The 56,328-nt window shown below is 63.4% G+C and carries 59 protein-coding genes (2 of these 59 running past the window's edge); 55 read left to right on the top strand and 4 right to left on the bottom strand.

Translation table 11 applies throughout. The features are described 5' to 3' along the window. Positions 1–11 carry the 5' end (the start) of a thioredoxin family protein gene (locus FJ428_RS15880; RefSeq protein WP_140879717.1) on the bottom strand. Its footprint begins 223 nt before the window's first position, so 11 of the gene's 234 nt are visible here — the first part of the coding sequence; the start codon lies at positions 9–11; its stop codon lies off the left edge, out of view. Between the two features lie 23 nt (positions 12–34). Then, positions 35–1,099, bottom strand: coding sequence for a permease (locus FJ428_RS15885; protein WP_140879718.1), 1,065 nt, complete (start codon positions 1,097–1,099; stop codon positions 35–37). Positions 1,100–1,377: 278 nt separating this feature from the next. Between FJ428_RS15885 and FJ428_RS15890 the strand changes: the two genes are divergently transcribed. The 19 genes from FJ428_RS15890 to FJ428_RS15980 all read left to right on the top strand — a co-directional run bounded on the left by FJ428_RS15890 (position 1,378) and on the right by FJ428_RS15980 (position 19,423). Beyond that, a complete protein-coding gene (locus tag FJ428_RS15890; RefSeq protein WP_181167310.1) occupies positions 1,378–1,770 on the top strand; it encodes a metalloregulator ArsR/SmtB family transcription factor in 393 nt (130 codons plus the stop codon). Between the two features lie 189 nt (positions 1,771–1,959). Continuing rightward, the gene (locus FJ428_RS15895; protein ID WP_224518966.1) at positions 1,960–2,799 is read left to right on the top strand and encodes a PhnD/SsuA/transferrin family substrate-binding protein; all 840 of its coding nucleotides are present in this window, start codon (positions 1,960–1,962) and stop codon (positions 2,797–2,799) included. Next, the gene (locus FJ428_RS15900; protein ID WP_140879720.1) at positions 2,796–4,253 is read left to right on the top strand and encodes a HAMP domain-containing sensor histidine kinase; all 1,458 of its coding nucleotides are present in this window, start codon (positions 2,796–2,798) and stop codon (positions 4,251–4,253) included. Before FJ428_RS15895 ends, FJ428_RS15900 begins: the two co-directional genes overlap by 4 nt. After that, positions 4,243–5,586 carry a sigma-54 dependent transcriptional regulator gene (locus FJ428_RS15905; RefSeq protein ID WP_140879721.1) on the top strand — a complete coding sequence of 448 codons (1,344 nt, stop codon included), beginning with the start codon at positions 4,243–4,245 and terminating at the stop codon, positions 5,584–5,586. Before FJ428_RS15900 ends, FJ428_RS15905 begins: the two co-directional genes overlap by 11 nt. Before the next feature lie 155 nt (positions 5,587–5,741). Further along, entirely contained in the window at positions 5,742–6,269 is a 528-nt protein-coding gene (locus FJ428_RS15910; protein ID WP_140879722.1) for an arsenate reductase (azurin) small subunit, read from the top strand. A gap of 14 nt (positions 6,270–6,283) precedes the next feature. Then, the gene (locus tag FJ428_RS15915; protein ID WP_140879723.1) at positions 6,284–8,821 is read left to right on the top strand and encodes an arsenate reductase (azurin) large subunit; all 2,538 of its coding nucleotides are present in this window, start codon (positions 6,284–6,286) and stop codon (positions 8,819–8,821) included. A 94-nt stretch (positions 8,822–8,915) separates the two neighbouring features. Next, entirely contained in the window at positions 8,916–9,296 is a 381-nt protein-coding gene (locus tag FJ428_RS15920; RefSeq protein WP_140879724.1) for a cytochrome c family protein, read from the top strand. Positions 9,297–9,303: 7 nt separating this feature from the next. After that, positions 9,304–10,581, top strand: a complete 1,278-nt coding sequence (gene glp / locus FJ428_RS15925) for a gephyrin-like molybdotransferase Glp (protein ID WP_140879725.1) — start codon at positions 9,304–9,306, stop codon at positions 10,579–10,581. Between the two features lie 12 nt (positions 10,582–10,593). After that, on the top strand, positions 10,594–11,193 hold the full coding sequence (locus tag FJ428_RS15930) for a nitroreductase (protein ID WP_140879726.1): 600 nt from the start codon (positions 10,594–10,596) through the stop codon (positions 11,191–11,193). Positions 11,194–11,328: 135 nt separating this feature from the next. After that, complete coding sequence (locus tag FJ428_RS15935; protein ID WP_140879727.1) at positions 11,329–11,661, top strand: helix-turn-helix domain-containing protein; 333 nt, start codon at positions 11,329–11,331, stop codon at positions 11,659–11,661. Positions 11,662–11,677: 16 nt separating this feature from the next. After that, entirely contained in the window at positions 11,678–12,184 is a 507-nt protein-coding gene (locus FJ428_RS15940) for an arsenate reductase ArsC (RefSeq protein WP_140879728.1), read from the top strand. Positions 12,185–12,245: 61 nt separating this feature from the next. Beyond that, on the top strand, positions 12,246–13,310 hold the full coding sequence (gene arsB, locus FJ428_RS15945; protein WP_181167327.1) for an ACR3 family arsenite efflux transporter: 1,065 nt from the start codon (positions 12,246–12,248) through the stop codon (positions 13,308–13,310). After that, positions 13,307–13,729, top strand: a complete 423-nt coding sequence (gene arsC / locus FJ428_RS15950) for an arsenate reductase (glutaredoxin) (protein WP_140879730.1) — start codon at positions 13,307–13,309, stop codon at positions 13,727–13,729. The genes arsB and arsC overlap by 4 nt, the downstream gene beginning before the upstream one ends. A gap of 34 nt (positions 13,730–13,763) precedes the next feature. Beyond that, positions 13,764–14,456, top strand: a complete 693-nt coding sequence (arsH, locus tag FJ428_RS15955; RefSeq protein WP_224518967.1) for an arsenical resistance protein ArsH — start codon at positions 13,764–13,766, stop codon at positions 14,454–14,456. 154 nt (positions 14,457–14,610) lie between these two features. Continuing rightward, a complete protein-coding gene (locus FJ428_RS15960; RefSeq protein ID WP_210242249.1) occupies positions 14,611–15,477 on the top strand; it encodes a DMT family transporter in 867 nt (288 codons plus the stop codon). Between the two features lie 76 nt (positions 15,478–15,553). Next, the gene (locus tag FJ428_RS15965; RefSeq protein WP_140879827.1) at positions 15,554–15,874 is read left to right on the top strand and encodes a metalloregulator ArsR/SmtB family transcription factor; all 321 of its coding nucleotides are present in this window, start codon (positions 15,554–15,556) and stop codon (positions 15,872–15,874) included. Between the two features lie 45 nt (positions 15,875–15,919). Continuing rightward, on the top strand, positions 15,920–17,308 hold the full coding sequence (locus FJ428_RS15970) for an FAD-dependent oxidoreductase (protein WP_140879733.1): 1,389 nt from the start codon (positions 15,920–15,922) through the stop codon (positions 17,306–17,308). After that, positions 17,305–18,531, top strand: a complete 1,227-nt coding sequence (locus tag FJ428_RS15975) for an MFS transporter (RefSeq protein WP_140879734.1) — start codon at positions 17,305–17,307, stop codon at positions 18,529–18,531. Before FJ428_RS15970 ends, FJ428_RS15975 begins: the two co-directional genes overlap by 4 nt. A gap of 298 nt (positions 18,532–18,829) precedes the next feature. After that, positions 18,830–19,423: an SOS response-associated peptidase gene (locus FJ428_RS15980; protein ID WP_140879735.1), complete on the top strand. Its 594-nt coding sequence runs from the start codon at positions 18,830–18,832 to the stop codon at positions 19,421–19,423. A 1-nt stretch (position 19,424) separates the two neighbouring features. Here FJ428_RS15980 and FJ428_RS15985 read toward each other — a convergent pair whose 3' ends face one another. Then, positions 19,425–19,700, bottom strand: coding sequence for a hypothetical protein (locus FJ428_RS15985; RefSeq protein ID WP_031258156.1), 276 nt, complete (start codon positions 19,698–19,700; stop codon positions 19,425–19,427). Between the two features lie 104 nt (positions 19,701–19,804). Further along, positions 19,805–20,560, bottom strand: a complete 756-nt coding sequence (locus FJ428_RS15990) for a hypothetical protein (protein WP_140879736.1) — start codon at positions 20,558–20,560, stop codon at positions 19,805–19,807. A 216-nt stretch (positions 20,561–20,776) separates the two neighbouring features. On the opposite strand from FJ428_RS15990, the gene FJ428_RS15995 reads away from it, so the two are divergent. The 36 genes from FJ428_RS15995 to FJ428_RS16170 form a co-directional block, all read left to right on the top strand. Next, positions 20,777–21,178 carry a hypothetical protein gene (locus FJ428_RS15995; RefSeq protein WP_224518968.1) on the top strand — a complete coding sequence of 134 codons (402 nt, stop codon included), beginning with the start codon at positions 20,777–20,779 and terminating at the stop codon, positions 21,176–21,178. Between the two features lie 396 nt (positions 21,179–21,574). Next, positions 21,575–23,518: a DNA ligase D gene (ligD, locus tag FJ428_RS16000; protein WP_140879738.1), complete on the top strand. Its 1,944-nt coding sequence runs from the start codon at positions 21,575–21,577 to the stop codon at positions 23,516–23,518. A 175-nt stretch (positions 23,519–23,693) separates the two neighbouring features. Then, entirely contained in the window at positions 23,694–24,665 is a 972-nt protein-coding gene (locus FJ428_RS16005; RefSeq protein WP_140879739.1) for a zincin-like metallopeptidase domain-containing protein, read from the top strand. Between the two features lie 125 nt (positions 24,666–24,790). Further along, entirely contained in the window at positions 24,791–26,923 is a 2,133-nt protein-coding gene (locus FJ428_RS16010) for a ParB/RepB/Spo0J family partition protein (protein ID WP_140879740.1), read from the top strand. A gap of 93 nt (positions 26,924–27,016) precedes the next feature. Continuing rightward, positions 27,017–27,493, top strand: a complete 477-nt coding sequence (locus FJ428_RS16015) for a hypothetical protein (RefSeq protein ID WP_140879741.1) — start codon at positions 27,017–27,019, stop codon at positions 27,491–27,493. 320 nt (positions 27,494–27,813) lie between these two features. Beyond that, complete coding sequence (locus FJ428_RS16020; RefSeq protein ID WP_140879742.1) at positions 27,814–32,142, top strand: strawberry notch family protein; 4,329 nt, start codon at positions 27,814–27,816, stop codon at positions 32,140–32,142. Next, positions 32,139–33,179, top strand: a complete 1,041-nt coding sequence (locus FJ428_RS16025; protein ID WP_181167312.1) for a toprim domain-containing protein — start codon at positions 32,139–32,141, stop codon at positions 33,177–33,179. The genes FJ428_RS16020 and FJ428_RS16025 overlap by 4 nt, the downstream gene beginning before the upstream one ends. Before the next feature lie 343 nt (positions 33,180–33,522). After that, entirely contained in the window at positions 33,523–34,449 is a 927-nt protein-coding gene (locus FJ428_RS16030) for a DUF2493 domain-containing protein (RefSeq protein ID WP_140879743.1), read from the top strand. A gap of 45 nt (positions 34,450–34,494) precedes the next feature. After that, positions 34,495–34,950 carry a hypothetical protein gene (locus tag FJ428_RS16035; protein ID WP_140879744.1) on the top strand — a complete coding sequence of 152 codons (456 nt, stop codon included), beginning with the start codon at positions 34,495–34,497 and terminating at the stop codon, positions 34,948–34,950. A gap of 205 nt (positions 34,951–35,155) precedes the next feature. Beyond that, complete coding sequence (locus FJ428_RS30285; RefSeq protein ID WP_008877981.1) at positions 35,156–35,323, top strand: hypothetical protein; 168 nt, start codon at positions 35,156–35,158, stop codon at positions 35,321–35,323. 134 nt (positions 35,324–35,457) lie between these two features. After that, positions 35,458–35,898 carry a hypothetical protein gene (locus FJ428_RS16040; protein ID WP_140879745.1) on the top strand — a complete coding sequence of 147 codons (441 nt, stop codon included), beginning with the start codon at positions 35,458–35,460 and terminating at the stop codon, positions 35,896–35,898. A 609-nt stretch (positions 35,899–36,507) separates the two neighbouring features. Further along, the gene (locus tag FJ428_RS16050) at positions 36,508–36,834 is read left to right on the top strand and encodes a DUF736 domain-containing protein (RefSeq protein ID WP_140879746.1); all 327 of its coding nucleotides are present in this window, start codon (positions 36,508–36,510) and stop codon (positions 36,832–36,834) included. A gap of 177 nt (positions 36,835–37,011) precedes the next feature. Continuing rightward, positions 37,012–37,272 carry a DUF2285 domain-containing protein gene (locus tag FJ428_RS16055; protein ID WP_140879747.1) on the top strand — a complete coding sequence of 87 codons (261 nt, stop codon included), beginning with the start codon at positions 37,012–37,014 and terminating at the stop codon, positions 37,270–37,272. A gap of 136 nt (positions 37,273–37,408) precedes the next feature. After that, the gene (locus FJ428_RS16060; RefSeq protein WP_140879748.1) at positions 37,409–37,657 is read left to right on the top strand and encodes a DUF6499 domain-containing protein; all 249 of its coding nucleotides are present in this window, start codon (positions 37,409–37,411) and stop codon (positions 37,655–37,657) included. After that, on the top strand, positions 37,629–38,174 hold the full coding sequence (locus FJ428_RS16065) for a DUF2285 domain-containing protein (protein ID WP_224518969.1): 546 nt from the start codon (positions 37,629–37,631) through the stop codon (positions 38,172–38,174). Before FJ428_RS16060 ends, FJ428_RS16065 begins: the two co-directional genes overlap by 29 nt. 141 nt (positions 38,175–38,315) lie before the next feature. Then, positions 38,316–38,597 carry a helix-turn-helix domain-containing protein gene (locus FJ428_RS16070; RefSeq protein WP_140562126.1) on the top strand — a complete coding sequence of 94 codons (282 nt, stop codon included), beginning with the start codon at positions 38,316–38,318 and terminating at the stop codon, positions 38,595–38,597. A 17-nt stretch (positions 38,598–38,614) separates the two neighbouring features. Beyond that, positions 38,615–39,775: a replication initiator protein A gene (locus tag FJ428_RS16075; protein WP_140879749.1), complete on the top strand. Its 1,161-nt coding sequence runs from the start codon at positions 38,615–38,617 to the stop codon at positions 39,773–39,775. Further along, positions 39,772–40,260 carry a DUF2840 domain-containing protein gene (locus tag FJ428_RS16080; RefSeq protein WP_140879750.1) on the top strand — a complete coding sequence of 163 codons (489 nt, stop codon included), beginning with the start codon at positions 39,772–39,774 and terminating at the stop codon, positions 40,258–40,260. The genes FJ428_RS16075 and FJ428_RS16080 overlap by 4 nt, the downstream gene beginning before the upstream one ends. Further along, complete coding sequence (locus FJ428_RS16085; RefSeq protein ID WP_181167313.1) at positions 40,257–40,802, top strand: S26 family signal peptidase; 546 nt, start codon at positions 40,257–40,259, stop codon at positions 40,800–40,802. Before FJ428_RS16080 ends, FJ428_RS16085 begins: the two co-directional genes overlap by 4 nt. Before the next feature lie 72 nt (positions 40,803–40,874). Then, positions 40,875–41,210, top strand: coding sequence for a DUF736 domain-containing protein (locus FJ428_RS16090; RefSeq protein ID WP_140879751.1), 336 nt, complete (start codon positions 40,875–40,877; stop codon positions 41,208–41,210). A 3-nt stretch (positions 41,211–41,213) separates the two neighbouring features. After that, positions 41,214–41,987: a lytic transglycosylase domain-containing protein gene (locus FJ428_RS16095; protein ID WP_140879752.1), complete on the top strand. Its 774-nt coding sequence runs from the start codon at positions 41,214–41,216 to the stop codon at positions 41,985–41,987. Positions 41,988–42,231: 244 nt separating this feature from the next. Next, a complete protein-coding gene (locus tag FJ428_RS16100) occupies positions 42,232–43,971 on the top strand; it encodes a VirD2 family relaxase/mobilization nuclease (protein ID WP_140879753.1) in 1,740 nt (579 codons plus the stop codon). A 27-nt stretch (positions 43,972–43,998) separates the two neighbouring features. Further along, positions 43,999–45,981: a conjugal transfer protein TraG gene (locus tag FJ428_RS16105; RefSeq protein ID WP_140879754.1), complete on the top strand. Its 1,983-nt coding sequence runs from the start codon at positions 43,999–44,001 to the stop codon at positions 45,979–45,981. A gap of 7 nt (positions 45,982–45,988) precedes the next feature. Further along, positions 45,989–46,444 (top strand): ribbon-helix-helix protein, CopG family, encoded by a 456-nt coding sequence (locus FJ428_RS16110; protein WP_140879755.1) that lies wholly within the window; start codon positions 45,989–45,991, stop codon positions 46,442–46,444. 336 nt (positions 46,445–46,780) lie between these two features. Then, on the top strand, positions 46,781–47,155 hold the full coding sequence (locus FJ428_RS16115) for a type II toxin-antitoxin system RelE/ParE family toxin (protein ID WP_224518970.1): 375 nt from the start codon (positions 46,781–46,783) through the stop codon (positions 47,153–47,155). Beyond that, positions 47,152–47,469: a helix-turn-helix transcriptional regulator gene (locus FJ428_RS16120; RefSeq protein WP_006338687.1), complete on the top strand. Its 318-nt coding sequence runs from the start codon at positions 47,152–47,154 to the stop codon at positions 47,467–47,469. Before FJ428_RS16115 ends, FJ428_RS16120 begins: the two co-directional genes overlap by 4 nt. A 215-nt stretch (positions 47,470–47,684) precedes the next feature. Next, positions 47,685–48,701, top strand: a complete 1,017-nt coding sequence (gene trbB / locus FJ428_RS16125) for a P-type conjugative transfer ATPase TrbB (protein WP_140879756.1) — start codon at positions 47,685–47,687, stop codon at positions 48,699–48,701. A 35-nt stretch (positions 48,702–48,736) separates the two neighbouring features. Next, positions 48,737–49,030 carry a TrbC/VirB2 family protein gene (locus FJ428_RS16130; protein WP_246675782.1) on the top strand — a complete coding sequence of 98 codons (294 nt, stop codon included), beginning with the start codon at positions 48,737–48,739 and terminating at the stop codon, positions 49,028–49,030. A gap of 29 nt (positions 49,031–49,059) precedes the next feature. Then, complete coding sequence (locus tag FJ428_RS16135) at positions 49,060–49,326, top strand: VirB3 family type IV secretion system protein (RefSeq protein WP_140879758.1); 267 nt, start codon at positions 49,060–49,062, stop codon at positions 49,324–49,326. A gap of 13 nt (positions 49,327–49,339) precedes the next feature. Further along, entirely contained in the window at positions 49,340–51,793 is a 2,454-nt protein-coding gene (gene trbE, locus FJ428_RS16140; RefSeq protein WP_140879759.1) for a conjugal transfer protein TrbE, read from the top strand. Continuing rightward, a complete protein-coding gene (gene trbJ, locus FJ428_RS16145; RefSeq protein WP_140879760.1) occupies positions 51,790–52,548 on the top strand; it encodes a P-type conjugative transfer protein TrbJ in 759 nt (252 codons plus the stop codon). Before trbE ends, trbJ begins: the two co-directional genes overlap by 4 nt. A 10-nt stretch (positions 52,549–52,558) precedes the next feature. Beyond that, entirely contained in the window at positions 52,559–52,960 is a 402-nt protein-coding gene (trbK-alt, locus tag FJ428_RS16150; RefSeq protein ID WP_140879761.1) for a putative entry exclusion protein TrbK-alt, read from the top strand. A 1-nt stretch (position 52,961) separates the two neighbouring features. After that, positions 52,962–54,323: a P-type conjugative transfer protein TrbL gene (gene trbL / locus FJ428_RS16155; RefSeq protein ID WP_140879762.1), complete on the top strand. Its 1,362-nt coding sequence runs from the start codon at positions 52,962–52,964 to the stop codon at positions 54,321–54,323. 2 nt (positions 54,324–54,325) lie between these two features. Further along, on the top strand, positions 54,326–55,009 hold the full coding sequence (gene trbF, locus FJ428_RS16160; protein ID WP_140879763.1) for a conjugal transfer protein TrbF: 684 nt from the start codon (positions 54,326–54,328) through the stop codon (positions 55,007–55,009). Beyond that, the gene (gene trbG / locus FJ428_RS16165) at positions 55,006–56,145 is read left to right on the top strand and encodes a P-type conjugative transfer protein TrbG (RefSeq protein ID WP_224518971.1); all 1,140 of its coding nucleotides are present in this window, start codon (positions 55,006–55,008) and stop codon (positions 56,143–56,145) included. Before trbF ends, trbG begins: the two co-directional genes overlap by 4 nt. Beyond that, on the top strand, positions 56,142–56,328 hold the start of the coding sequence (locus tag FJ428_RS16170) for a TrbI/VirB10 family protein (protein ID WP_181167314.1). Its footprint extends 1,058 nt past the window's final position; only the first 187 of its 1,245 coding nucleotides appear in the window; it begins with the start codon at positions 56,142–56,144; its stop codon lies off the right edge, out of view. The genes trbG and FJ428_RS16170 overlap by 4 nt, the downstream gene beginning before the upstream one ends.

Genomic DNA, 56,328 nt, shown 5'->3' on the forward strand with positions numbered 1-56,328 from the left:
ATCTCTTTCATGGGTTGGCGCCTTTCTTGGTTCTTCAGCCGAAAATCATGTTGAACAGGAAGCCGACAGCCAGGATTCCCAAGGCGACCACGCCGATGAAGACGGCGATCAGCTTTACGCTCAGGACCTTGCGCAGGATGATCATCTCGGGCAGCGACAGCGCGATCACCGACATCATGAAGGCGAGCACCGTGCCGAGCGCCGCACCCTTGCCGAGAAGGGCCTCGACCACCGGGATGATCCCTGCCGCGTTCGAATACATCGGGATACCAAGGAGAACGGCGGCCGGCACAGACCACCAGACGTCCTTACCCATGATCGAGGCAAGGAGATCCGATGGCACGTAGCCGTGGATGAAGGCCCCGGCGGCGATGCCCGCGATGATCCAGATCCACACCCTGCCGACGATGTCGCGGAGGGCTTCGAGGCCAGTCTTGATGCGGCCGACGGCGGTCAACTGGTCGGCCGGAAGATCGACGGCACCGGACCGGACGTTGCGGACCCATTCCTCCAGCCAGCCCTCGAGATGCAGCTTTCCGATGACCCAGCCGGACACGATCGCGACAGCCAGGCCGAAGGCCAGGTAAGTCAGCGCGACCTTCCATCCCAGCAGCGCGAAGAGCAGGCCGAGAGCGACTTCGTTGATCATCGGGGCCGCGATCAGGAATGAGAACGTCACGCCGAGCGGCACTCCCGCCGAGACGAAGCCGACGAAGAGCGGCACAGCCGAGCAGGAGCAGAACGGCGTGAATATGCCGAGGCTGGCGGCCGCGACATTGCCTATCCCCTCGCGCCGACCCGCCAGCAAGGCTCGGGTCCGTTCCGGCGAGAAGAAACTGCGAACCACGCCCATGGCGAAGACCACCAGCGCCAGGAGCATCAAAACCTTCGGCGTGTCATAGGCGAAGAACCTTATCGCCTCTTGAAGATGCGAACCGGGTTCGAGAGGAAGCAGGGCAACAATCCAGTCCGACAGCGGAACCAGCTGGGCATAGGCGGCAAACCAAAGGACCACGGCGCCTGCACCTGCTGTAAGCCAAAGGGCTGGCGAGGGCTCATTTGGGCGCTCGGGCAGGGTAAACGACTGTTCTGTGCTCATGCGACTTACCTGTCTGTGACGCGGGATAAGCACATCCTGTTGGGCTTAGCTCTATCCACTGCGAACCTTCCGAGGTTTGTATATGCTTCCGTCGGTATATTCCTTCAAGGGCATATACAAGATTATTGGCCGCGCCGTTGAGGCTTTACGTTGGCCGCCACGCCACGTCGTTGCGGTGGATCAAACGCAGATCCGACCAGGAATGCCTCGGGAAAGCCCAGGAACAGTGGAACGCATATGCCGTTGCGGGGATATGCACGTGGAACTATATGATCTGCATGAAACAGCGACTTGCCCTGCTCTCCGCGATTTCGGAGCCGCTGCGCCTTCGGGCTCTGGCGTTGATCTCGGCACATGGGGAGGCATGCGTGTGCCAGCTTACCCACGCGCTGCAGACATCCCAGCCAAGCGTTTCGAAGCATCTCGCGGTCTTGCGTGAGGCTGGTGTCGTGGCTCAGCGGCGAGACGCCCAATGGATGCTCTACCGCATCGCCGATCTCCCCGACTGGGCACAAACGGTTGTCAATGGCGCGCTTGACGGGATCGAGTTGGAGCCAGAGCACCAGAATGATCTTAATCGGATGGCCGGTGCCCCCGACGGGCCCTCGCCATCGAACAGGCGTCCGCGTCACCATCGGCAATTACCTGTCTTGGCAGGCGAACGCGGCTGACGGATCTGGTGGCGCGTCGAAACTGGCGTTCCTGTGGTCAGTGGCCGAGGCGCGCCTAACTGTCGCCACGCTGCCATTTATCGAATATGGTCGTCCTGGCGACCAAATGGCCGCCATTGGGAGGAATACTTGACTCGTGATGCGCGGCATTGCGTGCGGCAAGGCAATCCACCGAACCGGCGAACCCTTTTGAAGGGGGCGCTAGCGGGGGCAGCCTCGCTCGCGTTCCGTTCGAGCGCTTCGGCAGAGGACGTTGCGTTCAAGTTTGGCCTGACACCGGTCTTCCTCTCGAACGACCTCGAACTTCTCGGCCATTTGCAGACGTTCCTGTCGTCCAAACTCGGCGGCCCTGTCGAACTGGTGACACGTCGGACCTACCAGGAGATCACCGCGCTGCTCGTGTCGGGCGAGATCCATTCAGCCTGGATTTGCGGCTATCCCTACGTCCAGTTCAAAGCCAACCTCGATCTGGTCGCAACGCCAGTCTGGCTCGGCAGACCGCTATACCAATCCTACCTGATTGCATCTGCCGACCGCGTCGTCGAAGACTGGACCGGGCTTAAGGGCGATGTCCATGCATTCTCGGACCCGGATTCGAATTCGGGCTTCCTGGTCACCCGGACGCTTCTCGCGAAGAACAAGCTCTTGCCCGAGGCTTTCTTTTCGCGGAACTTTTTTACTTATGGGCACCGCAATGTCGTCCGGGCGGTTGCTTCTGGCCTGGCGCAATCGGGCAGTGTCGACGGCTACGTCTACGAGGTGATGCGCGAGACAGAGCCCGATCTGATCAGGCAAACCAGAATCGTCCGCAGTTCGGAATGGCTGGGATTTCCTCCGGTAGCTTCGCCTAAATCCTTGGCAGGCGATGCGAGGGTGAAGGCCCTGCGGCAGGCGCTCGTTTCCATGAAGGGCGATCCCGAGGGACAGAAAGTTCTCGACCTTCTTCGACTGGACGGATTTCTGGCAACCGACCCCTCGCTCTTCGACACGATCGCGGCCGAAGTCGAAATCGTGAGGCAGTTCGGATGAACCTCTTCCGGCGCCTGCGTTCGATCCCTGTCTCCTATCGCGTGCCCGCGCTGGTGGCGCTCCTCATGGTGGTGATCAGCGCCGCGATCTCCGAACGCGTTCTCGACCGCTTATCCAGGACGCAGGAGAGTTTTCTGGACGGGCTCGCGGAGACATACCTCGATGGCCTGTCGTCGGCGGTCGTGCCGGCGGTGCTGAGGGGCGACGTCTGGGAGGTGTACGATGCGCTCGACAGGTCTTCGTCGTCCTACAAGGCGTTGTCTCCGATCGAAACTGTCGTCAACGGGGCGGACGGTCGGGTCCTCGCAGCGACCGATCCGACCCGAATGGCCACGTTCTCGCAGCTGCCGGACAGCTACCTGAACCGCTACGGTCCCGGGATCGTGACGATCGACGGTTCCACGCTGACGGGCTTCGCCAAGCGGGAGCTGATCTATCAAGGTCATCCCATCGGCGCCATTCATGCCACTTTCGACGTGTCTCACCTGTTCGCCGAGCGGCGCGAGATCCTGGTCACGCTGCTGGTGACGAACGGCGTTCTGGCCCTCCTGTTTTCCCTCGGCGGCTTCCTGCTCGTGCGGAGGATGATTGCCCCGATGCGAGTCCTTGAGAACCATATGCGCTCGGCGGCGCACGGGGCAGCCGAGCCGATTGCGTCCAGCGACATCCCGGAGGGAGATGCAGAAGTCGCCGGGCTATTTCGCGGCTACAACACGCTCGTCCATGCCGAACGCGAGCGCGCGAACTTCGCTATGCAGCTTGCCGAAGAAGAAAAGCTGTCAAGCCTGGGTCGGCTGGCATCCGGAATGGCCCACGAAATCAACAACCCCTTGGGGGGCCTCTTCAATGCCCTGGATACGTTGAAGACCCATGGCGAAACCCCTGGCGTCCGCGATACGTCGATCAGCCTGATCGAGCGCGGCCTCGCCGGCATTCGCGACGTCGTCGAGGCGGCGCTAGCGACCTACCGTCCAGAGCGATCGCAACGGCTTCTCACCGCGGAAGACTTCGATGATGTCCGCCTTTTGCTCAAGCCAGAACTGCGCCGCCGACGGCAGCACCTGGAATGGGACATGGCATGGAACGGTGCTGGGGAGATTCCGATCAAAGGAGGTCCCGTCCGCCAGGCCGTGCTCAACCTGCTGCTCAATGCGAGTACAGTAACGCCGGAGGGAGGAGTAGTCTCATTGAAGGCAGGGAGCAGGGACGACCGATTGTGCATCGAAATCGGCGACCAAGGCCCCGGAATGTCGCCGGACATCGCCGCAATACTCACGCACGGTGACCCTGGCCCTGCGGTCCGGGCTGGCCGGGGTCTCGGTCTGTGGATGGTCCGCCGCGTAGTTGACGATCTTGGCGGCAGGGCCAATATCACTGCCAAACAAAACGGAGGGACGGCGGTCACGCTCGAAATTCCCTTCGGTGGGGAGACCGCCAAAGCCAATGCTGCCTGAGCGCGCACGGATAGGACTTGTGGAGGACGATCCCGTCATGGGCGGATCGATCCTTCAGCGCCTAGAGCTCGAAGGTTGGCAAGTGACGTGGTGGCAGTCGGGAGGCGAGGCGATCAACGGCATATCTGCTGTTGCGGGTACGCTCGATCTCATCATCTGCGACATAAGGTTGCCCGACATTTCCGGCGAGCTGGTCTTCAATGCCGTGGCCAAGATCGCGAACGCGCCGCCGTTCATGTTCGTCACCGGGTTCGGCGAGGTCGACCAGGCGGTGCGGCTGATGCGGTCGGGCGCGGTCGATTTCATGACCAAGCCCTTCGCCATGGACGAGTTCCTGCGGCGCATCGAGGCGGGGCGCAGGACCACGAACGCCGAGCTTAGGCTGAAAGGCTATTTTCTCGGCGAGTCGCGCGCCATCCAGTCCGTGGAAGACCTTCTGCATCGTTATGCGCGACACGACATGCCGGTCCTGATCACCGGGGAAACCGGAGCCGGCAAGGAGGTGGCGGCACGGCTTCTCCACCAGATATCGCCGCGAAGCTCCGAACCGTTCGTGTCGGTGAACTGCGCGGCCATTCCTGCGGAGCTGCTCGAAAGCGAGATCTTCGGTCACGAGAAGGGCGCCTTTACGGGGGCGCAGCGGCGTCATCTCGGCTATGCGGAACGGGCAGGGAAAGGCACGTTGTTCTTGGACGAGATCGGCGACATGCCGCTGTCGCTTCAGGCAAAGATGCTTCGGCTGATCGAGGAAGGGAGCTTCCATCGCGTCGGCGGCGAAGCGCCGGTTGCTCTAGGCGCGCGTATCGTGACCGCGACGCATCGGGATCTTGCGGTTCGCGGCGGAGCTATGGGCTTCCGCGAGGACCTGTATTTCCGGCTGGCGGTCCTGCCGGTGGAGATCCCGCCGCTCAGACAGCGACCGGAAGACATCGACTGGCTCATGGACCGGTTCCTCGAAAACGCGGTCAGCCGTTCAGATGTGCGCATTCGCGGGTTCAGCGCGCTGGCCGAGGAGGCCGCACTTGCCCATCCCTGGCCTGGCAATGTTCGGGAACTCAGAAACCGCGTGGAACGCGCCGTGGCCCTGTCGACCAGCGAATGGATCATGCCCTGCGACCTGTTCCCCGAACATGCGGCCAGGACGGTCAGCGCATCGTTCGCGCCGCTCGCCGATGTTCGCGACGCCGCTGAGCGCCGTCAGATCGAGCGCGCCCTCGAAGAGACTGGCGGACAGATCGCCAAGGCGGCCGGCCTGCTTGCCATATCCAGGACGACGCTGTGGCAAAAAATGACCCGCTTTGGCCTTGCAGAGGGGCCGCGTTCGGAAAGCTGAACCTTCGGCGCTGCAACATGTTCGGAATTCCGAACGTCGTGAACGGCCAGCCGGATGGTTCAATGCACTTTCCCTAATGAAATGGGCGACCTGCTCGCTTGGCACGGGTGTTGCAAGGCTCCTGGCGGAGAAAACTTCGCCAATGGGAGGAATGCATGGATCGCTGCAACAAGCTGGTCGACGTCGGCCGCCGTCAATTTCTGAGGGGAGGGGCATTTGCCGCCGCGGGGATAGCTACAGCCGTGGCATTGCCGGCGCAAGCTCAGGCCAAGGCCGCACCGGGTCTCGCCCTGGTCGAATACCCTTCGAACAAGCTGGCCAACGTTGCCGACCTGAAGGTCAACGAACCCCTGGAGGTCAACTATCCAGACGAGAATGCGCCCGGCGTGTTGCTCAAGCTTGGAACCAAAGTGGAAGGCGGCGCCGGTGCTGAAGGCGACATCGTCGGGTTCTCGACGGTATGCCCACACAAGGGATTCCCGCTCAACTACAACGCCGAGGATCACTCCTTCAACTGTCCTGGCCACTATTCGCGCTTCGACGCGGATGCCGGAGGGCAGCAGATCTGGGGTCAGTCGACGGCCAACCTTCCCCAATACGCGCTGCGCATCGACGCCAAGGGCGACATCTATGCCGAGGGAGTCGACGAACTCCTCTACGGCCGCCTGAGCAACGTACTTTAAGGGAGGATCGGATCATGGCTTACAAACGTCACATCGACCGTCTGCCGATCGTTCCGGCCGACGCCAAGAAGCACAACGTCACTTGCCACTACTGCATCGTCGGCTGCGGCTATCACGCCTACACGTGGCCGGCCAACAAGCAGGGCGGCACCGATGCCGCCTCCAACGCTTTCGCGGTCGATCTTTCTCAGCAGCAAGCCGCCGAGACGGACGCCTGGTATGCGCCCTCCATGTACAATGTGGTCAAGCAGAACGGCCAGGATGTCCACATCGTCATCAAGCCCGACAAGGACTGCGAGGTAAATTCCGGACTGGGATCGATCCGTGGCGCCCGCATGGCTGAAAACCGCTTCAGCGCCACGCGCGGAACACAGCAGCAGCGCCTGACCTCGCCCATGGTCTGGCGATATGGCCAGATGCAGCCGACCTCCTGGGACGACGCGCTCGACCTCGTCGCAAGGGTGACGGCCGCCGTGGTCAAGGAACAGGGTGAAGATGGTCTGTTCGTCTCCATGTTCGACCATGGTGGCTCAGCCGGCGGCTACGAGAACACCTGGGGCACCGGAAAGCTCTATTTCGGGTCGATGAAGATCAAGAATGTCCGCATCCATAACCGTCCGGCCTACAATTCCGAAGTCCACGCCACCCGCGACATGGGCGTCGGCGAACTGAACAACTGCTACGAGGACGCCGAGCTGGCCGATACGATCGTGGCGGTTGGGACGAACCCGCTCGAGACCCAGACCAACTATTTTCTCAATCACTGGATACCCAACCTGCGGGGTGCGACGCTCGACAAGAAGAAGGCGCAAATGCCCGACGAGCCTCACGCAGCGGCGAGGATCATCATCGTCGACCCCCGTCGCACGGTGACGGTAAACGCTTGCGAGGCGGAAGCCGGGAAGGACAATGTCCTCCATCTCGCCGTCAATTCGGGAACGGACCTGGCGCTCTTCAACGCGCTGTTCACCTACATCTCCGACAAGGGATGGACCGACAACGACTTCATCAAGAACAGCACGGTTCAGGACGGCAAGCCGCGGCCGGCGCTTTACCCGGCTCGTGGCGAAGCAGACGGCAAACCCGGTCACCTGACCAACTATTCGGGCGCGGTGGAAGGCTGCAAACTCTCTATCGACGAGGCTGCCAAGATCACCGGCCTGAAGGCGGATGATATCGTGAAGGCGGCCGAATGGATTGCCATGCCCAAGGAAGGCGGCAAGCGGCGGCGCACCATGATTGGCTACGAAAAGGGCCTGATTTGGGGCAACGACAACTACCGCACCAACGGCGCCCTTGTGAACATCGCGCTGGCGACGGGCAACATCGGACGCGAAGGCGGCGGAGTAGTTCGCCTGGGCGGACACCAGGAGGGTTACGTGCGTCCGTCCGACGCGCATGTTGGAAGGCCGGCGGCCTATGTCGACAAGTTGCTCATCGAAGGCAAAGGCGGCGTCCACCACATCTGGGCCTGCGACCATTACAAGACCACGCTGAATGCCCACCAGTTCAACATGGTCTACAAAAAGCGCACGGACATCGTGAAGGATGCGATGAACGCCGTGCCCTATGGCGACCGCGATGGAATGGTCAAGGCGATCACAGCCGCGATCAAGGCCGGAGGTCTGTTCTCGGTCGACGTCGACATCATCCCATCGAAGATCGGCGCGGCAAGCCACGTCTGGCTGCCGGCGGCGGAGTCGGGCGAGATGAACCTCACTTCCATGAATGGCGAGCGCCGCATGAGGCTCGTTGAGCGCTATATGGACCCGCCTGGCAACGCCAAACCCGACTGCCTGATCGCAGCCGGACTGGCCCAGCATCTGGAGAAGGTGCTCCGCGACATGGGCGACACCAAGTATGCCGACCAGTTCAAGGGCTTTGACTGGAAGTCGGAAGAAGACGCCTTCATGGACGGCTATCATCAGAACGCTGGCGGCGGCAAGCACGTCACCTATGAGCGGTTGAAAGCCATGGGCAACAACGGCTTCCAGGAACCGGCCACGGCCTTTGCGGACGGCAAGATCGTCGGCACGAAGCGCCTTTACGCGGATGGCGTGTTTTCCGGGGACGGCGGCAAAGCCCACTTCATGGATGCTCCATGGCGCGGCTTCCAAGCACCCGGCAAGGACGCGCAAAAGGCGAAGTTCAAATATCTGATCAACAACGGGCGGGCCAATCTCATATGGCAAAATGCCTTCCTCGATCAGACCAACGACTTCGTCATGGACCGCATGCCGTTCCCCTACATCCAGGTGAACCCGGACGACATGGCCGAACTGGGGGTCAAGGCCGGTGATCTGGTGGAGGTCTTCAACGACGATGGCTCGACCCAGGCTATGGTCTATCCGACGCCGACCGCCAGGAAAGGCGAGACCTTCATGCTGTTCGGATTCCCGACCGGGGTGATGGGCAATGTCATCAATGACGGCGTCAATGAGCTGGTGATTCCAAACTACAAGCAGACTTGGGCGGACATCCGAAAGATCTCGGACGCGCCGGAAGGCGTGAAGCATTTGACGTTCAAGTCGCTGGAATATCAGGCCTCATAGAACCTCACCCACACACTCCTCCGCGGGCCTAGGCTTGGTAGCCCGCGGTGGGATTCTTTGGGATCTCGTTGACTTTCCAAATGGAGGAATTTGAGTGAAGCTCGAAAGCGTTTTCGTTGCCGTCTCCGTTCTGACTGCGTGTGTGACCGCGGCTAATGCGCAGGACGTTGAAGCAGGCAAAACGGTTTTCAAGAAATGCGCGGTCTGCCACGCGGCCGACAGCACGACCAACAAGGTGGGCCCCCATCTCGGCGGTCTGATCGGCAGGACTGCCGGAACCGTCACTGGGTTCAACTATTCAAAGGCGATGAAGGACGCTGGAACTGGCGGTTTGGTGTGGAATGAGGAGACGCTTGCCAAATACCTGGTCGAGCCGAAAGCAGTGGTTCCGGGAACGAAGATGGCGTTCGCCGGGCTGAAAAAACCTGAGGACATTCAGAACGTCATTGCATACCTGAAGAGCATTCCCAATTAGAGGCCCCATGGAAACTGCCATCGCGCTGACTAACGAAACCTGCCAGGCGGGTGCCACCGGCAGGGTCATCTCCGTCGATATTGCCGCCGCCAAGGCAGTCGCGATCGCCAGGGCCGTGCGCGAAACGGAGCCTGTGCCGCTGATGGCGGCGAGGGGCCGGATCCTCGCTCGCGACCTCTTCGGATCGATCGACCTGCCGCCGTTCGACAATTCGGCGATGGACGGCTACGCGGTAAGGTTGGCTGATTTCGTCGGGCCTGGTCCGTGGACGCTTTCGGTCAGCGGCAGGATTGCGGCAGGTGAGTCCTGTTCCGAACAGCCATCCACTTCGAAAGAAGCGTTGCGCATCTTCACTGGCGCACCGGTGCCCGGAGGGTTCGACGCCGTCGTCATGCAGGAGCACTGCCAACGCACGAACGATGCCGTCGTCATCACAAGGCTCCCGCGGCGCGGAGAAAACGTTCGTAAGGCGGGCGAGGATGTGCGGGTGGGGAAGCGCCTGATGGGCGATGGAGACCAACTGTCGCCTCAACGGCTTGCGCTTTTGGCGGGTCAGGGAATGGCCGAGGTGGAGGTGCTCCGGAAGGTTCGCATCGGCCTGATCTCCACGGGGACCGAACTGAAGGAACCCGGTGAGATCCTCGATCCCGGACAGATCTACAATTCCAACCGTGTCATGATCCGGGCAATGCTGTCGGCAGCTTCCTGGGCCGAGATCATTGACTTCGGCATCGTTCCCGATCGGCGCGACGCGCTGGCTGAGACATTCGGCGAAGCGGCGTCGCGTTGCGACGTACTCGTCACCACAGGTGGCGTTTCCGCAGGCGAAGAGGATCACGTCGTGGCGGCGCTCGGACAGCGCGGTGGCACGCTGGATATTCTCAAGGTGGCAATGCGGCCGGGAAAGCCCGTGAAGATCGGAATGACCGGGACAATGCTGTTCGCTGGACTCCCCGGCAATCCTAACGCTGCTCTGGTGACCTTTCGCCAGATCGCGCTGCCAGCGATCCGGGCGATCGCGGGACTGCGCAGCGTGGAAGCTGACTGGTCACCGGCGGTGGCAGGATTTGCCTATGAGAAACGGCTCGGGCGGACCGAGTTCGTTCCTGTCCGGGTTACGGGCCGTGACGAATTCGGACGTCCCGTTCTGGATATGCTCGGTCGTGGCTCGTCGGCAAGTCTCATGGCGATGGCTCTCGCTGATGGCATCGCCATGCTTCCGCCTGACGTCGGCTCGATCGAGCGCGGCATGCCGCTGCGCTTTGAATCCTTCTGTTGCCAGTAGGTTTCGACGGCGATGGCCGGAGAGAATCCCATCATCAATGCAATTCTTGCGCGGCGTTCGATTTCGCCGCGAAGACTGACTGCGCCTGGTCCGGACGAACGACAGATCCGGCTTATGGTGGAGGCTGCCGTTGCTGCGCCGGACCACGGCCGTCTGCGACCGTGGCGGTTCATCTTCATCCACGATGAGGATCGCGAAGCGTTGGCCTCTGCATTCCATGACGCGGCGCTCGAACTTGACCCGAACAATTTCGGTGACTCCGCAAAGCGCGAGGCGGAAAAGGCCTACAACGCCCCGTGCCTGATCGCGGTTGTCGGCCGCGTCGAAACAGCACATCCGGTGATACCCGAAAGCGAACAGTGGATTTCGATCGGAGCCGCGATCCAGAACATGCTGCTCGCGGCCGAGGATCTCGGCTTCAGCGCCATGATCGTCAGCGGCAAGAAGGTCAGCACAAGCGCCCTCGTCCGATCGTTCGGGCTCGGACCTCACGAGAATTTGGTAGGTTTCATTGCCATCGGTACTTACGCCGGAGCGCGTCCGTCCCTTGAACGCGCGGTTCCCGAAAGCGTGATCGCTGGCTGGCATCCGCGGATTCATGCCACCGACTGATCAGGCAAATCGCCCCTCGCGTGAAAGGGACTGTTCGAGGACGAAACTGTCCAATCCGATAGGCGGGTCTTTACAAACCAATGATCCTCCTGCTAGCTATGCCTTATATTTCTACATATGTGGATACCTCGCCATATGGATAAGAAGCATGCTACAGAGGCCCTCGGAGCCCTTGGCCAAGACACCCGGCTCGAAGTTTTTCGGCTGCTCGTGCGCGCCGGGCCGGAAGGCATTCCGGCGGGCGAGATCGCCTCACGGCTCGGGACGGTCCAGAACACCATGTCGGCGCATCTGAAGATTCTTGAACATGCCGGCCTCGTCCGATCCGTGCGTATGGGGCGCACCATCCGCTATGTTGCCGACATGACCGGTTTTCGCGATCTCCTTGCGTACCTCATGGAGGACTGTTGCAACGGTGCGCCGGAGCTTTGTCAGCCAGTCATCCAGGCTGTGACCTGCAACTGCTAGAAAGGAGACGCAGCCAATGAGCCAGCCCTACAATGTCCTTTTCCTTTGCACCGGCAATTCGGCCCGGTCGATCCTTGCCGAAGCGATCCTGAACCGCGTCGGCGCCGGAAAGTTCAAGGCCTATTCGGCCGGATCGCAGCCGAAAGGCGAGGTTCATCCATTTGCGCTCCAGCTTCTGAAGAATCTCAACTATGACACCTCATTCGCTCGCTCCAAGAGTTGGGAAGAATTTGCCGTTCCCGGCGCGCCTGAGATGAACTTCGTGTTCACCGTCTGCGACAACGCGGCCAACGAATCCTGCCCGGTCTGGCCAGGCCAGCCGATGACGGCCCATTGGGGCGTGCCTGATCCTGCGGCCGCGGAAGGCACGGACGCCGAAAAGCATCTGGCGTTTGCTGAAGCCTATCGCATGCTCAACAACCGGATTTCGATCTTTGTCAGTCTGCCCATGAACACGGTCGACAATCTTGCCCTGCAGAAGCGGTTGGACGAGATCGGGCGCAACCTGCCGAAGGCCGGCTGAGCCAAGGAACCCCATCATGACCGATCACGTTCTGAACGCTGCCGAGGCGCCGAGGCCCGGCATCGGCTTCGTCGAGAAGTACCTGACAGTGTGGGTGGCGCTATGCATCGTTGCGGGTGTCGCGCTCGGACATCTGCTGCCGGGAGCCTTTGGCGCCATCGCGGCGGCCGAAATCGCCAGGGTCAACATTCCTGTCGCCGTGCTGATCTGGCTGATGATCGTGCCGATGCTGTTGCGGGTCGATTTCGCCTCGCTCGCCAAGGTGGGCACTTACTGGCGCGGCATAGCCGTGACACTGTTCATCAACTGGGCCGTGAAACCGTTCTCGATGGCGCTTCTGGGTTGGCTCTTTGTCGGCTGGCTGTTTCGGCCCTGGCTGCCCGCAGCACAGGTCGATTCCTACATTGCCGGGCTGATCATTCTCGCCGCCGCGCCATGCACGGCAATGGTGTTCGTGTGGTCGAATCTGACGCGCGGCGAGCCGAATTTCACGCTGTCGCAAGTCGCGCTCAACGATGCGATCATGATCGTCGCCTTCGCGCCCATCGTCGGCCTGCTGCTCGGTCTTTCGGCAATCACCGTGCCGTGGGGCACGCTGGTGCTGTCGGTGGCGCTCTACATCGTCCTGCCGGTGATCGTCGCGCAGCTGGTTCGCGCCCGGCTGCTGGCGGCGAAGGGGCAGGGCGGGCTCGATGCGCTGCTCGCCGCGCTGCAGCCCTTGTCGCTGGTAGCCCTGCTGGCGACGCTGGTGATGCTGTTCGGCTTCCAGGGCGAGCAGATTATCGCCCAGCCGCTGGTGATCGCGCTGCTTGCGGTGCCGATCCTGATCCAGGTCTATTTCAATTCCGGCGTCGCCTATCTGCTCAACCGCACCTCCGGCGAGCGGCACTGCGTGGCCGGGCCATCGGCGCTGATCGGCGCGTCGAACTTCTTCGAACTGGCGGTGGCGGCGGCGATCGCCCTGTTCGGGCTGAATTCGGGCGCGGCGCTGGCGACCGTGGTCGGCGTGCTTATCGAGGTGCCCGTGATGCTGTCGGTGGTGTGGATCGTCAACCGCAGCAGGGGCTGGTACGAGCAGGGCGCCGCCGTCAAGAAGACCATGTCAACGGAGACGGCCGCGAAATGACGATCACCATCTACCACAACCCTGATTGCGGCACCTCCCGGAACACGCTGGCCATGATCCGGCAGTCCGGCGAAGAGCCGCAAGTGATCGAGTATCTGAAGAACCCGCCATCGCGCGAAAAGCTCATCGAACTGATCGCTGCGATGCGGAAGAAACCCCGCGATCTACTGCGCGAGAAGGGCACCCCTTACGCCGAACTCGATCTCGGCAATCCCAAGTGGACCGACGACGAGATCCTGGATTTCATGCTGGCGCATCCGATCCTGATCAATCGGCCGATCGTGGTGACGCGTCTCGGCGTCGTCCTCGCGCGGCCTTCGGAAGCGGTTCTCGACATCCTGCCCAACCCCAATATCGGGCCGTTAGTAAAGGAGGATGGCGAGGTCGTCGTCGACACCAAGGGCAAGCGCATTGCCTGATCGGGACCCGACGGCAGACGACTCTTTGCCGAGCTTGGACGAAGAGCAATTCCGGCCAATCGACCTGCAAGCACTGCTCGACGCGCCGGGTTCGATACACAGGCCACGCGTGCTGATGCTTTACGGCTCGCTGCGCGAACGCTCCTATTCCCGGCTCGCCACCGAGGAGGCCGCGCGAATCCTTCGCCGGCTGGGCGCCGAAGTGCGCATCTTCAATCCTTCGGGCCTGCCGCTGCCGGATTCGACGTCGGCCGATCACCCCAAGGTCAGGGAATTGCGGGACCTGTCGATCTGGTCCGAGGCCCAGGTCTGGTGCTCTCCGGAACGGCACGGCTCAATGACGGGAGTGATGAAGGCGCAGATCGACTGGCTGCCGCTGTCGATGGGCGGCGTACGCCCGACGCAGGGCAGGACGCTCGCCATCATGCAGGTCTCAGGCGGCTCACAGAGCTTCAACGCCGTCAACCAGCTTCGCATCCTTGGCCGCTGGATGCGGATGTTCACCATCCCGAACCAGTCCTCAGTGGCGAAGGCCTTCGCCGAGTTCGACGAGGCAGGCCGCATGAAGCCGTCGTCGTACTACAACCGGATCGTCGACGTGATGGAGGAGCTGATGAAGTTCACGCTGCTCCTGCGTGACCGTTCCAGCTACCTGACAGACCGATATTCCGAGCGGGTCGAAAGCGCGGAAGAGGTAGCCAAGCGGGTGAACCAGCGGTCGATCTGAGGCGCGTCCTGCCGCAGACAGGACGGCGGGCGGCACGCGGTAGGCAGACTATCGGCGCAACCGGAGGCATTCATCGCCTGTCGCTTTGTCTCTGGAGGCAACCGATGGCAATTGAACCGCCCTATAGATTCGGCGACCGCGCGAGGCCGCAATGATGAGACCGCGTCACGTGGCGATGGCGACCCTGCCTCCTGCGCTGTGGGCGATCGCCTACACGATCGCCAAGCCCGCCATGCAGACCTTCCCTCCCATGTTCCTGATGGCAATCGTTTATGCGGTCACGGCACTCGCGCTGTTCCGGCCATCGGGCAGGCGGCAGACGCCGCTGTGGGCGCCGGTCGCCGCGGCAACGCTCGGCGGAAGCATGCAGAGCGCGCTCATATTCAGCGGCATTGCCCTCGTGCCTGCGACGATCGCGGTCCTGACAGTCCAGTCCCAGGTTCCCTTCGCCGTCCTGGCAGCCTGGGCGATCGGCCAGGAGCGCATGAACGGCCGTCGGCTAAGCGGAATCGCGCTCTCGCTCGCGGGCGTGGCGCTTGTTGTCGGCATGCCGGAGTCGGTCGGCCAATCCAGGGGCCTGCTTCTCATCGTTCCGGGCACGCTCTGCTGGGGTTTCGCGCAAGGGATCATACGGGCGGCGTCGAAGGATTCGGGCGGCCAGCTCATGGGGCTGATGTCCGCCATCGCGGCCCCTCAATTGCTGGTGACGTCGTTCGCGCTCGAAACCGGGCAGCGCCAGGCCCTGTTCAGCGCAAGCCTCTTCGACTGGATGGCCATCGCCGTGCTGGCTCTCGGCGGCTTCGTGGCAGCCTACAGCATCTGGTACGGCCTGCTTCGCCGATATCGCATCGACCAGGTCGCGCCGTTCGCGCTGCTGATGCCGATTATCGGCGTAATCATAGCCTTCCTCTTCCTGAACGAACGTCCTTCGCCCTCGGTGCTGGCCGGAGGAGCGGTGATCCTAATTGGACGCGGCCTTGTCGTGCGCGCGCCAACGAAATCCGAACTGCAGGCCGCGTAGAGAGCGGCAGCATCTTATTTCCACATTGTTCGAAATTAGCTTGACGGCACGAGCTGCCGGGTCTAATTTTATTTCCATGAAACTCGAAAAAGCAGCCTCTCAGCTCGAGGCGCTCGGCAACCCGACCCGGCTTCAGCTTTATCGCGTCCTGGTCCGGGCAGGCGATGGCGGCCTTCCGGTCGGCAGTATCCAGGAGAAGCTCGACATCCCGTCATCGACGCTCTCGCATCACCTCAAGCGGTTGGTCGACACAGGTCTTGTCACGCAGGAACGCCAAGCGACGACGCTGATCTGCCGCGCCAACTATCCCGGGATGAATGCGTTGATTGGCTATTTGGCTGACGAGTGCTGTGCCGACGCGAAATGTGCGCCGGCGGCCAGCAAAGCCATGGCTTGACCTTTTTTTACCTAGGTAATTCGAAGATACTGGAAGGATCGAAAAATGGACACAAGCGCAAATCTCCCGGTGGCAGTCATCGGTGCAGGCCCCGTCGGCTTAGCCGCAGCAGCTCAACTGATCAGCCGTGGTCTCAAGGTGAAGGTTTACGAGGCCGGCTCGCATGCCGGTTCGAACCTTTTGGACTGGGGGCACGTGCGGGTCTTCACGCCTTGGCGTTATTGCGTTGACGCTGTTGCCCGGCAGTTGCTCGAGGCCCATGGGTGGAAAATGCCTGAGCTTGAGGCATTCCCCGCCGCCGATGAGATCGTCTCCGAATACATCGACCCGCTCGCGCAACTTCCGGAACTGGCTCCGTCCATCGAGACCAATGCACGCGTCGTCGCTGTGTCCCGATGGGGTGCCGACAAGGTTGTCAGCAAAGGGCGTGCACAGCGGCCCTTCATGCTGATGGTCGAAACCGCCGGCGGCCGGCGCCGGGATGCGGCCAGCGCTGTCATTGATGCATCAGGCACATGGCAAACACCGAACCCGCTTGGCGCTGGCGGGATATCCGCTGAAGGCGAGAGCGAGTTCGGCGACCGGATCGCCTACGGCATACCTGATGTCCTCGGCCGGGACCGCCATCTCTATGCAGGGCGTACGACTCTCGTGGCGGGGGCTGGTCATTCCGCCGCCAACGCGTTGCTGGAATTAGCCAAACTATCAGAAAGCGCCCCAGGCACTTCAGCAATCTGGACGACGCGCAGCACTGACCTGGTCCGGATCTACGGTGGCGGCGATGCCGATGCGTTGCCGGCACGCGGCGAACTCGGCTCCGAAGTCAGAGATCTTGCCGAAAGCGGTCGCGTCCAACTTGTCACCGGCTTTGCCACGACAGCAATCCGTGAGGTTGACGGCCGCCTGCTTGTGGAGGGGCAAACAGAAGATGGTCTTCAAACCATCGGGCCCGTCGACAGGATTATCGCTGCCACCGGCCAGCGCCCCGACCTTGCCTTGACCCGCGAGCTACGGCTCGAGCTCGATCCATGGCTTGAAAGCGTGAAGGCCCTTGGTCCTCTCATCGATCCCAATGAGCACTCTTGTGGGGACGTCCCGCCACATGGCCACCGTGAACTCAGCCACCCGGAACCGGGGTTCTATACCGTCGGAATCAAGAGCTATGGCCGCGCTCCGACATTCCTGTTGTTGACGGGCTACGAACAGGCCCGCTCGGTCGCTGCGGCGATCGCCGGTGACATCACCGCTGCCGATGCCGTGCAACTGGTTCTGCCGGAGACGGGAGTTTGCACGGTCCCGGCATCCTTTTTCGGCTCATCAGCCGAAGGCTGCTGCGGTGGCCCGGCACCTGCGGCGGTTGATGCCTGCTGTGTAGCGGATGCCCAAGCCAAGGAGAGTGGGAAGTCTGGCTGCGGCTGCAGCGCCGCAGCATGACCTCGTTACCACCGACGGCTGCCCCCGTGCGCAGCCGGCGCACGATCATCACGACGCTTGGCGTGACACAGATCATGGCGTGGGGATCATCGTATTATCTCCCCGCAGTCATTGCGCCTGCAGTCGCTACAGACACGGGCTGGCCCTTGGCGTGGGTAGTCGGAGGACTGTCTCTCGGATTGCTCACGGCGGGAGTCATCTCGCCGCATGTCGGTTCTTCGATCGAAAGACACGGCGGCCGAAACGTCCTGGCATTCAGCGCGGGATGCATCGGCCTTGGCCAGATCGGACTTGCGATCGCGCCCAGTTTGGCCGCTTACATCGGGGCCTGGCTGGTGATCGGCCTCGGAATGGGGGCAGGGCTTTACGACGCCGCTTTTGGGACGCTTGGCCGACTCTACGGTCATGGGGCGCGGTCCGCCATCACCACGCTCACCCTGTTCGGTGGCTTCGCGAGCACGATCTGCTGGCCGATCTCGGCGTTTCTGCTGGGCGAGATCGGATGGCGCGGCACCTGTTTGGTCTACGCCGCAGTTCAGCTTTCCTTTGCCTTACCTCTTTACCTTGTGATCGTGCCTCGCAGCGTGCATCAACAGGTCGCCACAACGGGATCGACCGGCGGAGTCACGCCTGCCCCGCAAACCGACTCCAATCTTTCGATTATGATCGTGCTGGCCGCGACCCTCACGCTGGCGGCTGTGATCTCTTCAACTCTGTCTGTGCATTTGCTGACGATCCTGCAGAAGAACGGCATAACACTCGCTGCGGCAGTGGGACTGGGGGCGCTTGTCGGCCCTTCCCAGGTTGCTGCGCGGACGATCGAGATGGTGATCGCGCGCTTCCATCACCCGATCTGGACTAAGTTTGCATCGGTCACCTTCGTCGCAATCGGGGTCTCGGCCCTCTGGCTCGGCATGCCTATCGTCCCGTTGGCACTGGCGTTCTACGGAGCGGGCATCGGTCTCGAATCCATCGCGCGTGGCACACTGCCGCTGGCGATGTTCGGCTCTAATGGCTACGCCAAGCTGATGGGACGCCTTGCCATGCCAAGCCTGATTGCCCAGGCGGCTGCGCCGTCCGTTGGTGCATTGCTTCTGGAGCGCTTTGGCGCGCACGGCGCACTGGCGACGCTGTCCGGCCTGGCGCTGATCAACGTCGCCTTGGCATGCGGCTTGGGATGGCTGCTCGTCAGTCGACGGGGATTTCAGGTCCAGACTAACTAGGTTCCCGTTATCGGAGTCTTCCAGAGGCAAGGGCGAATAGCTCGCCTCGGGAAATGGGGCGTGATCGCACAGAGGTTAGCCCTCCATTTTTGCACGACCTTCTGACCGTCCACGAAACTCGGGTGTAACTGTCTGGATGCCTACTGACGACGGCAAGATGCCAGCAAGCGCCTTCATTGGCGCTGCAAAAGAGGTGGACATCCCGTTGAGCGGGATCCATTCAGTTAAGCGCCGATCCGCTTTCAACGTGCCCTCGATAGCGTTACCATAAAGAGCCCGCCCAGGTCCGGAGCCTCCCATGTGCAACGATTACGAGCAGCATGTAGTCTGGGCTGAATATTGCCGGATGATGGCGTCGCTGGCGCTCAAAATCCCCAGCCACCAGACCGAACTCGATTTGCCACAGGCGGACGACGTCCGCATCAACGATCCAGCGCCGATAATGCGGGCCGCTGATGACACAATCGAACTGGCTTCGATGACGTTCGGGTTTCCGCCGACCGGACCAAAGGGCGGCCCAGTGTTCAACTTCCGCTCCGAAGGTCGGCAGTTCGGAAACAGCAAACGCTGCCTCGTTCCTGCGTCCGCGTTCTTCGAGTTCACAGGCACCAAGTATCCGAAGGCGAAACATCGCTTCACGCTCAACGGCTCTCCGTTCATGGCCATCGCGGGGCTTTGGCGTGAGGCTGTCGGCAACAAGCCGCCCACATTCACCATGCTGACGACCGATCCCGGGCCGGATGTCGCGCCATATCACAATCGTCAGGTCGTGGTCCTTCAGCCGGAGAATTGGGCGGCCTGGATCAGTCTGACAAAGCCTGAGGCTGAGCTTTTGCGGCCGCTTCCGGCAGGCTCACTCTCGGTCGAAACAGTTCGCCCCGAAAGCTCGTGACTCAGCTGCGCAGAATCTCTGGTACGCTGAGCGGACCGAGATCGAGAACCCGCCGGTATTCGCCCGCGCGACGCCAGACGCCTCGCACGTTTCCATTCTCCCGATCCCGCCTCGGATCAAACCTCAGCCCCTCAAAGTGATCCAGAAAGGCCTCTGCAGATGCGGCGTCCCTGAAGCAATGCAGCCGATAGGTTTCATATTTGCCGTTCGGCCATACCGCCTGCACATGGCGCGTCTGGTGTTTAAGCCCTCGTTCCTGGCAGAACTTCGCGATCATCGTGAAATTCCGATCCGTGCAGAGGTCGTCCAGCAGCGCAACCTGGTGTGGCCAGTCGCGGTCGATGACCGATGGTGTTGGTAAGCCCCGACTGCGTTTGACCACTATTCGAAATGCATGGACTGGCCGCGCATCATGGCCAGCGTCAGCGCGATTGCAGGATTTGCCGGCGGCTTTTCCATATACAAGGAGCCGTCGAAATCACGCCATGCCGCCATGCGCAATTCATCATCGTCATCGCTGGCCGCCGGGTCGAAAACGTGGGCGTCACATGGATCCCGGTCAATCTCGATTGTCCAGTCCTTGAGCGCCTTGCGAGCCATCTCTTCAACCTGGGCAAGGTCGCTGGTGAAGAAGGGGATTCGGTCTCCCTCTTCCGATAGAGGCTCAACGCGATCCAGCGTTGGCCGGTCGGGAACCCAACCGAGAACGAAGGCAATATCGAAATCGATCTGGCGGTCTGGGCCGGTCGTGATCTCCAGCCGCTTGACGACGTCAGGATAGAGCTGCTTCCGCTCTGGCCAGGTGTCTGGAATGGCCTCAGCTTGCAGCTTCGTGCGGGGAACATTGACCAGTTCCATGACCTGGTGGTGCGGGACTTTTTCCTCCGGCCAGCCCGCACAACAAGCCGCTGCCGCAGCCTTGTCTGCTTCCATCCAGACTGAAGCAGCCTGGTCCTCGTCCTCGGTAGGCTTGTCGTCTTCTGGGAAACCTTTGATATCCCACCCTTCCAACGCAAACAGCCCTTCCGCTCCTTGCAAAGCTGTGATGCCGGCGCGCGCAAACACGGCTTCGGCTGCGGCGATGCCTCTTGCGAGCTCTTGGGGTGTTGCGTCCTCGATGTTCAAGCGAAGTTCCATCGTTCGCCTCCTATGACCTAATCCAGCCATGTGAACAAAGTGAGAACAAAGAGTCAAGCGTGCCCTTGACGGGAGAGGAATATGTTCCTTATTTCAGCGTGATCTGGAGCAGCAAGGGACCATGGCTCGGCGTCAATCGCGCTGGCCGGCGAAGCTATGGCAAAGACAGCGGAAGACAATTTTCGGATCGAGGTCTGGGATCGCGAGGAGCAGGCTTTGGCGGAGACCATTTCGCGTTCCCCCGATTCAACGGTGAGTCAGGCGGCCTGGCAAGCTGCCATCCGGCGCCGGCCGGGCATGTTGCTGATCCACTACAACAGCCGGCATGTGATGGAGAAAATCCTGACACCAGGCGAGGTGAAGATCCCGCCACAGGCCATCATCGACGGCAGCGTTCACGCCGGCCTCGATGTGGCGCTCGGAGATCTGCGCGAATGGCATGTGTTGCGGGCCTGGTGCAGATCCTGTTCGCACCATGCAACGGTAAAGCCTGCCGGGCTCATCCAACGCTACGGAAAAGACGCTCTGTTCAGCTCGGTCGAACGCGCGCTTTTCTGCACGAGTTGTGACAGGGGCGGGCCTGTCCGGCTTGAAATTCACAAGCTGCCACGCAATTGAGGAGAGCCGAAGGGAGCACAACCTGATTGATTCATCAGGCAATGCCACTGTACCGGCCAATCCTAGCGTCGCCGATGCGCGCGAACGATGCCGGTCGCATCCATATCCTGAACGCAAACCATACGGACCGCCGCGGACGGGGACAGTCGGTCCCGCGTCCCGTCCTGCGGCCGGCGCTATGCTGACGCTCCTACGGCTGTCCCGTTCACCGCCCGCGGCGGGGGCGAATTTCCTCCGTCCAGCGCGCGACAATGCCGCTGTTGCGGACGCGCGCAGGACTGCGGCTTATACGCCGTTCTTCCTTAGAGCGCCGACGGTCGCCGGCGCGTAGATGCTTGGGGATGGAACCGAACCGCGGGGCAGGGTATTGAATCGGACTATGTAACCGAGTTCCGCATGTCGCCTGTAGATGGCACCCTAAGCATCAGCAAAAGGCGCGCACGGCGCAGAGACTCAGAATCTATCCCTGCATATCCGCTGCCGGGGTTTCGGTCGTTCCAGCTCTGCACATTGACAGACCAAATACCGGTGGGCGGGGATTGGCTTTTCGAGATGAAGTTCGACGGCTATCGTGCCCAAGTCGCCATCTCCGGCTCGGACGTCGTCGTCTATACTCGCAATGGCCACGACTGGACCCGACAGTTCAAGGTCATCCTGCCGCCGCTTCAGAGACTGACAAAGGGCGCGGTGCTGATCGACGGTGAGATCGTCGCCATCGACAGCCAGGGCCGCACGAACTTCTCCATGCTGAAAACCGGCATTGCCGCGGGTCTGCCGCTCAAATTCTACGCCTTCGACCTGCTTGAATTGGATGGCCAAGATCTGTCGAACCAGCCGCTCCTCGCGCGCAAGGAGCGGCTGGAGTCCCTGCTGGGCACTCGCCTGCCAGACGACTGCCTGCAATTCTCCAGCCACATCGTCGACCAGGGCAAAAGGGTGTTCGACGCCATGTGCGAGGGCGGCCACGAAGGTATCATCGCCAAACGCGCCGACAGCTCCTACGTCGGCGATCGCACCAGGAGTTGGCTCAAGATCAAGTGCACGAAGCGACAGGAATTCGTTGTCGGCGGCTATCGCCGGAGTGACACAGGACATGGCATGGCCTCGCTTATCCTCGGCACTTACGACAATGGCAAACTCATCTATCGCGGCCGTGTCGGCACGGGGTTCACCGCGGCGATGCGCAAGGACATCCTGGCGAAGCTCGAGAAGCGCCGTATTGAGAAACCGGCTTTCGCTTCTGTTCCGAGGGACATTGCCCGCCGTGCTCGGTGGGTGAGGCCCGAGCTTGTCGCCGAAGTCACCTATGCCGAAGTGACACCGGACGGCAGCTTGCGACATCCAAGCTTTGAGGGCATGCGCGAAGACAAGGCAGCCGACCAGGTCGTGATGGAAATGCCGAAGACGCCGGCAACTCTTGGCCTCGCCAATCTCGATCCGGGAATCGGCAAGGAGATCGCTGCTGCTGTCGGCGTCAAGCTGACGCATCCCGACAAGGTGATGTATCCCGGAACGAACGTGACCAAGGCCACGCTTGCGGCCTACTACGCCACGGTCGCTGAGAAGATGCTGCCGCACATCCAGGATCGGCCGCTGTCGCTGGTGCGCGACACCGACGGCGACCTTCAGCAGACCTTTTTTCAGAAGCACAAACTGCCAGGCATGCCCAAGGCCATTCATGACGGCCAGTTGGCGAAGATGTCCGGTAAGGAAAGCCGCATCCTTTGGGTTGGCGATCTGGCGGGGCTGATCGCAGGCGTCCAGATGAACGTACTCGAATTCCACATTTGGGGGAGCCTGCGCCAGCAGCCGAATCTGCCGCACCGCATGATCTTCGACATCGATCCGGACGAGGGCCTTGGCTTCACGGCCGTCAAGCAGGCAGCCCTCGACATTCGGGGCATTTTGGAAGCGCTTGGACTGCAGTCTTGGCCGTTGCTGTCCGGCGGCAAGGGCGTTCATGTGGTCGTGCCGCTCGTCCCGGAGGCAGACTGGGACGAGGTCAAGAGCTTCTGCCAAAACTTCGCCGAACTACTGGCCCGCACAGATCCGTCACGCTTCGTCGCCAACATGAGCAAGGCGAAGCGCAAGGGCCGGATGTTTCTCGATTACCTGCGCAACGGCCAAGGCTCCACTGCAATCTGTCCCTGGTCGACTCGGGCACGCGCGGGGGCGTCATGCGCGGTGCCGGTCAGCTGGGAGGAGTTGCCCACCTGCGAAAACGCCAACGGTTTCGATGTTTTCGCGGCCGCCGCGCGGGCTCAGCTACCCGAAGCCTGGGTGGGTTATTTCGACGTCGAACAAACGCTTACCGACCGCATCCGCCACGCAGTCCGGTAGCAAGATGGTCAGCGACATTTGCCTTTTTGGCGCCCGACGCCTTTGCCCAAAATCGAGAGCGTCCTCCCTTCTGAGAGGACCCCGCAACGCCGTCTAGAGTGAGAGTACGGACCGGTTTGCCGTGACGGGTTGAGAGCTGGAGGAGGGCCTCCGGCGCCCGTCGCGGAGAACCGCGATGTCCAGACACTACGCTCGCGCCGGCGCCGACCGGGCAAGCCTCTATGACGAAATCACCAACAAGATCATCGCCGAGCTGGGGGCTGGGCGCTTTCCCTGGGTGCAGCCCTGGGGCACGACGGCGACGAAAGCTTCTCTGGCTATGCCGGCCAACGCCGCGACCGGGCGCGCCTATTCCGGGATCAATGTGCTGATCCTGTGGGGTGCGGTCGTCGAGCATGGGTTTCCCGTCCAGAGCTGGCTGACTTTCCGCCAGGCGCTATCGCTGGGCGGCCATGTCCGCAAGGGCGAACACGGCACCACCGTCGTCTATGCTGACCGCTTCATCCCTGACGATGAGAAGAATCGCGCGCGGGAAACCGGCGAGGCAGCACAGGCCATTCCGTTCCTGAAGCGCTTCATCGTGTTCAACGTGGCGCAATGTAAAAATCTGCCTGACGATCTGGCCGTGGCTCCGCCTGCACCAGAGCCTGGACTGATCGAGCCGGCCGTCGACGCGCTGATTAAGGCGACCGGGATCGATTTCAGCATCGGTGGCGATCGCGCCTATTATGCTCCGGCGCATGACTATGTTCGGGTGCCGCCGCCGCAGGCCTATTTCGAGACCATCGACTGGCACCGCACCGCCCTGCACGAGCTCGGGCATGCTACCGGCCATGCCTCCCGCGTCGGCCGTGACCTCAGCGGCGCCTTGGGCACCAAGAAATATGCTTTCGAGGAACTGGTCGCCGAGATGAACGCAGCCTTTTGCTGCGCCTCGCTTGGCATCGTGCCGACCGTGCGCCACGCCGACTACCTGGCCTCCTGGCTTCAGGTTCTTCGCGAAGACAACCGCGCCATCGTGCGTGCCGCCTCCCAGGCCAGCAGGGCGGCCGACTGGCTGCTCTCCTTCCTGCCGCAACCTGACGGGGCATCCAGGACGGGCCCAGGCGAGGTCGATGAGACCGATATCGACAGGAGGGCGGCGTGATCCTCCTCACATGCCTCGGATCTTCCGTGTGCGGCGCGGTCCGTAGAGTGAGAGGGCTGCGCCGGTCTTTGTGACGGGTTTGGAGGTCGAGAGAGTCTCGGCCGCCCGTCGCGGAGATTATCAAGATGGCTACCGTCAAGCAGAAGATCACCCTCAACGCTTCGCGCGACATCCCGTTCAACAAGCTGATGCTGAGCCAGTCCAACGTCCGGCGCATCAAGCGCGGGGAAACGATCGAGGACCTCGCCGCCTCGATTGGACGGCGCGGCCTGCTCCAGAGTCTCAACGTCCGGCCAGTGTTGGATGGTGAGGGCAACGAGACCGGCATGTTTGAGGTGCCGGCTGGTGGCCGCCGCTATCGCGCCCTTGAGCTGCTGATCAAGCGGAAGCGCATGGTCAAAACCGAGCCTGTGCCTTGCGTCGTCACCAACGCCGATAGCGAGGTGCCGATCGAGGAGGATTCGCTGGCCGAGAACTTCCAGCGTGAGGATCTCCATCCTCTCGACATGTTCCGTGCCTTCCAGACCCTGCACGATCAGGGCGCGAGCCACGAGGAGATTGCGGCACGCTTCTTCGTGTCCGCGACCTTTGTCCAGCAACGCCTGCGGCTCGCGAAGGTCTCGCCCAAGCTGCACGATATCTACGAGCAGGACGGGATGAAGCTCGATCAGCTCATGGCCTTCACCGTGGCCGACGATCACGCCCGTCAGGAACAGGTCTGGGAGGCGCTCGAACATTCGTGGTCGAAGGAGCCGCATCAAATCCGGCGCATGCTGACCGAAACCACGGTTCGGGCAAGCGATCGTCGAGCGCTGTTCGTCGGTGTAGAGGCCTATGTCGCAGCCGGCGGGATAGTGCTGCGTGACCTGTTCGAGGCCGACAATGGCGGCTGGCTGCAGGACCCTGTGCTGCTCGACCGCCTGGTTCGCGACAAGCTGAAATCGGTCGCAGATGAGATCGCCGCCGAAGGCTGGAAGTGGATCGTGGTCGATATCGATCTGCCCTATGGCCATAATCACGGCCTGAGGGCGCTCGCCGGCACGCCCACCGATCTGACCGAAGCGGAGTGGGCACAACGTGAAGCGCTGCGCAAGGAATACGATCGGCTGGAAGCCGAGTATTGCGAAGCCGACGAACTCCCCGACGATGTCGATCAGCGCCTCGGCGAGATCGAGTCCGCGCTTGAGGCCTTCGAGAGCCGGCCGATGAACTACGATGCGACCGAGATCGCTCGCGCCGGCGTGTTCATCAGCATCGATCATAATGGCGATCTCGTCATCGATCGGGGCCATGTGCGCCCCGAGGATGAAGCCATACAGACGGTCGGCGGCGACTCCGCCGAGTCCGGCGGCACCACCGGGAGCGAGGATAGCAACGACGAACTTTCGGCTCGCCGCGCAACCATCACCATCGGTACTCAGGCTTCCGAGCCCGAGGAGGATGAGGGCGACACCATCAAGCCACTGCCCGAGCGCCTGGTGATCGAACTCACCGCTCATCGCACCTTGGCGCTGCGCAATGCCGTGGCCGAGAACCAGCATGTGGCCATCACAGCACTCTTGCATCGGCTCGTCCTCGACACATTCGGTCAGCGTTCCGCGACCGGCTGCGTCGAGGCGTTTGTCCGGCATATCCACTTGCCTGCGCAGGACGCCGACCTCAAAGACAGCCCGGCGGCCAAGGCGGTCGATGAGCGCCATGCGGCATGGAAGGGCGACATCCCGCTTGGTGACGACCAGACTCTGTGGGTCTGGCTTGACAGTCTCGATGAAGCCAGTCGGCAGGCGCTGCTGGCGCACTGCGTCAGCTATGGCATCAACGCCCTGTTCGAACGGCCCAACCCCTATGGCAGCGGCGTCTCCCAGCACGGGCTGGATCAGCGGCTGCGCGAGGCCGATCGGCTTTCTCTTGCCACGGGGCTCGACATGGTGGCTGCGGGTTGGCGCCCAACGGTCGCAAACTATCTCGGCCGGGTCACCAAGTCCCGGATCCTCGAAGCCGTGCGTGAGGGCGCTGGCGAGCAGGCGGCACAGCTCATCGATCATCTCAAGAAGGGTGACATGGCCAAGGAGGCCGAACGCCTCCTTGCCGATAGTGGCTGGCTGCCTGAACCACTCCGTCTGACCGCTCAGGACGCACCGGCCATGCAGCCGGACGAGGGCGAGGAGGGTGACTTGCCCGAATTCCTCGCCGGCGATGATGAAGACGACTCGGTGGCAGCCGATGAGGTCACCGCTTACGCGGTCGCAGCCGAATAGCACCTATCGACAGCGCGGCTCCGGTCGCGACGTTCCCCTTCACCTCACGGCCCGGCTCCCAGCCGGGCCATTTTCGTTTCAGGAGATATGTCCATGTCAGCCCACATAATCTACGACAACGCCCCGCTCGGTTCGCTCATCCGCTATTCGGACGGTGCGCCGAAGCCGCCAGCGCGCTTCACCCGCAAGCTCGCGGACTGGGAGCGCCGCAACGGTCTCGGCCGGCTGGTCCGCAAGTCACCCCCGCGCGACCATCCGACCTACAGCGCTCCTGCCTCAATCACGCTCAACGAAGGGATTTTTTCGTCCGGCGGCATCATGCTCGTGACCACTATGCGCATCTACTCGCTCGATAGCGCGCTCAGCTTCGAGATCGTCGAGCGACCCGCGATCGGCATGGTCCGGGTCCTGCATCAGATCGCCGACCACGACGAGTTGCTGCACCTCGCCGAGAGCCGCGATGCGGCCGAACTCTGGACGGCCAAGACCGGATACCGCAATGCGCGTCTTGAAGACATCACCGCCGACGAGTTCGGCGCCGATGTGGTCGAAGGGCGGGCGGCGGCCTGACTCGCGCGGCGTCACACCGCACACCCAAAGCGTCGATCCTTCCACCATCGTGGCCCGGATTCGGACGAGTGCCGGTTGCTTTTCAGGATCAGCACTACGACCGCAATGGTTTCCTGCGGAAGTCGAAGCCTGACGGAGGAACATGATTGAGATCGGTTGATAAACCGGCAAGCGCTCCACCTCATGGCGGGGCGCTTGTTCATTTTGGCGTCGGCCGGCGCCTGAGAGGGAGAGGTTAGCCGGGATGGGTTTGAAACCGCGCGGTCCAGAGAGCGCGCCGCGCGGCTCGATCCTGTCCCCGCTCTCCCGAGGTTCAAATCATGACCATGATCTCGCCCGCCGTCGCGGCTCCCGCTGCCGCGTCGATCCCACTAGCCCAAACCGGTGCGGCCGCAAGCATCTTCGCGGCCGCCGGCCTGTTGCTTCCCCATCTCGAACGCGGCGAGCGCATCGACGCGCCAAAACTGCGCGCGGCGATGGAAGCCGCGTTCGGGGCTTCCGATGCAGCCGGCGCCTGGGACTGGAAGCAGGCTTACGATGCGTGCGAGGCCGCCACGGTCCTATTGCTTCGCAAGTATGGAAAGGCGCTGTTTCGCAAAGCCGCGTCGCCGGCGCTCCGGCTTTCCGCATTGTCGAAGATCGCCGGGCTCATGCCGACGCATACCCGTCGGTCCGAAGACGCGCAGACCTTCCAGCAGTTCTCGACTCCCATCCCGCTCGGCCTGGTCGCGGCCACAGCCGCCGCCATTACGCCGGCCGACCGAGTGCTGGAGCCTTCCGCCGGCACCGGGCTGCTGGCCATCCTGGCCGAGATCGCCGGCGCCTCGCTCCTCCTCAATGAGCTTGCCGAGACGCGCGCGGCACTTCTCTCCTTCCTCTTTCCGGCCGTCTCCGCCAGCCGCTTCGACGCCGCCCAGATCGACGACCATCTCGATCCCGGCGCCGTGCCGAGCGTGGTGCTGATGAACCCGCCGTTTTCGGTCATGGCTAATGTCGAGGGCCGCATGGCCGATGCGGCCTGGCGGCATATCGCCTCGGCGCTGGCGCGCCTTGCGCCCGGCGGGCGGCTGGTAACAATCACCGGTGCGAACTTCGCGCCCAACCATCCGGCCTGGACCGCCGTCTTCACGCGCCTGCAGGAACGTGGGCGCGTCGTCTTCTCCGCCGCCATCGACGGCGCGGCCTACGCCAAGCATGGCACGACCTTTCCGACACGCCTCACCGTCATCGACAAGCTCCCGACGGACGATCCCACCGTCTTCGCGGATGCTCCCGGCATTGCTCCGGATGCGGCGACGCTCCTCTCGTGGATTGAGGAGCGCCTTCCCGCGCGACCGCCGGTCGTAATGGCCGCCGTTTCCAGCGCGGCATCGGCGGTCGCCGCGCCCCAAACCGTGCATGGCTATCTCACACGTGCGGCGAGAACCACGCCACGCATGTCGATCGCCGGGCCGGAAGCCATCGACCTCGTCTATGAGGCTGTCGACGGGCAGGCGGCCGAGGACGGCCAGATCAGCGACGCCATCTATGAGGCCTACGGGCTTCAGGCGATCCGCATCCCCGGCTCTCGGGCTCACCCCACCCAGCTCGTTCAATCGGCGGCCATGGCCTCGGTGGCGCCGCCCAAGCCGAGCTATCGGCCGCGCCTGCCGCGGAATGTTTTCGACCTGCTGTCGGATGCGCAACTCGAGACCGTCATCTATGCCGGCGAGGCCCACACCGAATATCTGGCCGGGGCCTGGACCCTCGACAACACCTTCGACGTGGTGAGCGCCGCAGCCGACGACGCAGCAGGTGCCGTTCGCTTCAGGCAAGGCTTCATGATTGGCGACGGCACCGGTGTAGGCAAGGGCCGCGAGTCCTCCGCCGTTATCCTCGACAATTGGATGCATGGCCGTCGCAAGGCGGTCTGGATCTCCAAGTCCGACAAGCTCATCGAGGATGCGCAGCGCGACTGGTCCGCGCTCGGCATGGAGCGCTTGCTGGTCACCCCGCTCTCCCGCTTTCCACAGGGCAAGCCGATCGTGCTGCCGGAAGGCATCCTATTCACCACCTATGCCACGCTACGCTCCGAAGATCGCGGCGAGAAGGTTTCGCGGGTCAAACAAATCGTCGAATGGTTGGGTTCGGATTTCGACGGGGTCATCATTTTCGACGAGGCGCACGCCATGCAAAACGCCGGCGGCGGCAAGGGCGAACGCGGCGACGCCGCTCCCTCCCAGCAAGGCCGTGCCGGCCTGAGGCTACAGCACGCCCTGCCGAATGCTCGCATCGTCTATGTGTCGGCGACTGGCGCCACCACCGTGCACAATCTCGCCTATGCCCAGCGGCTCGGCCTCTGGGGCGGCGAGCTTTTTCCATTCTCGACCCGCGCCGAGTTCGTCGAGGCGATCGAGGCCGGCGGCGTGGCGGCGATGGAAGTGCTGGCACGCGACCTCAGGGCACTTGGCCTCTATACGGCCCGCTCGCTTTCCTTCAACGGCGTCGAATACGAGCTGATCGAGCATGAGCTGACGCCGGAACAGATCCGCATCTACGATGCTTATGCCGGTGCCTTCGCCATCATTCATAACAATCTCGATGCGGCGATGCAGGCGGCCAACATCACCGGCAGCACCGGCACGCTCAATGCCCAGGCCAAGTCGGCCGCGCGCAGCGCCTTTGAAAGCGCCAAGCAGCGCTTCTTCGGTCATTTGTTGACCAGCATGAAGACGCCGACCCTGATCCGCTCCATCACCCTCGATCTGGAGGAGGGCCATGCGGCGGTTGTCCAGATCGTGTCGACCGGCGAGGCGCTCATGGAACGGAGGCTGGCCGAGCTGCCGACCGAGGAATGGAACGACGTCCGGGTCGACATCACGCCGCGCGAATACGTCCTCGACTATCTCGCCCATTCCTTCCCGGTGCAGCTCTATGAGCCGTTCACCGACAGCGACGGCAATCTGTCGTCGCGCCCGGTCTACCGCGAAGGCCAGCCCGTCGAGAGCCGCGAAGCGGTCGCCCGGCGCGACGAGCTGATCGCCAAACTCGCCAGCTTGACGCCTGTCCCAGGTGCGCTCGACCAGATCACCCAGCATTTCGGGGTGGACATCGTGGCCGAGGTCACCGGTCGCTCGCGCCGCATTGTCCGCAAGGGTGAGCGCCTCGTCGTTGAAAACCGTGCTGGGTCAGCCAACTTCGCCGAGACGCAGGCCTTCATGGATGACCAGAAGCGCGTTCTGGTTTTTTCGGACGCGGGCGGGACGGGGAGGAGCTACCACGCCGAACTCTCGGCCCGGAACACGCGGCTGCGTGTGCATTATCTGCTCGAAGCCGGCTGGAAGGCCGACACCGCCATTCAGGGCCTGGGACGCACGCATCGCACCAATCAGGCCCAGCCGCCGCTCTTCCGTCCGATCTCGACCAATGTGAAGGCGGAAAAGCGCTTCCTCTCGACGATCGCGCGGCGCCTCGACACGCTGGGCGCAATCACGCGCGGCCAGCGCCAGACCGGCGGCCAGGGCCTTTTCCGGCCAGAGGACAATCTCGAAAGCCACTATGCCCGCGATGCGCTACGGCAGCTCTATCTGCTGATCGTACGCGGCAAGGTCGAGGGCTGTTCGCTTGAGCGTTTCGAGGCGGCGACCGGTCTCAAGCTTATGGATACCAATGGCATCAAGGACGAATTGCCGCCGATCACCACCTTCCTCAATCGCCTGCTCGCACTGACGATTGCGCTGCAGGGCGTGCTGTTCGGTGCCTTCGAGCAACTGCTGGCGGCGCGCGTCGAGGGCGCGATCGCGTCAGGCACCTACGACGCCGGGCTGGAGACGCTGCAGGCCGAAAACTTCGTCGTCACCGACCGCCAGGTGATCTACACCCATCCGCGCACCGGCGCCGAAAGCCGCCTGCTCACAATCACCCAACGCAAGCGCAATCGGCCCGTCACGCTCAATGCGGCGCTCGATCATCTGTGCGATCCTCGCGCCGTACTGCTCATCAACGAGCAATCGGGCCGCGCCGCCGTGCAGATCCCGACCCCCAGCGTCATGCTCGACGATGGCGAAGTCGAGCGACGTGTCCGCCTGATCCGGCCGATGGAAGGTCAGAACATGCCGCTCAAGGCCATGGGCGAAACACGCTGGGTCGAGGCCGATCGCGAGGCTTTCTCAACTGCCTGGACGGCCGAAATCGCCGCGGTGCCGGAGTTTTCGGACTCGGTCTTGCACATGGTCACCGGCCTGCTGCTGCCGATCTGGAAGCGCCTGCCCAACGAGTCGACCCGCGTTTATCGACTTCAGACCGACGAGGGCGAGCGCCTCATCGGCCGCCGCGTCTCGCCGGCATGGGCCGCCAACGCCTCTGCGACGAACGTGGTTGCGCTTTCGCCGGAGCAGGCATTTGCGGCTCTGATGGACGGCCGGACCATTCTCGATCTTGCCGAGGATCTCCAGCTTCGCCGCAGCCGCGTCATGGGCGCATGGCGCATCGAATTGTCCGGCTTCACCGACGCGATGCGCGAGCGCCTCACCGCCTACGGTCTCTTCCACGAGATCATTTCGTGGAAGCTCAGGATGTTCGTGCCGATCGACGCCAACGGGCTCGCCGTGCTGGAGCGCGTGCTCGACCGCTTCCCAATCGAGCGGGTCAGTGAACGGGAGGCTGCATGATTGCGCGTCACGCTGCCTCCGACCTCGCACACCGCCTCGGCGAACATGCCGAGGCTGTGTGCCGCCACTACCTCTCCAATGGCCGTCGTCAGGGCAAATACTGGACCGTCGGCGATGTCCGCAACGCGCCGGGCCGCTCGATGTTCGTGCGTCTGCAGCCATCCCCGAAGGGACCGCCAGGCAAATGGACCGACGCCGCCACCGGCGAGCATGGCGATTTGCTCGATGTCATCCGCGAATCCCTCGGACTGGTCGATTTCAAGGAGGTAGCCGACGAGGCACACGCCTTCCTCGCCATGCCGGATGTAGAGTCCGAGCAACGGCCGACGATGAAGCCACCTTCGGCTCGCACCGGTTCTCCGGAAGCGGCTCGCCGACTGGTCGCCATGTCGAAACCCATTATCGGCACCCTCGTGGAAACGTATTTGCGTGGACGTGGCATTACGACTTTGCACGGAACCGCAGCCTTGCAGTTCCATCCACACTGCTACTACCGGCCAGACGATCATGGACCGACCACGACCTTGCCGGCGATGATCGCCGCTGTCACCGACCTTGATGGACATCTGACCGGCGCGCACCGCACCTGGCTCGCATCGGACGGCACCGGCAAGGCACGCGTCAACACACCGCGTCGGGCAATGGGTGACCTTCTCGGTCACGCAGTCCGCTTCGGCGTACCCGGCAGCGTCATGGCGGCAGGCGAAGGCATCGAGACGACGCTATCGCTCAGATGCGCCATGCCCGACATGGCGATGGCTGCGGCACTCTCGGCATCCCATCTCGCCGCCATCCTGTTCCCTCCGAACCTGCGGCGGCTCTATGTCATCCGCGACAACGATCCGGCCGGCGACGGCGCCAGAGACTGCCTGCTCGAGCGCGCGACGGACGCCGGAATCGAGGCAATCGTGCTCTCGCCGGCGATGGTTGACTTCAACGAAGACCTCCGCCATTTCGGACTTGGCGCCTTCCGGGCCTCGATTGCGGACCAGCTCATGCGCAAAGATCGCATCCGCTATCTGACAGAGGCGGCATGAGCCGTGAGGGGAAGCGCGCGGCGCATGGTGCCGGTGCTCCGCATCGATGGGTGGCCCGCCGGCAGAGAACCGCAGCCCGGCCTTCAAGAGGGCGATCGGGCCCACGAACTGGCCGGCCAGGCAATGGCGGCGGCCGACTATTTTCCGGCGGCGCACAACTGCTCGCGAATGGCAGCGATTGGTCGCGACGCCTTTCCATCGCGAGGCAAAATAGCCGGCCGCCGCCATCCTCCGCTGCGCTGCGGCCCTCCGCTTCGCTGCGGGTGCCGGACCCGTCCCGCCCGTGCGCTCTCGTCGCCTTGAAGGCCGCGGGGGTCGCGGTCAAACCGACGGGAGCATCGCAATGAGCGAGCACGACGACGCCGAACCGCACCACGCCGCTTCTCCGACCGATCATATCCTCACCGAACTCCAGCTTTATGGCTGGCGCCCCTATGCGGACGAGCCAGATCCGCGACCGCTCCCCGGCGGCGACCACGTGGCCGGCGCCGTGGCCGACATCTTTGACGCCCTCATCGCCACCTTGGCTGACACGCGCCTGGAACCCGACCTCGATGATCTGCTCTGGTCCGTCACCAATGTCTTCCACCGCGCCGTACAACGGATCGAGCGGCAACTGGACGACAACGAGCAGGCCCAGCGCCGCCTGCAGCGCGAACAGGACGGCACCGAGATCAAGGCGGTTGAACTCGAGACACTCACCGCCCAGGGCCAGACCATGATCGAACGGCGCGACGCCTTCGAGCTCATGCGCGACCAGGCCGCCGACCACTACGATCAGCACACCGGCTCGGCCTGGCGACCGCGCACGGGGTCGATGGTCAACCACCACCATCTCACCGCCGCAATGATCGATAGCCGCGACTTCCTCGCGGCAAGGCGGCGCGCGGAAACCGAAATCATGTTACCCGCCGGCCCCAAGATCGCCTTCTCCGGCGGCGGTAGCGCCGATCACCAGTTGATCTGGGGAAAGCTCGACCAAATCCGCGCCAAGCACCCCGACATGGTGCTGATGCACGGCGGATCACCAAAAGGCGCCGAAAAGATCGCCGCCCGCTGGGCCGATCATCGCAAGGTGCCGCAGGTCGCCTTCAAGCCCGACTGGAGCAAGCATGCCAAGGCCGCTCCCTTCAAGCGCAACGACCAGATGTTGGCGGTCATGCCGATCGGCGTCATCATCTTTCCGGGAACCGGCATTCAGGAGAACCTCGCGGACAAGGCCCGCAAGCTCGGCATTGCGGTCTATCGGCTCGGCAACGGCGGCGCGTAGGCGCCGCCGGAATCTAAGCGCCCTATAAATATCCGGGATCAAGCCATGTCGCTCGTATCCTTTCCCGAAAGTTTCGCGCCGGACATCGCGCTTGCCGACACCTTCTTACGCAATGCGGCCGCCCACCTTGATGGCGCTGACCGGGCGGCGGATCTAGACAGGCACAATGCGGCCCTTCACGCCATCGCCATCGCCATTGAATTGCTTCTGAAGTCGCATCTTCTCAGAGTCGCGACCGATGATTGCTGGAACCGCCGCCATATCGGGCACGATCTCGACAAGGCGGCTTGTTACGCCGAGAGAGCTGGATTGCGCCTGCCACCGCAACTGCACAGCGTCATCGCCCGCCTTCATCCTCATTTTCAGCGTGGCGGCTTCCAACGGGATCCATCGCGATCATGGCCGTCCGGTTTCTCGCTCGACGCCCGCCACATCGCGCGGCAGCTTGCTGAGACGCTCCTGGAACAAGAGCGCCGCGTCAACAACGCCCGCTGCTCCTGACTTGAAGATGACCGCACCCCGCGATCCATTGCGCTGATCCTTGGTCCGGCCAACGGCCTGACGCCATCAACCCGCAAGGGGTCGGACTACGCGAAGCGTGTCGCCGCTCCGGCTTCGCCTTCGCGGTGATTGCGGCCATCGGCCGAACACATCGGGCGCCTGTCAGCGGGGGAGGGTCCTCCGCTTCAAAACAGGAGCCGGATCGATGTCCTTCGCCGACGCACATGCCTTCGCCTTCAGCCTCGCCGCCACTCTCATGGTCACCATCGTCATCTTTCGTGCTGGCGACGGCACTCTCTCGGTCGTGCCGGCGAACGAGTATGACGGCGACGACACCGCCATCATCGGCGAAATCGACCCGTTCGCCCCATGACGGGGCGCACATCGCGCTGCCAATGCAAGAACACCGGCGGGTTTCACCCGCGCTTTTCCTTTGCTATGCTGTGCACTGCGCCAGGTGGTGGTGGAAGGCGCAATCGCCAGAGTCATTCTCTCGGAGACACCACCATGATCATCCTCGGCATTCTCCTTTGCGTCGCGGCCATCGGCATCTTGTGCTGGTTGCTCTTCACGCTTGCAATCGTCGCCCTCCCGTTGTTCCTCGCCGTCAACGCGGGTGCATGGGCATTCAACACCGGTGCCGGCTGGCTTGGCGCGATCCTTGTCGGCATTCTCGCAGCGGGGTTGACGCTCGGCATCGGCCAAATCCTCCTCGGCGTTATCAGACCCATGTGGGCGAAGCTGGCGATCGCGATGGTCTTCGTCGCTCCCGCGATGGTTGCCGGCTACCATGCCACTCATGGCATCACGAAGCACATCATGCCTTCGGAAACCTGGCAGATTGTCTTTTCCGTCATTGGCGCGATCGCGGTCGGCGCCACGGCATATCTGCGGGTCGCGGGCATCGCCGCCGCCGACCAATCCGGTAGGGACATGGTTCAAGCTTAAACCCGCGCGAGCACGGCGGGTGGACGAGACCGACGAAGGCCTAGCCTCCTTGTCATGGGTGGTTGGAGCAATCGGGCTGCATGCCAAGGATCGGGCAATGGCCACGCCGGCGCGGCCTTGTTGGTGGACTTGGACGTTCTGTCGACGCCGCAAGGCAGGCCAACCATTCGGTGGCAGGATGGCAGCGCGACTGGTCGCAGGTCGTTGGAGGTGCACGCGGTCCCATGCCTGGATGTGTAGGCGATGCCGGTGAAGCTCGTAGCGATCTGCTGGCGGCGCGTTGGACGCCGACGTCTCCGATGCCAATCTGTCCCAAGAGCGCTCCAAACGGCCTCTTCAATGGGCTGATCTGGCCGGAGGACGGCTGAAGCCTCGACCGCCTAAGCCGCAACGGCGCATCCCGACTTTCTTCCCCTGCCGGCTCCCACCCCACGCGGCAAGCGCATGGGGGCCCCGAGCGCCGCCATTCCTCGCGAAACAAGAAAGCCGTTCCTGCTCCGTCCTCCGCGTGGCTCCGGTCGCAAGCGATGCGTCGTCGGTCGCCTCCGGCCAATTGATCGCCATCGAGGCCGCATGGTGCGGGCTCGGAACAGAAAACGGAGACTTACAATGGCTACCATCGGCACCTTCAAGAAGTCCGCCTCCAACGAGTTCACCGGCGAAATCGTCACTCTCAGCGTCCTGGCCAAGAACGTGCGTATCGTCCCAGACACCCGCGCCAATGGCGAGAACGCTCCCAGCCACCGTGTGCTGGTCGGTCGCGCCGAGATCGGCGCCGCCTGGTCGAAGACCTCCAACGAAGGCCGCGACTATCTGGGTCTCAAGCTTGACGATCCGAGCTTCAACGCCCCGATCTACGCCAACCTTTTCGACGACGAGGATGGTGAGGGCTTCTCCCTCATCTGGTCCCGCCCGAACGCGCGGCGGGGTGACTAAGGATCCGCGCAGGCCCCGGCCGGAAGGCCGGGGCCTTCTTGCGCGGACGTCCGGTTCGGTTCACTCGAGCCGAGAGCGATGCTGAAACCGCATCGCCTGATGCCGATCAACCATCCTCCGTCGGCGCTGTTGTTTCTATAAAATGCAGGCTTTCACTCTGTGGAGACGAGGCAAGCGATGATCGAGCCGTTTGACGAAACCGCGCCGACCAGTGACGAACTCACCGAATACGATCGGGAACACGTCAAGCTCTATATGCGCCTGCTTGACGCCGCCGACGACGGCGCGGACTGGCGCGAGGTGGTCGAAATTCTCTTCGGCATTGATCTGACGAAGGAGCCACAACGCGCCCGGCGTATCCATGACAGCCATCTGGCGCGAGCGCGCTGGATGGCGCGTGCTGGCTATCGTCATCTTTTGCGTCAACCAGGCACCTAGCACCACCGCTCCTGTCGTTCCCGGGTGATGCCGAAACGGCATCACCCGATGCCCGGCGAGGGTCTTCCGCCAATCGCTACAACCCGGAATTGTCTTGAGGCGGGGTCTACGCGTTTCTTGCGTGAGGAGCTCTTGGATGAGGCCGGATACGTCGCATTGGCGAGACAATGCCAGCTATGATTATTTCGATACATTGCCCATCGAAGGGCTCGCCTGGGAGTGTCTGCGGCGTCACGAACCCTATCAACGGCACTATCAGGCGCTCCTGACCACCAGGGCCGAAAAAGCACCCTTCCGCCCTGAGACAAAGCGGCTGTGGGGGTTGCGATTTCCCGGCCAGGCCGGATTTGTCCGCCTTGGCGCAAGACGTTCTGTGGTCGCCTGACGTCGATCCAGCTGTGGTTTCTCTCGTGCCGGCGCCGGAATTCCTATCGTCGTTGCGATCGGCGCCTTTGACCGGCCTGGGGGCGGTCCACGACAGCCCGGAAGGACGTCACATTGTCCACAGTGCAGGTGTCGCGACCCAACTTCTCCTTCTGCCGGGCAGTGATCCGCACGGCCACCTGGCGGCGCTGATCCCCTTGGATGCAGAAACGTTGGGACGGATCGAAGCACTCACCCGTTTCTGGCGTTCCTTGCAGGGGCGCCCAACGGCTTCGGACACGCGTATGACCCCACAGCAGCGCCGCCGGTTTCGTCTGATGATGCAGGCCGCCGACGGCCGTGCGAACGGCGCGAGCTACCGCGACATTGCGGTTGCATTCTACGGTCACAAGCGCATCGCCGCCGATCCTTGGAAGACCTCGGCGTTGCGCGATGCGGTGATCGGCCTGGTCGAAGGCGCCACCGCCATGATCGGCGGCGGCTATTTGCAGATCCTGCGTCATCGCCGTCGACCGTAGCGGTTCTGGCCCCGGACGAGGGGGTGGGATTTTAGCCTCCCTCAACTTCCCCATCCCTAGCGAAGCCCATTCTCCGCCACCGTGGTCGCCGTCCACCGCTGAACGCCAGCGGCTGCCCAAAACCCCACGGAGGTCCGACCCATGCGACCCGATATCGCCGTTTTGCCGCCGCGCTTCCTGCGCACCAAGGAAGCCGCGGATTTCCTCAGCCTGTCCGCCCGCACGCTCGAAAAGCACCGTACCTATGGCACTGGTCCTTCCTACCGCAAGCTCGGCGGCCGTGTCGTCTATGCCGTCGACGATCTTCAGGCTTGGGCCGAACGCGGCGCTGTCACCTCTACATCCGATCCGCGTGGATCGGTCCTGCCGGCCAAGCGTCACACAGCGACGCCGCCGGCGCATGGCGGACGATACGCACGCTGACCGCGCGCGGATTTCAAATGGTGGCGCGAAACCAATCCCTTTCGGAGCGCGGGCAACTCGACCTGTTCCGGGCGCTGCCTGGCGACTTCGCCCCACGAGACGCGCAGGATCTCATGGCCTATCCGTTCTTCTCCCTTTCCAAGACCCATCGCGTCACCCCGATCGATTTTGCCGCGGGCAACGTCACGATCCGGGTCGAAGCCGTACCCGATCATGGGATGGCGACCATCTGGGACGCCGACATCCTGATCTGGGCCGCGAGCCAGATCGTCGAGGCGCGCGACACCGGGCTTCGGACCTCGCGCCTCATGGCCGCCACGCCCTATGAGATTCTCACCTTCGTCGGCCGCGGCAAGAGCCTGCGCGACTATCAGCGCCTGAAGGCGGCGCTTGACCGGCTGCAGTCTACCACTGTCTCGACGACAATCCGTCAGCCCGCCGAAGGCCGGCGTCACCGCTTCTCATGGATCAATGAGTGGCAGGAGCGCATCGATCGCCATGGCAAACCCGCGGGGATCGAGTTGATCGTCCCCGACTGGTTCTACCAGGCAGTCCTCGATGACGCGCTCGTGCTGACGATCGATCGCGCCTATTTCGACCTGACTGGCGGACTGGAGCGCTGGCTCTATCGGCTGGTGCGCAAGCATGGCGGACGCCAGCGCGACGGCTGGCGCTTCGACTTCCGTCACCTTCACCAGAAATCCGGCAGCCTGTCGCCCCACAAGCGATTTGCCTTCGAGCTGCGCGACATCATCCGCCGCCAGCCGCTGCCCGGCTACACGCTCTTCCTCGAAGTGGAGATGGGCGGCCGGACGCTGCTCGCCTTCGAGCGGGTCGTCTCCGGTGGACGGCCTGTGGACGGCCTCGTGCTATCGGGAACCGGACCTATCGTGCCATCGGGAACCGCAGGCTCGTGCTATCAGGAACCAAAACGGGGCCTAACCCCAGGAAACCAAAGCCGAAATCGCGCCCTTAACTTAGACTCTAACCCAGAGTCTAACTTTGAAGAGCGCGCGCGCGATGTGCAGAGGCTCGTCCGGCGAGCCAGCGACGCACTCAGCATAGACACCGACAAGACCTCGGATGCGCCATCGGTTTCTGAGGGCAGCAGCACCGCAACCAGCGTCTCCGAAGCCCCGAATCCGCCTGTCAATCCGCGCTCGGGAGCCACCCGATGATCGCCGCCACGCACCACGCTCGCGACGAACTCGTCCATGTCGAACTGACCTGGGTCGAGAAGAAAATTGAGAACTGGATACGCTTCGGCACGCACGCCCATGAACAGATCGTCGATCGTCGCCGGCGCATCCTGTCCTATCGTCCCGGCGCAGTCTTCGCGCTCGTTCGCTGGGCCGCGAACGATTTTGGAACGATCATCTCACGCATCGATATCGTGCGTGCGGTCGCACGTGGCGAAGCCTATCAGACACTGCCCTTCGTGCGCCCCGGCGGCGACATGCTTCTGAAGGTCGAGAGCTGGCCCAAGGTCGAACGCGTGCTGCAGGCGATCGACGCCATCGAGCGCCTCGACATCGAGCCTGAGTTGGTGTCGCCCGACCATTGGCGGCACATCCACAACCGGATAGCCGCCGGCCACGCGCCGCGCAGCTACACATTCGACCAACATCGCGCCTTCCTGCTGCGCAAGAGGACCGAGCCGTGACGCGCGCCGGGATCATCGTCGCTAGCGTTCTCGCTACCATGGGCGTCGGCTATCCCGGCCTCACTTCGATGCCCACGAAGCTCATCTGGAATGCGTCAGCTAGTGCACCGATCGGCTTCTACACGATCGACTTCTATGGACCGTTCGAGGTCACCGATCTTGTGGCCGTCGAGGCGCCCGAGGCACTCGCGCCGTTCCTCGCTGATCGCGGCTATCTGCCGAGGGGCGTGCCACTCTTGAAGCGCATCCTTGGCGTTGCCGGGCAGCGTGTATGTCGCTCGAACCTCACCATCACTGTCGATGGCGTCGAGGCGGGCGTGGCGCTCGAGCGTGATCGGGCCGGCCGTGACCTGCCTGTCTGGCAGGGCTGCCGCCGCATCCCGACCGGCGAAGTCTTCCTGATGAACCGGCAGGTCCGCGACAGCCTCGACGGACGTTACTTCGGCCTCCTCTCCACCAGCCGGATCATCGGTCGCGCCGTCCCGCTGTGGACGGACGAGACCGGCGATGGCCGCTTCGAATGGCGCGCGTCAACGCGGTGAGCGCGCCACCGGCGGCGCGCCTCGTGCGCCGCCAGCCTTCATCACCGCACCACTGAAAAACAGGAGCCTGACATGCAGCAGATCGGAGAATTCACGCGCCAGAAGAGTGGCTATAGCGGGCGCATCCACACACTAAGCCTCAACCTGGATATCGCCATTGTGGCGGCAGAGGCGAGCGAAACGGAGAATGCGCCTGACTACCGCGTTCACGCCGGAAGCGAGGACGGCCCCGAGATTGGCGCCGGCTGGAAACGCTCCAGCGAAAAGGCCGGAGACTATGTCTCGATCCAGCTCGACGACCCGACGCTTGCGCAGCCGATACGCGCGAACCTCTTTCGCAATGGCGACGACAAGACGTCCTGGTCGCTGCACTGGGCGCGCCCGCGCGACCGTAGCGAGAAGGAGTGAACGATGCGCGCTCGCCGTCCATCGACGAGCCATCGCGGTGCGCCCGGGCCGCTTCGCGCTGCCCGGCGCATGGCTCTCCTCCTCCTTTGCGGCCTGTCCATCGCGACCGCCATGCCGGCGGCGACTGTTGCGCAGGACTTGGCCATCGCGCGATCATCGCAACGCAACCCCTTTGGTGCGCACATCAGCGAAGCCTCGCGGCGCTTCGGCGTTCCGATCGCGTGGATACGCGCCGTCATGCGCAAGGAGAGTGCGGGCGACGTGCGCGCCGTCTCCAGCGCAGGCGCCCGCGGCTTGATGCAGATCATGCCCGGCACATGGGATGATCTGCGCGCCCGCTGGTCGCTTGGTCGCGATCCGTTCGATCCTCGCGACAACATCCTGGCAGGAACGGCGTATCTGCGCGAACTGCACGATCGCTATGGCTCGCCGGGGTTTCTGGCCGCCTACAACGCTGGGCCTGCGCGCTACGAAGCCTACCTCACTGGACGTCCGTTACCGGCCGAGACCCGCGCCTATGTCGCAGCACTTGCCCCCCTGATCGGTGAAAGCGAGGGTATACGCCCTTTCGCAGTCACGTCTGTCGAGGCCATTCCCTGGAAGCACGGCTCGCTCTTCGTAGGTCAGCCGGATCGCATACAAGCTGTCGCTCTCGTGCCGACCGAGCGACCACCAAATGACGCGAGCTCTGCACCCACCGCGCGCGATGTCTCCGCCATCGTGCCGCTGTCCGAAGGCCTCTTCGTGGACCGAGCGGGCGAAGGGATGAAGCCATGAGCGCGCATGGGCGTTTTCGCGCAACCGCAAGCTCCAGCGCACCGTGGCGTGGATGGAGGCGGAAGGTGGGCAGAACAACCGGAAGATGGCGAGATAAAAGGCCGCGAGGTGCGGCGTCGGTCGGTCGTGTTGTTTCAATGGGTTATGCAGGATTTCCGCGAGGTGCGAGGATTTGGTGCACCTCGCCAGAAAACCGATTTGCGAGTGATTTCCGTGCTTTGGCACGATGTGCGGATCTCTTTAGATGACTGGCGACGACGAACTTCGAATCCGGCCTGGCCGTATCCGCTCACCCAGCGCCCAGCGCGCCAGGCCCTTCATCGGGCAGGCGCTTGCCGCCGCCCAGAAGGCCGGCGCCCGCATCTCCCGCTCCGGCCGGATCAGTCCGGGCAATCGTTCGACCTTCGGGCGCGGCCGCTCGGCGAGCGTGCGCGCCAATCGTCTCCTGACCGGACGCTCGCGAATCGTGATCATCAAGACACGGCTGGTGCGTCATCACGCGCGCGGCGCCCCGCTTGCGGCCCATCTTACCTACCTTCGCCGCGAGGGCGTTACCCGTGACGGGGAGAAGGCAAGGCTGTTCGGGCGCGAAGTCGGGGAGGTGGATGGCGGTGCTTTCGCCGCGCGGTGTGGCGATGATCGGCACCACTTCCGCTTCATCGTCTCGCCCGAAGATGCCGTCGACATGGCGGACCTCAAAGCCTTTGCCCGCGATTTGATGGGGCAGATGGAAAAGGACCTCGGCACGAAGCTCGATTGGGCGGGCATCGACCACTGGAACACCGACAACCCGCACCTTCATATCATCTTGCGTGGCCGCGCTGATGACGGGAAGGATCTTGTGGTCTCCCGCGATTACATCAAGGAGGGGATGCGCGCCCGTGCCGCCGATCTCGTTACCCAGGAGCTCGGCCCGCGCACCGATCTCGACATCCGTCGCAATCTGCAGCGCCAGGTCGAAGCCGAACGCTGGACCCAGCTTGACCGGCAGCTTGTTCGCTACGGGCGCGAGACAGGCGTCATCGACCTTGCCACCGCCACGAACACACAACCCGATGAATATCACGTGCTGAAGGTCGGGCGGATGCGCAAGCTCGAAACCCTTGGCCTTGCTGAACAGGTCGGCCCGAGCCAATGGATGATCGACGACAAGGCCGAGGCAACGCTACGCGAGCTTAGCGAACGCGGTGACATCATCAAGCGGATGCACCGCGCCCTGACAGAACAGGGCATCGAGCGCGGCGCGGCGAGTTATGTGCTGGCGGCAGAACGCCTCGAGACGCCGATCGTGGGACGACTTGTCGACCGCGGTCTCGATGATGAGCTGAAGGGCAGCGCCTACGCCGTCGTCGATGGCACCGACGGCCGCACACATCACATCAAGCTGTCCGACCTCGACGCCGCGGGCGACAGCGCTCCGGGTTCGATCGTCGAACTGCGCAAGTTCAATGACGCGCAGGGACATCCGCGCGCAGCGCTCGCTGTCCGCTCCGATCTCGACATTGAGCAGCAAACCACCGCCGTCGGCGCAACCTGGCTTGACCGCCAGAACATCGCCCGCGAACCGATTGCGCTTTCAGAAGGCGGTTTCGGCGCCGAGGTGCGGCAGGCGCTGCATTGCCGTGCCGACCATCTCGTCCAACAGGGTCTCGGCGAGCGAAACGGCCAACGCATCAGCTTCACCCGCAACCTGATCGACACGTTGCGTCGCCGCGAACTGGAGGCGCTCGGGCAGAAGCTCTCGGCCGAAACCGGCCAGCCTTTCAACCGCGCCCGCGGCGGCGACTATGTCACCGGTTCCTACCGGCAGCGCTTCACGCTCGCATCGGGCCGCTTCGCCATGATCGATGACGGCCTCGGTTTCCAACTGGTGCCCTGGACGCCGTCTATCGAAAAGCATCTTGGCCGCCACGTCTCGGGCGTCGCTCGCGCTGACGGCGGCATCGACTGGAGTTTTGGCCGCAAGCGTAGCCTCGGTCTCTAACCTCATTGTCAAGAAAGGACCGCTTCCATGTCCGCCACCAAGATACTCTGGGGCCAGATCCTCGCGGTCTTGATGATCGTGCTGATCACCACCTGGGGCGCGACGGAATGGGTGGCTTGGCGCCTGGCGTTCCAGCCCGAGCTCGGCAGGCCATGGTTCCATGTCCTCGGCTTTCCGTTTTACCTTCCGCCGTCCTTCTTCTGGTGGTGGTATGGGTTCGATGCCTACGCGCCGTCGATCTTCGTCGAGGGTGCCTTTATCGCGGCTTCTGGCGGTTTCGCCTGCGTCGCCGTCGCCATCGGCATGTCTGTCTGGCGGGCTCGCGAGGCCAAGAAGGTCGAGACCTACGGCTCCGCCCGCTGGGCCGACAAGCAGGAGGTCGAGGCAACTGGCCTTCTCGGTTCCGATGGAGTGGTGCTTGGGCGGTTTGACGGTGCCTATCTGCGCCACGACGGGCCGGAGCATGTGCTGTGCTTCGCTCCGACCCGTTCGGGCAAGGGTGTCGGCCTCGTCGTCCCGTCACTGCTTGCTTGGCCGAGCTCCGTGGTCGTGCATGACATCAAGGGCGAGAACTGGCAACTCACCGCGGGCTTCCGCGCCAGGCATGGCCGCGTCCTGTTGTTCGATCCGACCAACCCAAAATCCTCCTCCTACAACCCGCTGCTCGAGGTGCGTCGCGGCGAATGGGAAGTCCGCGACGTTCAAAACATCGCCGACATCTTGGTCGATCCCGAAGGCTCGCTCGAGCGGCGAAACCACTGGGAGAAAACCAGCCATGCCCTTCTGGTCGGCGCGATCTTGCATGTCCTCTACGCCGAGAAGGACAAGACGCTTGCCGGCGTTGCCGGTTTCCTCTCCGATCCGAAGCGTCCGATCGAATCAACGCTGTCCGCGATGATGAAGACCGCGCATCTGGGTGAAGCCGGTCCGCACCCGGTCATCGCCAGCGCCGCGCGGGAGCTCTTGAACAAATCCGACAACGAGCGCTCCGGCGTGCTCTCCACCGCCATGTCGTTCCTTGGCCTCTATCGCGATCCTGTCGTGGCCGAGGTCACGCGCCGCTGCGACTGGCGCATCACTGATCTTGTCGACGACAAGCATCCGACGACACTCTACCTCGTCGTGCCGCCGTCCGACATCAACCGGACCAAGCCGCTCATTCGCCTGATCCTCAATCAGATAGGCCGTCGCCTGACCGAAGATCTGCAGGTGAGGGCGAAAGGGCACCGGCTGCTCCTGATGCTTGACGAGTTCCCGGCGCTTGGCCGTCTCGACTTCTTCGAGTCGGCGCTCGCCTTCATGGCCGGATACGGCCTGAAAAGCTTCCTGATCGCTCAATCCCTCAATCAGATCGAGAGGGCGTATGGCGCCAACAACTCGATCCTCGACAATTGCCACGTCCGGGTAAGCTTCGCCACCAATGATGAGCGCACCGCCAAGCGCGTGTCCGACGCGCTGGGAACAGCGACCGAGATGAGGGCCATGAGGAATTATGCCGGCCACCGGCTGTCGCCGTGGCTCGGTCATCTCATGGTCTCCCGCTCCGAGACGGCTCGCCCGCTGCTCACGCCGGGTGAAGTGATGCAACTGCCGGCCACCGACGAGATTGTCATGGTCTCGGGTGCGCCGCCGATCCGCGCCAAAAAGGCGCGCTATCATGAGGATGCTCGCTTCCGGGAACGTATCCTGCCGCCTCCGGCGTTGGTGGCGGCAGTGGAGGGGAGACATGACGACTGGACCAGCCTGCCTCTGCCATCCCGTCCCCGGATTGCCGAAGCCACCTCGGCGCCGTCGGCCGCGGATGAGGACCAAACTGATTCCGAACGTCGTCGGCAACCTGAGCTCAGTCGCGTCGAGTTGGTCGTGAAGCCTTCGACCGAGAACGAATTCGAGATCGATCACCAGGACGACGTGGAAGACAGTGTTGCCCGCAACCGTCGACTGACGCGCCTCATGCAAGGCATTGCGCGGCAGGCGTCCCTCGACCCCGGTGACGGCGTAGACATGTGAGGCTCCGATGGCAAAGGTTCCGCGCAAACAACGTCTGTCGGTCTATCTCGATCCGAGGGTCATGAGCAGGCTGGTCGAACATGCGGCGCGCCGTGATCTTTCACGGTCGCTCGTCGCCGAGGCGGCCATCGAGTCGTTCCTCTCACCCGATGCCGCCGAGCGACAGGAGGCGGCGATCACCAAGCGGCTCGACCAGCTCGATCGCCGCATGGCACGCCAGGAGCGCGATGTTGGAATTGCGGTGGAGACGCTCGCCGTTTTCGTCCGCTTCTGGCTGGCGACAACACCAGCGTTGCCCGAGCCCGCGGCGCAGGCTGCCCATGCCAAGGCGGGCGAGCGCTATGATGCCTTCGTCACCGCGCTCGGCCGGCGCCTGGCAAAAGGTCCAAAGCTTCGACAGGAAATCTCCGAGGATATCGATGGCGGCCTGGACACACTCCAGTCCGGCAGGCCCGCGGGCTAAATGGACGGGCGGACCGAAATTTTGCAAGCATCGATATCTCAAAACATATCAAAGCGTTGGAATGATATGTTGTCATAGGACACGCTTCGCTTTGCCGACCTGTCGAGGTTGGCAAAGGAGAACTAGACAGTCGCAGGGTGGGGTCGCTTATACCGGAACCATGTTAGGCGCGGAATCCGCAATTTAAGATCCGTGATTCCAGGACCACGCCTTCATGAGCTTCCATGAAGACTTGGAAAAAATAGCCGTCTGAGCCGAACCAAGTATTTTCAGTGGCTAGGCGGTGTCAGGGTTTTTCGTTGAAAATTATAGTCTGTATGCTATAAGGCAAGGGGAATGAAAAACCAAAAGCCCGCTGTATGGATGGGGTCGTCGAAGGCCGACCTGCGCGAGTTTCCGCTCGATGTTCGCCGGTTGATGGGTGTCGCAATCAACGACGCCCAGAATGGTGAGGAGCACCCGGCTGTCAAAGCCCTGAAGGGGTTTGGGGGCCGCAGCATCCTCGAGGTGGTCGACGACTTCGACGGAGATACCTACCGGGCCGTCTATGCGGTGCGCTTTGCCGGGGTGATCTACGTGCTTCATTGCTTCCAGAAGAAGTCGAAGAAGGGCAGGGAGACACCCAAGCACGAAATCGATCTCGTGACGGCGCGATTGAAGGCAGCCGAGGCGCACTACCGCGAGAATTATGGGAAAGGAACAAAGTCATGACAGAAGACATCACCGCCGAAGTGAGCAGCGGCAACGTGTTTGCGGACCTCGGCTTTGACAATCCCGAAGAGGAATTGCTCAAGGCCAAGCTGGCCCGCGAGATCCGCGCCATTATCAAGCGCCGGCGTCTGACCCAGGCCAAGTCGGCTGAACTTCTCGGAATGAAACAGCCCGACGTCTCCGCGATCGCCACCGGGCGCACGGGCAAGTTTTCAATAGACAGGCTGGTTCGCTGTCTGGACCGGCTCGACTACAAGGTCGACGTGGTGGTCCGCCACAAGCCTCGACGGTCAACTCGTGCTGAAGCCGCTTGATCAGACGGCTTCGCCGACGAGGGCACAATTGAGGGCGGGCGCCGCCCTTACTGAAGATCGTCAGCCTTGATTACAGGTCGGCACCGCCAATTTCCTGTATTTGCACGCTACGCCACTACGCCTCGATATAGGTGTTGAAACCACTCGAGATGCGGCTCTCTTAATCATCCCCGTCCAGGGGCCGCCGATGTTCCCCGGATCGAAACGGGGACAGGATGGCAGCTTCGCATCACAGTTCAGAAGGTCTGGCGCGCGGCGCACGCATGTTGCGCACAGCGCTCGGACCCGCGATCGCGAGCTATCTCGACGATGCGGGCGTAGTTGAAGTGATGCTCAACCCCGATGGGCGCTTGTGGATCGATCGCCTGTCCGAGGGGTTGTCCGACACAGGAGAGCGCCTGTCGGCAGCGGACGGCGAGCGCATCGTTCGCCTCGTTGCTCATCATGTCGGTGCCGAAGTCCATGCCGGCGCCCCGCGCGTCTCGGCCGAGCTACCCGAGACGGGGGAGCGGTTCGAGGGGCTTCTTCCTCCCGTCGTCGCCGCGCCTGCCTTCGCGATCCGCAAGCCTGCCGTCGCCATCTTCACCCTTAAAGACTATGTCGCGACCGGAATCATGTCGGCGCAGCAGGCGGACGCGCTGCGCCAGGGCGTTGCCAACCGCGCGAACATCCTGGTCGCGGGCGGCACATCCACGGGCAAGACCACGCTGATCAACGCGCTGCTGGCCGAAGTGGCCAAGACCCCCGATCGCGTCGTCATCATCGAGGATACGCGCGAACTGCAATGCGCAGCACCCAATCTCGTAGCGATGCGCACTAAAGACGGCGTCGCGTCGCTCTCGGATCTCGTTCGTTCGTCGCTGCGGCTGCGCCCCGACCGAATTCCGGTCGGCGAGGTGCGCGGGGCCGAGGCGCTCGAACTGCTCAAGGCCTGGGGCACCGGCCACCCCGGCGGCCTCGGCACGATCCACGCCGGCAGCGCCATTGGCGCGCTGCGCCGGATGGAACAGCTCATCCAGGAAGCCGTCGTCACGGTTCCGCGCGCGCTGATCGCCGAAACGATCGACCTGGTTGCCGTCCTCTCCGGCCGCGGCTCCGCGCGCCGGCTGTCCGAACTCACCCGTGTCGACGGCCTTCGCCTGGACGGCGATTACCGGGTCGCGCCAGCCGTCCTTGAGGGCGACGACAGCCCGACCTTGCCCATCCAAAGCCCAAAAGGAGAAAATCCGTGATCCAACGCCTGCGCCTTGCGCGCCATCGCCTCGCCATGGCCGTTTCCGTTCCCACGCTCATCCTGGTGATGGCCGCGCCCGCTTTTGCCTCCGGCTCGTCGATGCCGTGGGAACAGCCGTTGCAACAGATACTCCAGTCGATCGAAGGACCGGTCGCCAAGATCATGGCGGTGATCATCATCATCGTCACCGGGCTGACGCTCGCCTTCGGCGACACGTCGGGCGGCTTCCGCCGGCTCATCCAGATCGTGTTCGGCCTGTCCATCGCTTTCGCGGCGTCGAGCTTCTTCCTGTCATTCTTCTCGTTCGGCGGCGGAGCGCTGGTCTGATGGCTGGTGCTGTCGAACACGGAGGCCCAATGCCGGACTACGCAGTGCCGGGTTATGCGGTCCTCGTGCACCGCGCGCTGACCGAGCCGATCCTGCTCGGCGGCGCCCCGCGCGCCATTGCCATCATGAACGGGACGCTCGCGGGTGCCGTGGGGCTGGGGCTGCGTCTCTGGCTAGTCGGCATCGCCATCTGGGCGATCGGCCATGTTGCCGCCGTCTGGGCCGCCAAGCGCGATCCGCTTTTCGCCGACGTCGTTCGCCGGCACCTGCGCATCGCGGCGCATCTCACGGTCTGAGGGGGGCAATTGGATGATGAATCTTGCCGAATATCGCAATCGTAGCAGCCGGCTCGCCGACTTCCTGCCCTGGGTGGCATTGGTCGGCGCCGGAATCGTCCTCAACAAGGACGGCAGCTTCCAGCGCACCGCGCGCTTTCGCGGTCCTGATCTCGACAGCGCCGTGCCGGCCGAACTGGTCGCCGTCGCCGGCCGGCTCAACAATGCCTTGCGCCGTCTCGGCTCCGGCTGGGCAATCTTCGTCGAGGCGCAGCGCCATGCCTCGACCCGCTATCCCGACAGCCACTTTCCGGATGCGGCCTCCATGTTGGTCGATGCGGAACGAAAGGCGGGCTTCGAGGAGACCGGCGCGCATTTCGAGTCCAGCTACTTCCTGACGCTCACCTATCTTGCGCCCGCCGAAGACACCGCGCGAGCGGAAAGCTGGCTCTACGAAGGTCGCGTGAAGAAGGGCCTCGACCCCAACGCGGTGCTGACCGGGTTCACTGACCGCAGCGACCGCGTCCTGGACCTTGTCGAAGCCTTCATGCCGGAGTGCCGCTGGCTCGATGACGCCGAGACGCTGACTTATCTGCATGGCTGCGTCTCGACCAATCGTCATCGTGTCCGCGTTCCCGAAACGCCGATGTATCTCGACGCCATGCTGGCCGACCAGCCGCTGACCGGCGGGCTCGAGCCCCAGCTTGGCGCGTTGCATCTGCGCGTTCTCACGGTCACGGGTTTCCCGACCGCGACCACGCCGGGTCTGCTCGACGAACTGAACCGGCTGGCGTTTCCGTATCGCTGGTCGACACGCGCGATCCTGCTCGACAAGACCGACGCGACCAGGCTGCTGACAAAGATCCGGCGTCAATGGTTCGCCAAGCGCAAATCGGTCGCCGCCATCCTCAAGGAAGTGATGACCAACGAGGCGTCCGTCCTCGTCGACACCGACGCCGCGAATAAGGCCGCCGACGCCGACATGGCGCTGCAGGAGCTCGGCGCCGACTATGCCGGCATGGCTTACGTCACCGCCACGGTGACGGTGTGGGACGAGGATCCCCGCGCCGCTGACGAAAAACTGCGGCTCGTCGAAAAGGTCATCCAGGGCCGCGATTTCACGGCGATCATCGAAACCATCAACGCCGTCGACGCCTGGCTCGGCAGCCTGCCGGGTCATGTCTACGCCAACGTCCGTCAACCTCCCATCTCCACCCTCAATCTCGCCCACATCATCCCGCTTTCCGCGGTGTGGGCGGGGCCGGAACGGGACGAGCATTTTGCAGCGCCCCCTCTGCTCTTCGGCAAGACCGAAGGCTCGACCCCGTTCCGGCTTTCGCTTCACGTCGGCGACGTCGGCCATACGCTGATCGTCGGCCCGACCGGCGCGGGCAAGTCCGTGCTTCTGGCGCTGATGGCGATGCAGTTCCGCCGCTATGCGGGGTCACAGGTTTTCGCCTTCGATTTCGGCGGTTCGATCCGCGCGGCCGCACTCGCCATGGGCGGCGACTGGCATGATCTCGGTGGCGATCTCAGCGATGGCGCGATCGACAGTGTCAGCCTGCAGCCGTTCGCCCGCATTCACGATGTCCCCGAGCGCGCCTGGGCCGCCGACTGGATCGTGGCGATCCTGACGCGCGAGAATGTGACGATCACCCCTGAGGTCAAGGAGCATATCTGGACGGCGTTGAGTTCGCTGGCCTCCGCGCCTGTCGAGGAGCGCACCATCACCGGTCTGGTCGTGCTGCTGCAATCAAATGATCTCAAGCAGGCATTGCGCCCCTATTGCGTCGGCGGTCCCTACGGCCGGTTGCTCGATGCCGAGCGCGAGCATCTCGGATCGGCGTCGGTGCAGGCATTCGAAACCGAAGGGCTGATCGGAACGGGTGCTGCGCCCGCGGTCCTGTCCTATCTCTTCCATCGCATCGAGGACCGGCTCGATGGCTCGCCAACCCTTCTTATCATCGACGAGGGCTGGCTTGCGCTTGACGATGAGGGTTTTGCCGGCCAGCTCCGCGAATGGCTGAAGACACTGCGCAAGAAGAACGCCAGCGTCATCTTCGCTACGCAGTCGCTCAGCGATATCGATGGCTCTGCGATCGCGCCCGCGATCATCGAGAGCTGCCAGACCCGGCTTCTGCTGCCGAACGAGCGCGCAATCGAGCCGCAGATCACGTCGATCTACCGCCGCTTCGGCCTCAACGACCGGCAAATCGAGATCATCGCGCGGGCGATGCCCAAGCGCGACTATTACTGCCAGTCCCGTCGCGGCAACCGGCTGTTCGAGCTCGGCTTGGCGGATGTGGCACTCGCGCTTTGCGCCGTATCCGCGAAGACCGACCAGGTCGCGATCGCCCGCATCGTCGCCGAGCATGGCCGCGACGGTTTCCTCGCTGCCTGGCTCAACCACCGTGGCGTCGGCTGGGCCGCTGAACTCGTTCCCGCACCAACCAGCCCCGCCCTCACCAACAAGGAGAAGTCCCCATGAAAATGCCCCGTTCCGTTGGCATGCGGTTCGCCGCCGCGCTGCTTGCCGCTCCCGTCGCGCTCTCGCCCATGCTGGCTACACCGGCACAGGCCTTGATCGTTTTCGATCCCACGAACTATACGCAAAACGTCCTGACGGCAGCGCGCTCACTCGAGCAGATCACCAACCAGATCACCTCGCTTCAGAATGAAGCGCAGATGCTCATCAACCAGGCCCGCAATCTCGCAGGCCTGCCATTCTCATCGCTGCAGCAGCTCCAGCAGTCGGTGCAGCGGACCCAGCAGTTGCTCGGGCAGGCGCAGAATATTGCCTATGACGTCGAGCAGATCGATCAGGCCTTCCAGCAGAAATACGGCAACGTCTCGCTGTCGGCTTCGGATCAGCAACTGGTCGCCGACGCGCGCTCGCGCTGGAGCAACACGGTTGGCGGCCTTCAGGACGCCATGCGGGTGCAGGCAGGCGTCGTCGGCAACATCGACACCAACCGCAGTGAGATGTCGGCGTTGGTCGGCCAGAGCCAGGGTGCGACCGGAGCGCTTCAGGCAACACAGGCCGGCAACCAGCTGCTCGCGCTTCAGGCGCAGCAGCTGGCCGATCTCACCGCGGTCGTCGCAGCGAACGGTCGGGCGCAGGCGTTGCAATCGGCCGAACAGGCCACCGCCGCCGACCAAGGCCGCGAGCAGCGCCGCCGCTTCCTGACGCAGGGCTCGGGCTACCAGCCCGGCGGTGCGCAGATGTTCTATGGCAAGAACTGAGGCCGGCACGATGGATGGCAAGATCCTCGCTCGCATCGGCGCGGTCGTCTTTATCGCGGTTGCTTTGACAGTGACCGCAATCGAGATGAGCAGCAGGGACGATGGGCCTGCCGCCCTTGCGACGCGGGACCGTTCTATCGCGTCACAAGACCCACTCGCGGCCGAACTGCGCCGCTGTTCCGGGATCGGCGAAGCCGGTCCTCGCGATCCCGGCTGCCTGAAAGCGTGGGTAGAGAGCCGGCGCCGGTTTCTCGGTCAACGTGACTCGGCAACCGCGCCTGCTCCGGTTACCCCGACGACGCTGTTCCCTGACTTGCCCGCGTCAGCGGACCCAATCCGGAAAGAAGGAGGGCGGGCGGATGTGACCGCTCCCGCGATGCAGGTCGAGCCGCCCCGGGCGGAGGCTCGCTGACATGGGCGGCATGGGCGTCATCGATCATTTCCTTGAAGTCTTCACGCGCTACATCGACGGCGGCTTCGGCCTGCTCGGCGGCGAGGTCGGCTTCATCGCCACGACCCTGATTGTTATAGACGTGACGTTGGCGGCGCTCTTCTGGTCCTGGGGGGCCGACGACGACATCATGGCGCGCCTCGTCAAGAAGACGCTGTTCGTCGGCGTCTTCGCCTATCTCATTTCCAACTGGAACAATCTCGCCCGCATCGTCTTCGAAAGCTTCGCCGGGCTTGGCTTGAAGGCCTCCGGAACGGGTTTTGCCGTCGGGGACCTCATGCGCCCGGGCAAGGTGGCCCAGACCGGACTCGACGCCGGCTGGCCCTTGCTGGACTCGATCTCGAACCTGATGGGCTATTGGTCCTTCTTCGAGAACTTCATCCAGATCGCCTGCATGTTCTTCGCCTGGGCGCTGGTGCTGCTCGCCTTCTTCATCCTGGCAATCCAGCTCTTCGTCACGCTGATCGAGTTCAAGCTGACGACGCTCGCCGGTTTCGTGCTGATTCCCTTCGGTCTGTTCGGCAAATCGGCCTTCATGGCCGAGCGGGTGCTTGGCAACGTCATCTCGTCCGGCATCAAGGTGCTGGTGCTCGCCGTCATCATCGGCATCGGCTCGACCCTCTTTTCCGAGTTCACCGCAGGCTTCAGCGGCAACACGCCGTCGATCGACGATGCCATGGCGATCGTGCTGGCAGCGCTGTCGCTGCTCGGCCTTGGCATCTTTGGACCGGGCATTGCCAACGGTCTCGTCTCCGGCGGCCCGCAGCTCGGCGCGGGCGCGGCGGTCGGCACCGGGCTCGCCGCCGGCGGCATGGCAGCAGTGGGCGCTGCGGCCGCCGGCGCCGTCATGTCCGGCGGCGCGGCTGCCAGCGGCGGTGCTGCAGCGGCGGCCCGCGGCGGTGCCGCGACCGCGGGCAGGGCATCCACAGCCTACGGCCTCGGCGCGGCCGGAGAGTCTGGCTTTTCCGGCGTCGCATCCGGGCTCGGCGGTGTCATGAACGCGGGCGCTCAGGGCGCCATCTCACCGCTGAAGCGCGCGGCCAATAATGCGGCAGGCAGCATGAAGCACAGCTACCAGTCCGGCGCTCGCGCTGCCTTCGAGACGACGGGCGGATCATCCACCGCAGGCACAGTCGGCGCGAGCGCTGCCGAAGCCGGCTCCGCTCCCGCCGCGTCCTCCGCCACCGAGAGTCAGCCCGCCTGGGCGAAGCGCATGAAGCGCTCGCAACGCATGACCCATGGCGTTCAGGCCGCCGCCCACGCTGTTCGCAGTGGTGACAGCCATGGCGGCGGCTCCTCGATCAACCTCTCTGAAAGAGACTAAGCATGTTCAAACGACCGTCCACGCACTACGGCAAATCCCCACAACCCGAGACGCCCTACCAGCGCGCTGCCCAGGTCTGGGACGAGCGCATCGGTTCCGCTCGCGTGCAGGCGCGCAATTGGCGTTACATGGCCTTCGGTTCCCTGGCGCTCGCCGCCGGGTTCTCCGCCGCGCTCGTCTGGCAATCCGCCAACGGCTCGATCGTGCCCTGGGTGGTGCAGGTCGATCGTCTCGGCCAGGCGCAGGCTGTCGCCCCTGCGGTCGGCGACTATCAGCCGAACGATCCGCAGATTGCCTTCTACCTGGCGCACTTCATCGAACAGGTGAGGTCGATCCCCGCCGATCCAATCATCGTGCGGCAGAACTGGCTGCGCGCCTACGACTTCACGGCGCAGGGCGGGGCGCTGGCACTCAACGACTATGCGCGCGCCAATGACCCATTCACCAAGGTCGGCAAGCAACAGGTCGCCGTCGACGTGTCGTCGGTCATCCGCGCATCGCCGGTGAGCTTCCGCGTCGCCTGGGTCGAACGCCGCTATCAGGACGGCTCCCTCGCTTCCACGGAGCGCTGGTCTGCGATCCTCACAATTGTCGTGCAGCCCCCGCGCGACGCGGACGCGCTGAGGAAGAACCCGCTCGGCATCTACATCAACGCTATCAACTGGTCGAAGGAGCTTGGACAATGACGCCCGCACTCTTCAAGGCCGCCCACTGGGGGTGTCCAACTTTCCTCATCCACGCAGTGCCGGCTTTCCGCAAGATAGCCTTTCCAGCACTTCTGCTTTGCACTTCGGCGCTTGCAGGCTGTGCCACCAGGCAGAAGCCGCCGGAGATTTCCTATGACGATCCGGTGCCGGCCGTGCAGGCCGTCGATCCGCCCCCGCCCGTCAAGGTGGTCGAGTTGTCAAAGCCGCTGCCGCTCCCAGGCCAGTTGAAGCCGGTCGGCAAGGACGCAAAGCCCGAGCCGGAACCGACCGATCCGACCGCGCGCGTGAACCTGGCCAATGCGGCCGCGCGCGTCCAGCCGGTGCGCAACGGCTTCATCAACTCGATGCAGGTCTATCCATTCGTCGATGGCGCCCTCTATCAGGTCTATGCCTCGCCTGGGCAGATCACTGACATCGCGCTCCAGCCCGGCGAGCAGCTCGTCGGCTCCGGTCCCGTCGCCGCCGGCGACACCGTGCGCTGGATCATCGGTGATACCGAGAGCGGTACGGGCGGGACCAAGCAGGTCCACATCCTGGTCAAGCCGACGCGCGCTGAACTGATAACCAATCTCGTCATCAATACCGATCGGCGCACCTATCACATGGAACTGCGCTCGACGCCGTCGACCTATATGGCGTCGGTTTCCTGGCAATACCCGCAGGACCAACTCATTGCCTTGCGCCGTCAGAACCAGGAGGCCGAAGCTGCACAGCCGGTCTCGACCGGCATCGATCTCGCTCGTGTCAATTTCCGCTACCAGGTGACAGGCGATCGCGCACCGTGGCGGCCGTTGCGCGCCTTCGACGATGGCAAGCAGGTGTTCATCGAGTTTCCGCGAGGCATCGGCCAGGGCGAGATGCCGCCACTTTTCGTGGTCGGGCCGGAAGGCGACACGTCCGAACTGGTGAACTATCGCGTGCGCGGCAACTACATGATCGTCGACCGGCTGTTTGCCGCCGCCGAGTTGCGCTTCGGCGCAGGCAAGAACCAGCAGCGCATCCGCATCTCACGCACCGATGGGGTTAGGAGCAGTCGATTTTCATGGATGCGTGGCCCTGGTGAGACCCCGCAAGCGACGAACCTCCGAACAGACAGCGGAGGGTCGCCATCATGAGCGACAGATTGAATCCCGGGAAGGAAGAAGGCCGGGGACCGATGAATGACGCCCGGCCGGAGGCGCCGGTCGAGGAAGACGCCCGGCCGTTGACAGGCGAGCCGGCCGCGGCCATGCGGCTGCGCGCCGAGCCGCCGCGCGTGACGCGTCTGTCGCGCAAGGCGCTGGCCGGATTGGGGCTCG

The organism is Mesorhizobium sp. B2-8-1, from assembly GCF_006440955.1.
Taxonomy (GTDB): domain Bacteria; phylum Pseudomonadota; class Alphaproteobacteria; order Rhizobiales; family Rhizobiaceae; genus Mesorhizobium.

What these genes read in the sequence shown, in the direction of transcription:
- FJ428_RS15885 (WP_140879718.1), bottom strand. Translation starts at nt 1,099, where the DNA reads ATGAGCACAGAACAGTCGTTTACCCTGCCCGAGCGCCCAAATGAGCCC.
- FJ428_RS15890 (WP_181167310.1), top strand. Translation starts at nt 1,378, where the DNA reads ATGAAACAGCGACTTGCCCTGCTCTCCGCGATTTCGGAGCCGCTGCGC.
- FJ428_RS15900 (WP_140879720.1), top strand. Translation starts at nt 2,796, where the DNA reads ATGAACCTCTTCCGGCGCCTGCGTTCGATCCCTGTCTCCTATCGCGTG.
- FJ428_RS15905 (WP_140879721.1), top strand. Translation starts at nt 4,243, where the DNA reads ATGCTGCCTGAGCGCGCACGGATAGGACTTGTGGAGGACGATCCCGTC.
- FJ428_RS15910 (WP_140879722.1), top strand. Translation starts at nt 5,742, where the DNA reads ATGGATCGCTGCAACAAGCTGGTCGACGTCGGCCGCCGTCAATTTCTG.
- FJ428_RS15915 (WP_140879723.1), top strand. Translation starts at nt 6,284, where the DNA reads ATGGCTTACAAACGTCACATCGACCGTCTGCCGATCGTTCCGGCCGAC.
- glp (WP_140879725.1), top strand. Translation starts at nt 9,304, where the DNA reads ATGGAAACTGCCATCGCGCTGACTAACGAAACCTGCCAGGCGGGTGCC.
- FJ428_RS15930 (WP_140879726.1), top strand. Translation starts at nt 10,594, where the DNA reads ATGGCCGGAGAGAATCCCATCATCAATGCAATTCTTGCGCGGCGTTCG.
- FJ428_RS15935 (WP_140879727.1), top strand. Translation starts at nt 11,329, where the DNA reads ATGGATAAGAAGCATGCTACAGAGGCCCTCGGAGCCCTTGGCCAAGAC.
- FJ428_RS15940 (WP_140879728.1), top strand. Translation starts at nt 11,678, where the DNA reads ATGAGCCAGCCCTACAATGTCCTTTTCCTTTGCACCGGCAATTCGGCC.
- arsC (WP_140879730.1), top strand. Translation starts at nt 13,307, where the DNA reads ATGACGATCACCATCTACCACAACCCTGATTGCGGCACCTCCCGGAAC.
- FJ428_RS15960 (WP_210242249.1), top strand. Translation starts at nt 14,611, where the DNA reads ATGAGACCGCGTCACGTGGCGATGGCGACCCTGCCTCCTGCGCTGTGG.
- FJ428_RS15965 (WP_140879827.1), top strand. Translation starts at nt 15,554, where the DNA reads ATGAAACTCGAAAAAGCAGCCTCTCAGCTCGAGGCGCTCGGCAACCCG.
- FJ428_RS15970 (WP_140879733.1), top strand. Translation starts at nt 15,920, where the DNA reads ATGGACACAAGCGCAAATCTCCCGGTGGCAGTCATCGGTGCAGGCCCC.
- FJ428_RS15975 (WP_140879734.1), top strand. Translation starts at nt 17,305, where the DNA reads ATGACCTCGTTACCACCGACGGCTGCCCCCGTGCGCAGCCGGCGCACG.
- FJ428_RS15980 (WP_140879735.1), top strand. Translation starts at nt 18,830, where the DNA reads ATGTGCAACGATTACGAGCAGCATGTAGTCTGGGCTGAATATTGCCGG.
- FJ428_RS15985 (WP_031258156.1), bottom strand. Translation starts at nt 19,700, where the DNA reads ATGATCGCGAAGTTCTGCCAGGAACGAGGGCTTAAACACCAGACGCGC.
- FJ428_RS15990 (WP_140879736.1), bottom strand. Translation starts at nt 20,560, where the DNA reads ATGGAACTTCGCTTGAACATCGAGGACGCAACACCCCAAGAGCTCGCA.
- ligD (WP_140879738.1), top strand. Translation starts at nt 21,575, where the DNA reads ATGTCGCCTGTAGATGGCACCCTAAGCATCAGCAAAAGGCGCGCACGG.
- FJ428_RS16005 (WP_140879739.1), top strand. Translation starts at nt 23,694, where the DNA reads ATGTCCAGACACTACGCTCGCGCCGGCGCCGACCGGGCAAGCCTCTAT.
- FJ428_RS16010 (WP_140879740.1), top strand. Translation starts at nt 24,791, where the DNA reads ATGGCTACCGTCAAGCAGAAGATCACCCTCAACGCTTCGCGCGACATC.
- FJ428_RS16015 (WP_140879741.1), top strand. Translation starts at nt 27,017, where the DNA reads ATGTCAGCCCACATAATCTACGACAACGCCCCGCTCGGTTCGCTCATC.
- FJ428_RS16020 (WP_140879742.1), top strand. Translation starts at nt 27,814, where the DNA reads ATGACCATGATCTCGCCCGCCGTCGCGGCTCCCGCTGCCGCGTCGATC.
- FJ428_RS16025 (WP_181167312.1), top strand. Translation starts at nt 32,139, where the DNA reads ATGATTGCGCGTCACGCTGCCTCCGACCTCGCACACCGCCTCGGCGAA.
- FJ428_RS16030 (WP_140879743.1), top strand. Translation starts at nt 33,523, where the DNA reads ATGAGCGAGCACGACGACGCCGAACCGCACCACGCCGCTTCTCCGACC.
- FJ428_RS16035 (WP_140879744.1), top strand. Translation starts at nt 34,495, where the DNA reads ATGTCGCTCGTATCCTTTCCCGAAAGTTTCGCGCCGGACATCGCGCTT.
- FJ428_RS30285 (WP_008877981.1), top strand. Translation starts at nt 35,156, where the DNA reads ATGTCCTTCGCCGACGCACATGCCTTCGCCTTCAGCCTCGCCGCCACT.
- FJ428_RS16040 (WP_140879745.1), top strand. Translation starts at nt 35,458, where the DNA reads ATGATCATCCTCGGCATTCTCCTTTGCGTCGCGGCCATCGGCATCTTG.
- FJ428_RS16050 (WP_140879746.1), top strand. Translation starts at nt 36,508, where the DNA reads ATGGCTACCATCGGCACCTTCAAGAAGTCCGCCTCCAACGAGTTCACC.
- FJ428_RS16055 (WP_140879747.1), top strand. Translation starts at nt 37,012, where the DNA reads ATGATCGAGCCGTTTGACGAAACCGCGCCGACCAGTGACGAACTCACC.
- FJ428_RS16060 (WP_140879748.1), top strand. Translation starts at nt 37,409, where the DNA reads ATGAGGCCGGATACGTCGCATTGGCGAGACAATGCCAGCTATGATTAT.
- FJ428_RS16070 (WP_140562126.1), top strand. Translation starts at nt 38,316, where the DNA reads ATGCGACCCGATATCGCCGTTTTGCCGCCGCGCTTCCTGCGCACCAAG.
- FJ428_RS16075 (WP_140879749.1), top strand. Translation starts at nt 38,615, where the DNA reads ATGGTGGCGCGAAACCAATCCCTTTCGGAGCGCGGGCAACTCGACCTG.
- FJ428_RS16080 (WP_140879750.1), top strand. Translation starts at nt 39,772, where the DNA reads ATGATCGCCGCCACGCACCACGCTCGCGACGAACTCGTCCATGTCGAA.
- FJ428_RS16090 (WP_140879751.1), top strand. Translation starts at nt 40,875, where the DNA reads ATGCAGCAGATCGGAGAATTCACGCGCCAGAAGAGTGGCTATAGCGGG.
- FJ428_RS16095 (WP_140879752.1), top strand. Translation starts at nt 41,214, where the DNA reads ATGCGCGCTCGCCGTCCATCGACGAGCCATCGCGGTGCGCCCGGGCCG.
- FJ428_RS16100 (WP_140879753.1), top strand. Translation starts at nt 42,232, where the DNA reads ATGACTGGCGACGACGAACTTCGAATCCGGCCTGGCCGTATCCGCTCA.
- FJ428_RS16105 (WP_140879754.1), top strand. Translation starts at nt 43,999, where the DNA reads ATGTCCGCCACCAAGATACTCTGGGGCCAGATCCTCGCGGTCTTGATG.
- FJ428_RS16110 (WP_140879755.1), top strand. Translation starts at nt 45,989, where the DNA reads ATGGCAAAGGTTCCGCGCAAACAACGTCTGTCGGTCTATCTCGATCCG.
- FJ428_RS16115 (WP_224518970.1), top strand. Translation starts at nt 46,781, where the DNA reads ATGAAAAACCAAAAGCCCGCTGTATGGATGGGGTCGTCGAAGGCCGAC.
- FJ428_RS16120 (WP_006338687.1), top strand. Translation starts at nt 47,152, where the DNA reads ATGACAGAAGACATCACCGCCGAAGTGAGCAGCGGCAACGTGTTTGCG.
- trbB (WP_140879756.1), top strand. Translation starts at nt 47,685, where the DNA reads ATGGCAGCTTCGCATCACAGTTCAGAAGGTCTGGCGCGCGGCGCACGC.
- FJ428_RS16130 (WP_246675782.1), top strand. Translation starts at nt 48,737, where the DNA reads ATGGCCGTTTCCGTTCCCACGCTCATCCTGGTGATGGCCGCGCCCGCT.
- FJ428_RS16135 (WP_140879758.1), top strand. Translation starts at nt 49,060, where the DNA reads ATGCCGGACTACGCAGTGCCGGGTTATGCGGTCCTCGTGCACCGCGCG.
- trbE (WP_140879759.1), top strand. Translation starts at nt 49,340, where the DNA reads ATGATGAATCTTGCCGAATATCGCAATCGTAGCAGCCGGCTCGCCGAC.
- trbJ (WP_140879760.1), top strand. Translation starts at nt 51,790, where the DNA reads ATGAAAATGCCCCGTTCCGTTGGCATGCGGTTCGCCGCCGCGCTGCTT.
- trbK-alt (WP_140879761.1), top strand. Translation starts at nt 52,559, where the DNA reads ATGGATGGCAAGATCCTCGCTCGCATCGGCGCGGTCGTCTTTATCGCG.
- trbL (WP_140879762.1), top strand. Translation starts at nt 52,962, where the DNA reads ATGGGCGGCATGGGCGTCATCGATCATTTCCTTGAAGTCTTCACGCGC.
- trbF (WP_140879763.1), top strand. Translation starts at nt 54,326, where the DNA reads ATGTTCAAACGACCGTCCACGCACTACGGCAAATCCCCACAACCCGAG.
- trbG (WP_224518971.1), top strand. Translation starts at nt 55,006, where the DNA reads ATGACGCCCGCACTCTTCAAGGCCGCCCACTGGGGGTGTCCAACTTTC.